A 55,859-nucleotide genomic window follows, 5' to 3' on the forward strand; every position below is an offset into this window, starting at 1 on the left:
AAAGCGGCGTTCCCGGTGGGATCAGGCAATGGACAATATCACGTCGCAAAATGCGATAGATTTGCTGGTTTACGGGCTGGGTGGGGTTGAGTTGCGATTCAGCGGCCATGAGTTGTCATTTCTCAGAGAGTTAGCCCGAACATACTACCATTCTTTTATGACCCGAAACAGACCCGGCCCGCGGGCCGGGAAGGGCTTATTTAGCCACGATGGACGCTAAGTCCGGCAAAACTCTGGCTGACCGGCATCATTTCCACGGTATTGATGTTGACGTGTTTTGGCAGCGTTGCGACCCACCAGACCGTTTCGGTGACGTCTTCCGGCGTCAGGGCGTTGGCGTTTTCGTAGGTTTTATCCGCTTTCGCGTCATCGCCCTTGAAGCGCACGTTGGAGAATTCGGTGCCGCCTACCAGCCCCGGCTCGATATCGGTGACGCGAATGGCGGTGCCGTGCAGGTCGGTGCGCAGGTTCAGGCTGAACTGGCGCACAAACGCTTTGGTCGCGCCGTAGACATTACCGCCCGCGTAAGGCCAGCTCCCGGCGGTAGAACCGATGTTGATAATGTGGCCGCGGTTGCGCTCGACCATGCCCGGCAGCACCGCGCGGGTCATGTACACCAGCCCTTTGTTGTTGGTGTCGATCATGTTTTCCCAGTCTTCAACGCTGGCTTTGTGGGCAGGCTCCATGCCCAGCGCCAGACCGGCGTTGTTGACCAGCACGTCGATGGCGCGCCACTCTGCCGGCAGGCTGGCAATCATCTCTTCAATGGCCGCACGGTTACGCACGTCCAACTGCGCGGTCAGGATGCTGTCACCTAAATCGTCCTTCAGCTCCTGAAGCCGCTCCTGACGACGACCCGTTGCAATCACCTTATGCCCGTTGGCGACGAAGCGACGCGTGATGCTTTCACCAAAACCTGCCGTTGCCCCGGTAACTAAAATAATCATCTCACTGTTCCTCAACGCTTTTTGTGTGGTACTAACATAGCACGCCCGCAGAGGGTGCGTTAAGGCAACATTTGTATGACGGCGTTGCAGGCGATGGCGGCCTGGCCTACTCTGGGAAGATATCCGTTCGGAGGAGTGAAAGATGACGGCCACCAACCCCTTTTTTGACATTAGCCTGCTGCCTTACCAGGCTCCCCATTTTGATACCATCAAAGACGAGCATTATCGTCCGGCCTTCGATGAAGCGCTTCGCCAGAAGCGGGCGGACATAGAGGCGATAGTCTCTCACACCGCTGCGCCAGACTTCACTAACACCGTGCTGGCGCTGGAGAAAAGCGGCGTCATGCTTGCGCGCGTCAGCAGCGTTTTCTTCGCCATGACCTCCGCGAACACCAATGCGTACCTGCAGGAACTGGAGGAGCAGCTCTCCACCAAACTTGCCGCGCTGGCGAACGACATCTGGCTGAACGACACCCTTTTCGCCCGCGTCGAGAGCGTCTGGCAGGACCGCGCCGCGCTGGATGCCGAATCCCGTCGGCTGGTCGAGGAGACGTACCAGCGCTTTATTCTGGCCGGCGCGCGCCTGAGTGAAGCGGAAAAAGCCGAGCTGAAAGCGCTGAATACCGAGGCCGCGTCCCTGACCAGCCAGTTTAACCAGCGCCTGCTGGCCGCTAACAACGCGGGCGGGCTGGTGGTGGATTACGCGCACCAGCTTGAAGGCCTTAGCGCCGAAGAGATTGCCGCCGCGGCGCAGGCCGCCGCGGAAAAAGGGCTTAACGACCGCTGGCTGATCCCGCTCCTGAATACGACACAGCAGCCTGCGCTAGCCGCGCTGCGCAATCGGCAGACGCGCGAAAACCTGTTCAACGCCGGCTGGACGCGCACCCAGAAAGGGGATGAAAACGACACCCGCACGCTGATCCTGCGCCTTACGGCGCTGCGGGCGCGCCAGGCCCGTCTGCTCGGCTTTGAGGATTACGCCAGCTGGAGCATCGCCGACCAGATGGCGAAAACCCCGGCCGCCGCGCTGGAATTTATGCGCGGCATTGTGCCTGCCGCCCGCGCCCGCGCGGAACGCGAGCAGGCCGATATTCAGAAGGTCATCGACGACGAGCAGGGTGGCTTCACCGTGCAGGCCTGGGACTGGGCCTTTTATGCCGAGCGCGTGCGTCAGGCGAAATATGCCCTCGATGAATCGCAGATTCGACCCTATTTTGCGCTCAATACCGTTTTACAGGACGGTGTATTCTGGGCGGCCAGCCAGCTGTTTGGCATTCGTTTTGTGGAGCGTTTCGACATTCCGGTTTATCACCCTGACGTCCGCGTATGGGAAATTTTTGACCATACCGGTGAGGGCATGGCGCTGTTTTACGGCGACTTCTTCGCCCGCGATTCCAAGCAGGGCGGGGCCTGGATGGGCAATTTCATCGAGCAGTCCTTTGAGTTTGCTGCCCGCCCGGTGATCTACAACGTCTGCAACTACCAAAAGCCGGGTAACGGCGGCGTCGCGCTTCTCTCCTGGGATGACGTGATAACCCTGTTCCACGAGTTTGGCCATACCCTGCACGGTCTGTTTGCCAGCCAGCGCTTCGCCACGCTGTCCGGTACCAATACGCCGCGTGATTTCGTTGAATTCCCATCGCAAATTAATGAGCACTGGGCCAGCCATCCTCAGGTGTTTAGCCACTATGCCCGTCATTACGAAACCGGTGACCCCATGCCGGACGCGCTGCGTGAAAGCATGCTCAACGCGACCCATTTCAACAAGGGCTATTACATGACGGAGCTGCTGAGTGCGGCGCTGCTGGACATGAACTGGCACGGCATCAGCGAGGCCGTGTCGAGCGTTGAAGAGTTTGAAGCCGCGGCGTTGAAAAAAGAGGGGCTGGATCTGCCCGCTGTACCGCCGCGCTATCGCAGCAGCTACTTTGCCCATATCTTCGGCGGTGGCTACGCGGCGGGGTACTACGCCTACCTGTGGACGCAAATGCTGGCGGACGATGGCTATCAGTGGTTTGTCGAACAGGGTGGATTGACGCGTGAAAACGGGCAGAAATTCCGCGAGGCGATTTTGTCCCGTGGTAACAGTACGGACTTGGCTGAACTGTATCGCAGCTGGCGCGGGCACGATCCGAAGATTGAACCGATGCTGGAGAATCGCGGGTTGAGCGCATAAAGTCACTTTTAGCTAAGAAGATAACCGGGCCCCGCGCCCGGTTTTTTTTAAGGTCTGAAAGCCCGAAAATGGTCAAAAAAAGAGCTAAAATTTACATTTGTTAACGGCTTGAAATATATTTATATTAAATGTGCTTAAATTTAGGCGCTTTTACCAATCTCAATTTTATAATGCTCGCAAGTTTATTTAATTATTTATGCTGACTGAAGCATGGCCGTTTATTGCATATAAGAATCATCGCAAAAAGATGATTATAATATTTTTATCCCAGTCTAAAGTATTAATTTTCTCTGCCGATTAGCATGGGTGTGGTCGTGGTGGAAACCCATTTCCATTAACCACAAAAAATAAGCCGTTATTAAAATTCATCTCCAGAAGATGAACCTATGCTAATTATTAAGGAAGAGTCATGTTTAAAAATCTCAACATCGGCACCCGGCTTACCATAGCATTTGGCGCAATTGTGGTTTTAATGTCCGTCGTCTGCGGGCTGCTCTATTTGAGCTTTGACAGAGTGACGGCCGTCAGCAAGCTCAACGTTCATAGCTATAAAGTGGTCGATAACCTTCGCTCCGTAACCGAAAACTTGATCAACATGGAAACCGGCATTCGCGGTTTTGCGCTCACCGGTAATCAGGACGTTCTTCAACCCTTCACGCAGGGGGATGAGAGGTTTAAAAGCAAAGTTGACGAAATTGCAGGGCTTACGCGTGATAACCCGTCGCAGCAGCAAAAATTAACCACCCTCTCCAGGCTTGAAGAAGAATGGAAAAGGTCATTTGCGCAGCCGTTAATCCAGCGAAGAGAGAGTGTATCCCGCGGGGGCGAAGAGATGGATGCGTTCATCAGTAGCCTGGAGCGTAATACCGGAAAAGAGCAAATGGACGCCATGCGGGGCGTTATTCAGCAAGCGCTGAACGACGAGTACCGCATTATGGCTGAACGTCAAACCCGACTGGCTGAAGAACGCTTCCGTACGCGCATGATGATAATCCTGGGAATGATTGCGGCGGTTGTCACCGCGCTGCTGACGGGCATTTTGCTGTCGCGCAGTATTCTCCGACCGCTAAAGCAGGCCGTGAATACGGCGAACACTATTGCCGCCGGCGATCTCACCTCAACCATACGTATTACCCGGATGGATGAAACCGGCACGCTGCTTGCGGCTCTGGACAACATGCAGACCCAGTTGAAAACCCTTGTCACTGAAATCAAAGAGGCCGCGACGTCGGTGGATCTGGCTGCCGGTGAGATCGAGCAGGGCAATATGGAGTTATCGTCTCGTACCGAGGAGCAGGCGGCGGCGTTGCAGCAGACTGCCGCCAGCATGGAACAGCTGACGATGACCGTTCGGAACAATACCGAGGTCGCGGAGCATACGGCAACGTCAGCAAGAAAGACGGAAGCACTGGCACGTGAAGGTGAGTCTGCCGTGGGCGAAATGAGCGAAACGATGCAGAATATCTCGGCTAACGCCCTGAAGATAAAGGAAATCACCAGCGTTATAGAAGGGATTGCTTTCCAGACTAATATTCTGGCGCTGAATGCGGCGGTCGAGGCTGCACGTGCCGGTGAGCATGGTCGTGGCTTCGCCGTGGTGGCGACGGAAGTCAGAAATCTCGCTCAGCGCAGCGCAACGGCGTCCAAAGAAATTGGGGCGCTGATTGAGCATGCCGTTGAGGATGTCGATAACGGTGTGTCGGTGGCATCCAGAACGGCAGAGACGATTTTGCGGGCTGCGAGCAACGTGGCTACGCTGGCAGAAACTATGGACAGTCTTTCAATGGCCTCGGTTGAGCAAATGCAGGGCATCATGCAAATCAGCGCTGCTGTCACCCAGATGGATGGCGTGACGCAGGGTAATGCGGCGCTCGTTGAGCAGTCCGCAGCGGCATCGCAGGCGCTGACCGAGCAGTCCAGGGCACTGAAGCAGATGACGGAAAACTTTGCTATTTGAGCAGCAAAAGCATAATCAAAAGGTAAAGCTCGGCGTTTTAAACGCGAATTTTAATCAAACCAGCAACGGGGGCGCTAATAAAAAGGGGCGTCCCCGTGAATAATGAAGAAAATAGCCGAGCGTCAGTGACAATTTAAAAATACTGACTACGATTTCGTAAAACGAAAAATTTAAAAGGAGTTTCTGATGGCGATTGCTGTGGTGACAGTTTTACTCTTCCTGTTGATGTTCCCGGCGGCTATTCACACTTTGCTACAGCTCGTCGGAGGCTGGTGTGACGCGTAGCCTCCCTGGCTAATCCGGTCTTTTGGGCCGTCATCTGATTTTCAATAAGCAGCGCTACGCTACATTTTAAACTTTATTGTACGAGCGTCTGGACGCGGGTCATCGCGAAACGCGAGCCGGATAATTTACAGGCAGGAAGTATGTCTCTTCGTTCGCTGCGGGCGTTATGCCTGACAAGTTTTTTCATTGCGGATGTCCGTGATGGCCTTGGTCCTTTTCTCGGTATCTTTCTGACAGAACGCCACTGGAGCCCCGATGATATCGGCATCCTGATGACTGCCGGTGGGCTGGCGGGATTGCTGGCTACGCTCCCGGCGGGGGTAATTACTGACACTTCGCGGAACAAACGCGCCGTGCTGGCGCTGCTCTGCACTTTGATCACCCTGAGTACGCTGCTGCTCTGGTTTAGCCAGCAGACCAGCGTTGTTGCCGTCTCACAAATGGTCACCGGCATCTGCGCGGCGTTTGTCGGGCCGCTCATCGCCGGGATTACGCTGGGCCTGACCGGCCAGCGCGGGTTCAGCGCGCAGATGGGCAAAAATGAGGCGTTCAATCACGGCGGTAATTTTGTCACCGCAGTGATAGCAGGCGGTATTGCCTGGTACTGGGGCGTCGGGGGGATTTTCCTGCTGATGACCAGCACGACGCTGCTGACGCTCTGCGCGCTGCTTGCCATCCGCAATGGGGACATTGATAACGATGCGGCGCGAGGGCTTTCATCCTCAGGTAGCGTTCCTGTCCCCGGCTTCGCGGTGCTGATTAAAAACCGGGCGCTGTTTGTGACCGGACTGACGCTACTGCTGTTCCATCTGGCGAATGCCGCACTGCTGCCGATGCTGAGCATGAGGGTGGCCGCGGCACCCGCCTCGATCAATCCTGGCCTGTACGCGGCAGGCACCGTCATCATCTCGCAGGCGGTGATGATCCCCGTTGCCATCTGGGTTGCAGGCCGAATAGAACGCTACGGCTACTGGCGTTTGATTATGCTGGCGCTGTTGGTTATGCCGGTGCGCGCGGCGCTGGCAGCATCGACCGACGCGCCGTTAATGATGATCCCAGTACAAATTCTCGACGGTCTCGCCGCCGGGATCCTGGGTGTCGTCGTACCGTCGTTTATTGTGGTGCTGCTGCGCGGAAGCGGGCACGTTAATGCCGGGCAGAGTGTGGTGATGCTGATGCAGGGAGTGGGGGCAGCCATGAGCCCGGCGTTAACCGGGACGATCGCCGGTCGTTACTCGTTTGCGACGGCATTCAGTGTCCTGAGCGCGATTGCGCTGGCCGCCGTCCTGCTCTGGTGGCGCGTTGCTCACCGAAGCTGGGAAACAAACGCGCCGGATGAAGCTTAGCCCCACCCGGCGTAGCATTTAAGCCAGTTCGTTAGGGCACGGTTCACCCTTTTCTAACTGCTGAAGATTCCCCAGCGTGGTTTCCGAAATGCTGATCAGCGCTTCGGCAGTCAGAAACGCCTGGTGGCCGGTAAACAGGACGTTATGGCAGGCAGACAGACGGCGGAACACGTCGTCCTGGATCACATCGTTGGACTTGTCTTCAAAGAACAGATCGCGCTCGTTCTCATACACGTCCATCCCCAGCGCGCCAATTTTCTGGGTTTTCAGCGCTTCGATAGCAGCCTGAGAGTCAACCAGACCGCCGCGGCTGGTGTTGATGATCATCACGCCGTCTTTCATCTGGTCAAACGCCGCCTGGTTAAGCAGGTGGTAGTTTTCCGGCGTCAGCGGGCAGTGCAGGGAGATCACGTCGGACTGCGAGAACAGCGTCGGCAGGTCGACGTACTCCACGCCCAGATCCAGCGCTGCGGCGCTCGGGTACGGATCGAATGCCAGCAGACGCATGCCGAAGCCTTTCAGAATGCGCAGGGCAGCCACGCCAATTTTACCGGTGCCGATCACGCCCGCGGTTTTGCCGTACATGGTAAAGCCGGTCAGCCCTTCCAGCGAGAAGTTGGCGTCACGCGTACGCTGATAAGCGCGGTGAATACGACGGTTGAGCGACATCATCATGCCAATAGCATGTTCTGCTACCGCTTCCGGGGAGTACGCCGGGACGCGAACCACCTTCAGACCCAGCTCTTTTGCCGCGTCGAGATCCACGTTGTTGAAGCCGGCGCAGCGCAGGGCGATATACTTCACTCCCTGCTTTTTCAACTCTTCCAGCACCGGACGACTGCCGTCATCGTTAACAAAAATGCAGACGCCTTCACAGCCGTGCGCCGTTTTGGCGGTTTTTTCGGACAGCAGAAAGTCGAAAAATTCAAGCTCAAACCCGTAAGCTTCGTTAACATGTTGCAGATACTTTTTGTCGTACTGCTTTGTGCTATATACCGCGAGTTTCATAAGACTTTCTCCAGTGATTTTGCATTCACGTTAGCATGATTGAAATTATCTTACAATTTCTAAAATATTATTGAATTCAATAAGTTCTATCAATTATTCTAGAGCATATATACACCCTAACTCCATGATATTCTTAGTACGAGAAATCTTCGGCGCGACTCGGTTCAAATCAGGTTGGGCAAAACGGAGTGGGTAACGGGTGCGAAAAACGCATATCGGTATTACTTGAAAGAATGGCAATAGGGTATGAAAACTGCAATCCTTCCAGATGTGATGGGACGATATTAGGAACCGGGTGAGTTTCTGAAAAGAGGGAGAATGATGCATGTCGCAACAAGTGGAGTTATCCTTATCTGCGCCGATGTTGCCTGTTTTATACTATTTTATAGCATCTATTGCGGTTTTCTTCTTACTGTTGATTGGAAAACTCAAGGTCAATAGGCTCCGTAAATATCCATTGTTCATTGCCTATACGCTGTTTGTGATAGCGATTGCAGCCATCCAGATTAATGTTTTTGCCAACGGCTATGAGTTTGTTCGCGGTTTTTTACATATCGATTTTGATCCATGGCGGTACGATTCAGTGTATTGGGGGTCGTTGATATTCGCCATGCTCTACCTATTGGCAATGCCCAGGAACAGGTATTAGTTACGCAGTGTTTTCCCGTTTTTATGTCTGAGATAATGCGTAACCCACTGAATCTAAAATGTGTTCTTTAGGTTACGCATAGCAAAAAGTTTTCTCATACTCTTTACAGCATCTATCCTTTATCTTGTGGTTAACTTCAACTCAACCGCCAAACATGCGACAATATTCGGCATTGCCGGCTTAATTTTTTCGAAAAATCAGGACATTAACTGCCCATGAAGGGTAAATACAAAGCCGCCATTGCGGTTTTACTGCTGTTGATTGTGGTGCCGCTGACGCTGCTGATGACGCTCGCCCAGTGGGTGCCGACGCTCGCCGGGATCTGGCTCCCCGTCGGGACGCGCATTGCTTTCGAAGAAAGCCCAAAACTGACTCGCCACGCGCTGGTGATCCCCGATCTTCGCTATCTGGTGGAAGACTGCGAAATTGCCCGCATCGATAACGTGACGCTGTCACATCCGAGCCGCTGGAAACTGGATATCGGCGCGCTGGATCTTAACACCGTCTGCCTGAGCAAAATTCCCCAGTCTGCACCCTCAACGGTCGCCCCCAAAACGCTGGCCCAGTGGCAGGCTGTGTTGCCCAATACCTGGCTCACCATTCACCGTCTGACGCTCTCGCCCTGGCAGCAGTGGCAGGGCGAGCTCAATGCGTCACTGACGCCCTCCAGCCAGGAGATCGCTTACCGAGGCGAACAGGTCAGCATCAAAGGCACGCTTCGCGGCCAGACGCTCTCGGTCAGCCAGTTTGATGTTCAGCTCCCTGACCAGCCGCAGCCGATTAAGCTGGTGGGCGAGTTCACTTTGCCGCTGGTGCCGGATGGCGTGCCGGTGAAAGGCCATGCGGTCGCGACCTTTAACGTGCCACAGTTAACGTCTCTGGTCGATGCCGATCTCGACTGGGAAGACAATCAGGGACAGCTGGTGGTGATGGCGCGGGATAACCCCGATCCGCTTCTCGACCTGCCGTGGCAGATCACGGCGAAACAGCTGAACATCAGCGACGGGCGCTGGAACTGGGATCTTTCGGGTATGCCGCTGAGCGGACGTGTGTCCCTTCGCGCCGACAACTGGCAGCAGGGGCTGGAGAAAGCCACCCTGACCGGACGACTGAACGTGTTGACGCAAGGCGATGCGGGTAAAGGTAACGCGGTACTGAACATTGGGCCCGGCAGGCTCAGCATGGAAAACAGCGACATGCCCCTACACCTGAGCGGCGAGGCGAAGCAAAACGATCTCATTCTCTACGCCAAATTGCCCGCCACGCTGACCGGCAGTCTGTATGAACCGCAGCTCACCTTTGAGCCGGGCGCGCTGCTCCGCTCGCGCGGGCGCATCATTGACTCGCTGGATATTGATGAAATCCGCTGGCCGCTGGCGGGCGTAAAGCTGACTCAAAAGGGCGTGGACGGTCGTCTGCAGGCTATTCTGCGTGCCCATGAAAACGAGATGGGCGGTTTTGAACTCCACCTGGACGGTCAGGCCAACGACTTTTTACCTGATAACGGCCTGTGGCAGTGGCGCTACTGGGGAAAAGGCGGCTTTACGCCGATGCATGCCCGCTGGGATGTCGCCGGGAAAGGCGAGTGGCGAGACAACCTTATTGAGCTAACGGCGCTCTCCACCGGTTTTGACAAGCTCCAGTACGGCACCATGGAGGTCAGCAAGCCGCGTCTGGTGCTGGATCGGCCTGTACGCTGGCTGCGCGATGCCGAAAAACCCGCATTCAGCGGCGCGCTGTCGCTGAATGCCGGGCAAACCCGGTTCTCCGGCGGTAGCGTATTGCCGCCCTCGGTCCTGACCTTCAGCGTCGACGGTACCGACCCGACTGTTTTTCAGTTTAAGGGCGACCTCCATGCGGACAACATCGGCCCGGTACAGGTGAACGGACGCTGGGATGGCGTGCGCCTTCGCGGGCAGGCCTGGTGGCCGAAACAGTCGCTCACCGTCTTCCAGCCGCTGGTCCCGCCGGACTGGAAAATGACGCTGCGTGACGGAGAACTCTATGCGCAGGTTGCCTTCTCGGCGGCCCCCGATCAGGGCTTTGAGGCGGGCGGACACGGCGTGCTGAAATCCGGCAGCGCCTGGATGCCGGACAATCAGATCAACGGCGTCGATTTTGTGCTGCCGTTCCGCTTCAGCGAGGGCACCTGGTCCCTGGGCACGCGCGGCCCGGTCACGTTGCGCATTGGCGAAGTGGAAAACCTGGTGACCGCGCGCAACATTACCGCGGACCTGCAGGGGAATTACCCCTGGACGGAGGACAACCCGCTGCTGCTCACCAACGTTAAGGTAGAAACGCTCGGCGGGAAGATCACCATGCAGCAACTGCGGATGCCGCAGCACGATCCGGCCCTGCTGCGCGTGGACAATATCTCCTCAAGCGAGCTGATCAGCGCCGTCAACCCGAAGCAGTTTACCCTGTCGGGCCCGGTGAGCGGGGCGCTGCCGTTCTGGCTGGACAATGAAAAATGGATCATTAAAGATGGCTGGCTGACCAACCCGGGGCCAATGACGCTGCGCATCGACAAAGATACGGCAGACGCCATCGTGAAGGATAATATGGTCGCGGGCGCAGCGATTAACTGGCTCCGCTACATGGAAATTTCGCAGTCGTGGACGAGAATCAATTTAGATAACCTGGGTGAATTAACCATGCAGGCGACCATCAAGGGGACCAGCCGCGTGGACGGCAAAAGCAGCTCCGTCAATCTGAACTACACCCATGACGAGAATGTCTTTACCCTGTGGCGCAGCCTGCGTTTTGGCGACAACCTGCAAACCTGGTTTGAGCAACACGCGGCGATTCCCGGTCTCCGCAGTTCGACTGGCAAGGAAAGTGAGGAACAACAATGAAAAAGATGGCTGGTGCGCTCACCGTTGCCGCGCTACTGACCGGCTGTACGCCGCGCATTGAAGTCGCTGCGCCAAAGGAGCCAATTACCATCAATATGAATGTCAAAATCGAACACGAGATCCACATCAAGGTCGATAAAGACGTTGAAGCCCTGCTGAAATCGCGCAGCGATTTGTTCTGAGGATGCCATGAAACGATTAGCGTTGATTTTACTGGCCCTGAGTATAAATGTGCAGGCGGCTGCGCTGACCTTAAACGATGCCCGCGCGCAGGGGCGCGTGGGGGAAACCCTGAGCGGCTATCTTGCTCCGATCCAACAGGATGCCGAAACGCTGGAGCTGGTGAATCGCATTAACGCAGCGCGCACAGAGAGCTATCAGAAGCTGGCCGACAGCAATAATTTGCCGGTTGATGAAGTGGCGAAAATGGCGGGGCAAAAGCTGGTGGCCCGCGCGCAGCCGGGCGAGTACGTGAAGGGCATTAATGGTAAGTGGCTGAAAAAATAGCTAGCGGTAGCGCTTGCGGTATTCACCCGGCGAGACGCCAAAACGCTGCTTAAAGGCCGTTGAAAAGTGGCTATGGTCGGTGAATCCCCAGCTGTAGCCAATGCCCGCCAGCTTTTCATCGTCGCCGGTTGACTGCAATTCCTGCGCGCAGAGATCCAGACGACGGTTTTTAATGTACTGCGCCACCACCAGCCCCTTCTCGGCAAACATGCGGTAGAGGCTGCGTACGGACATTCCGCTCTCGGCGGCAATCCATTCCGGACGCAGCGATTCAGACTGAATATGGTCATCAATCAGCGCCACAACGTGCTGGAACTGGCGCTCCTTGCGCGGCTGAATCACGTCGCGCTGCTGGAACGCGGGGCGCAGCAGGCAGACCATCGCCTCAAGCGCCGCTTCACTCTCCCGGTCACTCAGGTCGCGGTTGTTCATACTTTCCATCAGCAGGCGATAGCTCAGCTGTACCGTGGGTAAGGTGCGGGAAAGGGCGAGCGCGCAGCTTATCTCCTGAAAGCGGCACTGCTGCTCGATAATCTGACGGGGAACCAGCAGCGAAATCTGGCGGGACTTTTCCTGCCAGTTGATCGAGCAGGGACGAGAGGCGTCAATCAGCGTGATATCCCCGGTTTTGAGTACCGCGCGACGCTCGTCCTGCTCAATTTCCGCACTGCCTTCAAGCTGGAAGACGGTGTAGAACCAGGCATCATTACTCTGTGCGATCTCCCGTCGGGAGCGGAACAGGTTGACGCCGCCGGCGGTGACGGTACTGAGCTTCAGGCTGCGCGCATAGCTGGTCTCCAGTTCGCCGAAGAATTTGCCTTCGGTGGGCTGGGCGTTGAAACGCCCGCAAACCTGGTTAATCTGCGCCAGCCACTGCTGATACTGTTCCTGCTCGCTTGCACACGCCATCGTTTCTCTCGCTGCACCGTCAACGTTTTCGCATTGTTGCATTTGTGTTGCATTTTGTCAGAGCTATGAGGCTGACTATAGGAAAGAACACTCACCGGTAACAGCGATATAAGCGGCGATTATCGCGATTTGCGGCACCTGTCACAGGTGGCAAAGCGAATGTCACAGAGACAAAAGCGAGAATGCAAAACCCCACATAGACTGGATGAACACCCTGCGAAGAATAACGAAGGAGTATCCTATGTCTGAATCACAGGTGGCTGTTCTGCCTGCCGTGCAGCAGTTTTTAGACCGACACCACGGCCTGTGGATTGAAGGGCGTCAGGCCGCGTCGGACAGTGAAAAGCGGCTGAACGTCTACAACCCGGCCACGGGCGAGGTGATTGCCTCGACCGCCGATGCCAGCGTCGATGACGTTGACCGGGCCGTTATGTCCGGCTGGCGCGCCTTTGTGGCCCGCAGCTGGGCCGGAAAATTACCGGCGGAGCGCGAGCGGATCCTACTCCATTTTGCCGATCTGGTCGAACAGCACGGCGAGGAGCTGGCCCAGCTTGAAACGCTAGAGCAGGGCAAATCAATTAACATCTCCCGGGCTTTTGAAGTGGGCTGCACCCTCAACTGGATGCGCTATACCGCCGGGCTGACCACCAAAATTGCGGGCAAAACACTCGATCTTTCCATCCCGCTGCCGCAGGGTGCGCGCTACCAGGCGTGGACGCGTAAGGAGCCGGTTGGTGTGGTGGCCGGGATTGTGCCCTGGAACTTCCCGCTGATGATCGGGATGTGGAAAGTGATGCCAGCGCTGGCTGCGGGCTGCTCTATCGTCATTAAGCCGTCTGAAACCACGCCGCTGACCATGCTGCGCGTGGCGGAGCTGGCCAGTGAAGCGGGCATCCCGGACGGGGTGTTCAACGTAGTAACCGGGAGCGGCGCAGTGTGTGGCGCGGCGCTGACCTCACACCCGCATATTGCAAAGGTGAGCTTTACCGGCTCAACGGCAACGGGTAAGCAGATTGCCCGTGCGGCGGCGGACACGCTAACCGGGGTGACCCTGGAGCTGGGCGGGAAAAACCCGGCAATTGTACTCAAGGATGCGGAGCCCGCATGGGTGATAGAAGGATTAATGACCGGCAGCTTCCTGAACCAGGGGCAGGTGTGCGCGGCGAGCTCGCGCATCTACATTGAAGCCCCGCTGTTTGACACGCTGGTGAGCGGGTTCGAACAGGCGGTGAAATCCCTGAGCGTCGGGCCGGGCATGTCGCCGGAGGCGTTTATCAACCCGCTGGTGTCGCGCGCCCACTGCGATAAGGTGCAGACCTTCCTCGACGAGGCGACGTCGCGCAATGCGGAGCTGATCGTCGGTAATCGCGGCCCGGAGGGCAAAGGCTATTACGTGTCGCCTACGCTGGTGGTGAACCCGGATGCCGCGCTGCGGTTAACCCGAGAAGAGGTGTTTGGTCCGGTGGTCAACCTGGTGCGGGTATCCGACGGAGAAGAGGCGCTCCAGCTGGCAAACGACACCGAATATGGCCTGACGGCCAGCGTCTGGACGCAGAATATCAGCAAGGCGCTGGAGTACACCGATCGGCTGCAGGCGGGCACCGTGTGGGTGAACAGCCATACGCTGATTGACGCCAACCTGCCGTTCGGTGGGATGAAGCAGTCCGGCACCGGACGTGATTTTGGCCCGGACTGGCTGGACGGCTGGTGCGAAACCAAGTCGGTTTGCGTGCGGTATTAAAAAACAAGCCGGGTAAGGCGTAGCCGCCACCCGGCGTTATTCAAAGCGACCACCGATCCCGCCCGGCCTCTTTCGCCCGGTACAGCGCCGCATCGGCGCGGGCAATAATCTCGGTACCCGCAAGCCCCTCGACCATACCCGCAATCCCCATGCTCACGGTGACACGATCGCTGACGGATGACGCGCTGTGCGGTATCGACTCCGCGCGCAGGCCGTCCTGAATGCGTACCGCAACTTTTTCCGCGATATTTTCCGGGCAGTTAAACAGGATCACCACAAACTCCTCGCCGCCGTAACGTGACACCACATCGTCGGGCGTTCGCACTGACTGCTTCAACACCCGCGCCACGCGCGTCAGACAGTCGTCACCTGCCTGGTGACCGTAGGTGTCGTTGTAGCGTTTGAAATAGTCAATATCCAGCATAATCAATGAGAACGGTTTCTTCTGCTCAACCGCGTTCTCCAGCACCACTTCCATCTTCCGGCGGTTGGCGGTTGTGGTTAACGGATCCTGATGCGCCAGCGCATCCAGTCGTGAGATCAGCAGCTGGTTTTGCTGGTTACGTCGCCAGGCCTCGTCAAACCAGCTTAAGAGGATGAATCGCCCGCAGATCAGGATCAGCGAAAAGACGCTCCAGATGATAACGAAGTGAAGATTAAGGCCATCATTCAGTACCCAGCTTGCAATCGGCAAGGTTATCCAGAGCGGGAGCACGAAGGCGAGCAAACCCACAGGGTAAAAGTAGAGGGCCGTTAACCCTGCGAGTAATAAAATAACGCACAGCGGCCAGACGTGGGGGAGCAGTAAATCGGTGATAAACCAGAAGCATGATATCGACCAGATAGCGCTACAGATACACAGCACTACGCTGATACCGGCGATGCGCCGCCAGCCCATAAGGATCAGTGCAGCCGAGAGGATAATAATGCCGAGCATCGAAGCGTCGACCATTTTCATCATATGCGGCAAGTGGGGATAAAGGGGATCGCTGGCGTTAAGCAGAACATGGCGCAGCAGAATCATCACGGCGAAGCTGATGTTGACGAAAGCCAGCCAGGGCAGGTTCATCGCCAGCCCGTGCATAACCATGGCGTGGCGCGTCGACCAGGTTGCTCGCTCAAGTGTCGGTTTTTTTCTTTTTTCCATTGACGCTGTTTACCCCGTCCAGGGAATAAGTTAAGCAGAAAAGGGCGGACAGGCCGCCCTTACGTATGCATCGTTACGGCGTCACAATGTTAAACCAGAAATCAAATTTATCCATATAACCGAGCATGGTGTCGAGTTTTGCACCGTCGCCAGCGATTTTCACATCACCGTGTCTTGCGCCTGTTTGAGGGTCATCTCTTTGAGGATAATTTTGTTCAGCGTATCGCGGCTAAGAGTGATGGTAGCATCAGCATCTTTTGCCTCGGCGTTCGCCGTATGGTTCAGCACGCCATTTTCCAGTTCCAGCTTATATTTCCCGCCATCATTACCCAGATCAATATTAAACACCGATTTGGCATCGCCCGCTTTTTGTCCGTTGATGTGTACGGCAAGATAATCGAAGAACATCTCCGGGGTCATTGCCCGTACGGTATCCGGGCTGGCGGTATTCGGGGTTGGCCCTTTCACCACGCCATTACGCAACTCCTGCGCTCCGGTCAGATAGAAGTTACGCCACGGGCCGGATTCTGCCTGATAGCCAAGCTGCTCAAGCGCATCCGCTTCCAGGTTGCGTGCAGCCTGGTTGTTCGGATCGGCAAAGACCACTTTGCTCACCACCTGCGCTACCCAGCGGTAGTTTCCTTGATCGAAGTCGGTTTTCGCTTTGCTCAGTATGGCATCCGCGCCACCCATATACTCCACGAATTTCTTCGCGGCTTCTTCCGGCGGCAGTTCGTCAAGCGTCGCCGGGTTGCCGTCAAACCAGCCCAGGTAAAGCACGTAGGTGGCTTTCACGTCGTGGCTCACCGAGCCGTAATAGCCGCGGTTAGCCCAGGTATGCGCCAGCGAATCCGGGAGCTTGAAGTTAGCAGCGATTTCGTCCCGCGTTAGCCCTTCATTCGCCATACGCAGGGTCTGGTCGTTAATGTAACGATAGAGGTCACGCTGACTTTTCAGCAGGTTGACCACGTTTTCGTTGCCCCAGGTCGGCCAGTGGTGCTGTGCCATGATGATTTCGGCTTTATCACCCCAGCGTACAATCGCCTGGTTGATGTATTTCGACCACGGTAGCGGCTCGCGGATTTTGGCCCCGCGCAGCGAGTAGGTGTTATGCAGGGTGTGGGTCACATCCTCAGCGGATTCAATCAGTTTTTTCTCTTCGATATACCAGAGCATTTCTGACGGTGCTTCGGATCCCGGTGCGAGCATAAAGTCATAGGTCAGGCCGTCTATGACCTCTTTCTGGCCGTCTTTTTCAATGATGTTTGTCGGGGCAATCAGCGTCACTGTCCCGGCGGAGGTGGTGGTCCCGAGACCGGCACCCACCTGGCCTTTAGCATCGGGTTTCAGCAGGTTGCCATACATATAGCTGGCGCGGCGGCTCATCACGTTACCCGCCATGATGTTCTCGGCAACGGCCGCTTCCATAAAACCGGCCGGGGCGTAGATTTTTACCTTGCCGGACTTCACGTCAGCTTCTTCCACCACGCCGCGCACACCGCCATAGTGATCAACGTGGCTGTGGGTATAAATTATGGCGACGACAGGTTTTTTGCCGCGATTTTTAAAATAGAGCTCCATCCCGACTTTCGCCGTTTCTGCCGAAACCAGCGGGTCAACCACGGTAACACCTTCTTTCCCTTCGATGATGGTCATATTCGACAGGTCGAGATTTCGAATCTGATAAACGCCGTCGGTTACTTCAAACAGGCCGCTAATATTAATCAGCTGAGATTGACGCCATAAACTGGGGTTAACAGTCTCAGGAGCTTTATCTCCCTCTTTAATAAACGAATATTGTTGTGGATTCCAGATAACATTTCCTTGCTCCCCTTTGATAATGTCCTGAGGAAGAGGCGCAATAAAGCCTTTATGGGCATTCGTAAAATCGGTGTTATCGGAGAAGGGAAGCTGATTAAACAGGGCGTTATTGACTTGCTGTGTCGCTGCAGTGGCGTCCTTCGGGGCTTCTGCGGCAGCGGAACTGACGGAAATAACAAGTCCAGCAAGAGCAAGACTCCTGACGATCAAATTGAATTTCATCCTAAAACCTCTCAATGATGTATTACGTCGCTTGTGGAAAATTCGCGTCCTGGCTGAAAGTGATTCGAAATGAAATAAAAAAATGAAGTAGAAATAACTATAATCGGGGAGAGGTATTCAGCAAGTAAATGGATAAAACCGGGCATTGTGCCCGGTACGTTATTTATTTCTGTTCGTCTTTTTTCTTCCCGAGCGTTGGTGTCTCGTCGAAGAAGTTCCACGGTTTAAGCAGGGTATGCACCCATTCCGTCGGCATAATCGGCCACTCCTCAGCGCGCGCCACGTGGGTGGTACCGGTGGTCATCCACACCACGTCATCCTGATCGTTGAGCGACTCGTTATCCTTGCTGTACTGCCCAAGGCCCGTGTCGTGGATGGAGCGGTTCGGGAATTTCCCTTCCGGATACAGCTCGTCCGGGTGGTAACGCGTCACCCACAGCTGTTTATCCATAAAGCTCAGACGATGGTAGATCCACTCGTCCGGCGCAAATTTCGCGCCTGTCGCCACCGGATGGGTACCGCCCGCGTAAGGGATAATCTGGTACGAGACCGGGTTGCCCATGCGGTTCTCCTTGCTGGTGTTGCTCAGCAGTCGGATGGTGCCCGGGTCAAACTTCTGCGCCGCCTGCTGTTCGGTATCAATGTCATACTGGTTCACCTGCATGGTGCTGGTGCGCGGGCCGCCGGCGGTATTCGGCTTCACCTCCGGATCCATCGCCACCAGCTTGTTGTTGATGCCGTCCACGTCCATATCAAGACGGAAGTTATAGATGTGCTGATGCGTGGTGCCCACGATATTATGATCGATCAGCGTGCCGTACTTTGTGTCGTCTTTGGCGGTGGCATCATGCATGGTTTTTGCCTGCACGCCTTTCACCGCCTCGATACCCGTTGCACCGGCGTCAATGCCGATGGTGCCGTTTTCGTGGAACACCCAGTCGAAGATGTAATCGTAGTTGCCCACGGTACTCACCCAGCGCACCACCAGCTCGCGGCGTTCGGCGCTGACGTTCGGCTTGCCCATCTCCTGATGTTTATATTCTGGCCCCGCGTAGCGTTCGAAAATGGCGATCGCGCGCGGGATCTCCATCGGCGTGCCGGTGTAGTCCGGGATGGTTTCGTTGAGCATCACGGCGTTGGACGGCACGTCTTTACCGCGCACCAGCGGCGAGGTCAGGGTGCCCATGCCGTAGTCGCCGGAATCGAGATAGGCCTTGAAGTACCAGCCCACGTCCGGATCGCCGTAAGGGACAATCATGCCGCCGAGCGATCCCTGATACATCACCTGACGCTTTTTCCCGTTGTCGTTGTAAGTGACGGTCGAAATCATCGGGCCGACGCGGGAGTCCAGGCTCAGGTGGAAATCCCAGTTCTGCCAGTGCACCATGTCGCCGGTAATGGTGTAGTTCTTTCCTTCCGGCTCAATGATGTTGAGCGGTTTTTTCGGCGTCTCGACACGGTCGCGGCCGTCATAGGGGCGCGGAGTCATCGGAACCGGCACAACGGCACCTTCTTCAATCTTCTGAATTTTTTTCTGCTCAAGATCGACCACGGCCACGAGGTTCTCGATCGGGTGGGCCCAGTAGTTGCCGTCGCCGACGTCCAGATAGCTCACCACCTTAAGCAGGCGGTCTTCCTGCTTCAGGCCGTCTTTACCGTCGAAGTAGCCGACGGTAAGCGGCGTGGTGATCACTTTTTTCGGGTCGGCGATGCCGTGTTTTTTAAGCACCTCGGCAAACTCCGAGCTCTCGTTAATGATCTGCTGAACCGCGGTGAAATCATCCAGCAGCACCATGCCGTGCGCGTCCTTCACCGGCTCCCAGCGCAGGATTTTTTTATCCTTCAGGTCCACTACGCTTTCGATAACGTGCTTGCCGTCGAGCATGACGATCTTCGCCTGGCGAGGGGCGTCCACTGCCGTACCGTTGAGCACAAAGTCCCACACTTTGGCTTTCTCTGGTTCCGCAAGGGCGATCTGGGTAAAGCGGGTATTGGGTTTAAAATCCGCAGAGGCTTTCACAACCCCGACAGCCTGCTTAATTTCGTCCGCCGTCAGCGCGTTTAGCGGGTGAGGTCGTTTTTCAACCTGGAAGGTCTGGTCAAGACCAGACTGGAAAACATCGTTGATGAAGGTCTCTGAGATAAAGGCTTTTTTGTCCTTCATCACTACCGGCACTTCAAGCTTGAGGGGGTGACCGTTGACGATGGCCGTCTTTGCGCCCGGTTTGACCTTCACGAAGGCGCCGTCTTTCGCAATGGTGAACATCTGTGCGTAATCATCCCACTGAACGTCCGCGCCAAAATCCTGCAGTGTTTTGTCCATCGGGACCATATGCGCCTCGCTGCCGTGGGCGAAAGCAGGGGATTGCCAGGCGCAACACAGCGCAACGGCCATGGCCAGTGCCGTTCTACGGGCAGAAAAAGAAGAATTGCTTCCCATCGTAGACCTCATCTTGTTGTGTTTTTAGGGTTTATTGTGTTGTGACAGCCTTATCCTGACAGGCGCCTGAGAAAAGCGTTTGCCTGCATCTGCCAGGTTATTTGTTGGTCTTGCCAGGTTAAAAAAGGCGCTGAGATAAATCACAGGGTCGTGCAGAGCAATCTCCTCTCCCCGTTGGGGAGAGGGTCAGGATGAGGGAAAACGTTAGCTGAAATCACCCCGCTGGCGCGCCACCAGCGTCAGAATGGAGTAGAGCGCCACGGCCTGCTGGTGCTGGTTGAAAATCTCTACCGCCCATTCCACCACGCCGGTCGGTTTTTCCTCGGCGGTACGCTGTTTCTTCAGCGTTTTGCGCTTGCAGGTCAGACGCACCTGGATGGTGTCGCCCGGCTTGACCGGCTCGATAAAGCGCAGGTTTTCCATGCCGTAGTTGGCAATCACCGGCCCGACGCCTGCATCAACGAACAGTCCCGCCGCGGCGGAGATCAGGAAGTAGCCGTGAACCACGCGCTCGCCAAAGATCGACTCTGCCGCCCCGATCTTGTCCATATGGGCATAAAAGTGATCCCCGCTCAGGCAGGCAAAGTTCACGATATCCGCCTCCGTCAGCGTGCGGCGCGGCGTCAGCAGGCTGTCGCCCGGCTGCAGTTCCTCAAAGTATTTACGGAACGGATGGACGCGATCTTCCTGCACCGCTGCGCCACGCACCCACTGTTTGCCGATGGCGGCCAGCATCGTCGGGCTGCCCTGAATTGCGGTGCGCTGCAGGTAGTGCTTCACCGCGCGCAGGCCGCCCAGCTCTTCGCCGCCGCCCGCGCGGCCAGGGCCGCCGTGCATTAGCTGAGGAAGCGGGGAGCCGTGGCCGGTAGACTCTTTTGATGATTCTTCGTTAAGGATCTGAATACGCCCGTGGGCGCGCGCCGCGCCGGCAATAAACTGGCGGGCAATGTTCAGGTCTGCGGTGACAAGCGTCCCCGCCAGGCTGCCGCCGCCCGCGCGGGCAAGCTGCAGGGCGTGCTCTGCACTGCGATACGGCATCAGCGTGGCGACCGGGCCGAAGGCTTCGGTATCGTGCACCGCCGGAGTTTCATCCGGCTGCGGGCAGAACAGCAGGGTCGGCGGGAAGAACGCCCCCGCGGCCTGCAAATCCGCTTTGCCTCCCAGACGGATCTGGCAGCCTGCGGCGACCAGCCGATCCACTTTCTCCTGCACGTCTGCGCGCTGTTCAGCGTTGACCAGTGCTCCCATCTTCACCCCTTCCTGCGCCGGGTCGCCCATCACCACCTTTTCCAGACGGGCAATCAGCGCCTGGCTGACGGCATCAACCTGGCTTTGCGGGACGATAATCCGGCGAATGGCGGTACATTTCTGCCCGGCCTTGGCGGTCATTTCGCGGACCACCTCCCGAATGAACAGGGCAAACTCCGGCTGCTCCGGCGTGACGTCTTCACCCAACACGCAGCAGTTCAGGGAGTCGGCTTCCATAGTGAACGGTATCGAATTCGCCACAATATTCGGGTGCACGCGCAGGCTTTGCCCGGTGCTGGCGGAGCCGGTAAAGGTCACCACGTCCTGGCTGTCGAGCTGGTCGAGCAGATCGCCTGCGCCGCCGCAAATCAGGCTGATGGCGCCGTCCGGCACCAGTCCGCTGTCCACGATGGATTTGACCATCGCCTGCGTCACCTGCGCGGTAGCGGTGGCGGGCTTGATGATGGCGGGCATCCCGGCAAGCCAGGTCGGCGCGAGTTTTTCCAGCATTCCCCAGCAGGGGAAGTTGAAGGCGTTGATGTGTACCGCCACGCCGGATTTCGAGGTCAGAACGTGGCGCGCCGCAAAGCCGCCTTCTTTCGACAGCGGGATTAGCTCATCTTCCGTCCACAGCGTGTCGTCCGGCAGCTCGCGGCTGCCCAGGCTGGCATAAGTGAAGAGGGTGCCGATGCCGCCTTCAATATCGACCCAACTGTCCGCCTTCGTCGCGCCCGTCTGGGCGGACAGGGCATAAAACGCCTCTTTTTCGCCGAGCAGGTGTTTCGCCACCGCTTTCAGCATGGCGGCACGTTCAATAAAGGTCATGGCGCGCAATGCCTCGCCCCCATGCTCAATGGCATAGCGACGGGCGGCCGCCATGTCCAGCCCTTCGCTGGTCACTTCCCAGAGTGCTTCGCCGCTGATGGCGTGATGAATCGCGCGTTCGCGGCCCCGGCCAGACTGCCAGGTACCGGACAAGAAGCTGGCTAACTGCTGCATCGCTTATCTCCAAATGTTTCGTGATTTCACTATTAATAGTTTGATCGCGAATCATAAAAATCAAGCTGTGTTTTTAATGAATTGTTAACGTTGTGATCTGGCTGGACGAATCGCGTCGCGTAAAGGCACTTTATAAAAGGCCTGGCGTAAAAGCCTTGCGAGCAGCATCACAAAACCGGGAAAAAATTCTTGGGGTTATATTTAACCTTTGTGTAACTTTTAAAAAACAAAGTGATTCAACATTTCGCTTTAATTTGCAAACTAACGAATCATAAAGGTGATGACGTGACGCAAGAACAACGGTTTGAGCAGCGCATAGCGCAGGAGACGGCGATTGAGCCTCAGGACTGGATGCCGGAAGCCTACCGTAAAACGCTGATCCGCCAGATTGGTCAGCACGCGCACTCCGAAATTGTCGGCATGCTCCCGGAAGGGAACTGGATAGCCCGCGCGCCGACGCTGCGCCGAAAAGCGATCCTGCTGGCGAAAGTGCAGGACGAAGCCGGACACGGGCTTTACCTCTACAGCGCGGCGGAAACGCTGGGCTGCGCGCGGGAAGACATCTACCAGAAGATGCTCGACGGCAAGATGAAATACTCCTCCATTTTTAACTATCCGACCCTGAGCTGGGCCGATATCGGCGTGATTGGCTGGCTGGTGGACGGGGCGGCCATTGTGAACCAGGTGGCGCTGTGCCGTACCTCCTACGGCCCGTATGCCCGGGCGATGGTGAAAATCTGTAAAGAAGAGAGCTTCCACCAGCGTCAGGGTTTTGAAGCCTGCATGGCGCTGGCGCAGGGCAGTGAGGCCCAGCGTCAGATGCTGCAGGACGCCATCAACCGCTTCTGGTGGCCGGCGCTGATGATGTTCGGGCCGAACGACGACAACTCGCCGAACAGCGCCCGCAGCCTGGCCTGGAAAATCAAACGCTTTGGCAACGACGAGCTGCGTCAGCGCTTTGTCGACAACACGGTTCCGCAGGTGGAGATGCTCGGCATGACGGTGCCGGATCCGGACCTGCGTTTTGATGAAGAGAGCGGTCACTACCGCTTCGGCGAGATCGACTGGCAGGAGTTTGACGAGGTCATTAACGGGCGCGGCATCTGTAACCACGAACGTCTGGCCGCGAAACGCAAAGCCTGGGACGACGGGGCGTGGGTGCGGGAAGCCGCGCTGGCGCACGCCGAAAAACAACGTACCCGTCAGGCCGCATAAGAGGAAATAACCATGAGCAATGTCTACTGGCCGCTGTACGAAGTGTTCGTACGCAGCAAACAAGGGTTATCCCACCGTCATGTGGGCAGCCTGCATGCCGCCGACGATCGCATGGCGCTGGAAAATGCCCGTGATGCCTACACCCGCCGCAGCGAAGGGTGTTCTATCTGGGTGGTGAAGGCGAGTGAAATTGTGGCCTCCCAGCCGGAAGAGAGCGGCGAGTTCTTCGACCCGGCGGAAAGCAAGGTTTACCGCCATCCGACGTTCTACACCATCCCTGACGGCATCGAGCATATGTGAGGCAAAGAATGAACTCAGTGACTGCCTATGCCCTGCGTCTGGGCGACAACGGTCTGGTGCTCTCCCAGCGTCTCGGCGCCTGGTGCGGCCACGCGCCGGAGCTGGAAATCGACCTCGCGCTCGCCAATATCGGCCTCGACCTGCTGGGGCAGGCGCGCAATTTCCTGACCTATGCCGCGGAATTAGAAGGCCAGGGCGATGAAGACACGCTGGCGTTTGGCCGCGACGAGCGCCAGTTCCGCAACGTCCTGCTGGTGGAGCAGCCGAACGGCAGCTTCGCCGACACGATTGCCCGCCAGTACCTGATGGATGCCTGGAACGTAGCGCTGTACGAACGTCTGACTCAAAGCAGCGACGGCCAGCTTGCTGCCATCGCCGCCAAAGCCATTAAAGAGGCGCGCTACCACCTGCGCTTCAGCCGCGGCTGGCTGGTGCGGCTGGGCGACGGGACCGAAACCTCCGCGCAAAAAATGCAGCAGGCCATCGACAGCCTGTGGCGTTTTACGGCGGAGCTGTTTGACGCCGATGAGGTCGAGCTTGATCTGATTGACGCCGGCGTGGCGGTGGATGCGCGAACCCTGCGCCAGCCGTGGGAAAGTGAAGTGTTTGCTGGTCTGAAAGAAGCCTGTCTGCAGGTTCCCGCAGAGGTGGCGTACCGCACCGGGGGCAAGAAGGGGCTTCATACCGAACATCTGGGTCCGATGCTGGCGGAAATGCAGTATCTCCAGCGCGCGTATCCCGGTCAGCAGTGGTAAAGGAGAACGCTATGCAACGCCTCGTCGACATCGCGCCTGCGCAAATTCCGCAGATCTGGTCGCTGTTAAGCCAGATCCCCGATCCGGAAGTGCCGGTGTTAACCATCACCGATTTAGGCATGGTGCGCAGCGTGAAGGCGCAGGGGGAAGGCTGGGTGATTGGCTTCACGCCAACCTACTCGGGCTGCCCGGCAACGGAACACCTGCTGGGGGCGATCCGCGAGGCGATGACCGCGCACGGCTTCACTCCCGTGCACATCGTGCTCCAGCTTGAACCTGCCTGGACCACCGACTGGATGACCGCCGACGCGCGCGAGCGCCTGCGGGCGTACGGCATCAGCCCACCCGTGGGGCATAGCTGTCACGCGCACGCCCCTGCAGAGGTGAGCTGCCCGCGCTGCGCCAGCACCGACACCTCCCTTATCAGTGAATTTGGCTCGACGGCCTGCAAAGCGCTCTACCGCTGCAATACCTGCCGCGAGCCCTTCGACTATTTCAAATGTATTTGAGGCTGCCATGACAACGTTTCATTCATTAACAGTGGCAAAAGTGGAACCCGAAACCCGCGACGCGGTAACCATCACCTTCGCGGTGCCGCAGGCGTTGCAGGAGGCCTACCGCTTCCGCCCCGGCCAGCACCTGACCCTGAAAACGACGCTGGGCGAAGACGAGCTGCGCCGCTGCTACTCCATCTGCCGCAGCACCGCGCCGGGTGAGATCAGCGTGGCGGTCAAAGCGATTGAGGGCGGGCGCTTCTCCCGCTACGCCCGGGATGAGATCAAAGCGGGCATGGCGCTGGAGGTAATGGTTCCTCAAGGGCAGTTTGGCTACCAGCCGCAGCCTGAACGCGAAGGCCACTACCTGGCAATTGCCGCAGGCTCCGGGATCACCCCGATGCTGGCGATTATCTCCGCCACGCTTTCAACCGAACCCAACAGCCATTTCACCCTGATCTACGGCAACCGCAGCAGCCAGACCATGATGTTCCGCCAGGCGCTGGCGGACCTGAAGGACAAATACCCCCAGCGGCTGCAGCTGGTCTCCATCTTCAGCCAGGAGCGGCTGGACAGCGACCTGCTTTTTGGCCGCATCGACGGGGAAAAGCTGCAGGCGCTGGCGAAAACCCTGATCAACTTCCGCCAGTATGACGAGGCCTTTATCTGCGGCCCGTCGGCGATGATGGACGACGCTGAAGCGACGCTGAAAGCGTTGGGGATGCCGGAAAAATCCATTCACCTTGAGCGCTTTAACACCTCCGGAATCACCGTTAAGCGCGCGGTGCACGTGCAGGCGGAAGGACACAAAGTGACCGTGCGCCAGGACGGGCGCGACCGTGAAATCATCCTGACGGCGGACGACGAAAGCATTCTTGATGCTGCCCTGCGTCAGGGAGCGGATCTGCCGTATGCCTGCAAGGGGGGCGTGTGCGCCACCTGCAAATGCAAAGTGCTGCGCGGCAAGGTGGACATGGCAACCAACTACAGCCTGGAGCCGGACGAGCTGGCCGCCGGGTACGTACTGAGCTGTCAGTCGCTGCCGTTAACCGCCGACGTGATTGTCGACTTTGACGCGAAGGGGATGGCATGAGTGAGCTGATTGTTACCCGTCATGGCCGCGTGCTTCAGCTGACGCTGAACCGTCCGGCGGCGCGCAACGCCCTTAACAATGCGCTGCTGGCGCAGCTTGCGGAACAGCTTGAGGCTGCCGCCGTGGATGCCGACATCGCCGTCTGCGTGATTTACGGCAGCGAGCGCTGCTTTGCCGCCGGGGCCGATCTCAACGAAATGGCGGAGAAGGACCTGCCCGCCACCCTGAACGATATCCGCCCGCAGCTGTGGGCGCGCATTAACGCGTTTAACAAACCGCTGATTGCCGCCGTGAATGGCTTCGCGCTGGGCGCAGGCTGCGAGCTGGCGTTGCTGTGCGACGTGATCATTGCTGGCGATAACGCCCGTTTCGGCCTGCCGGAAATCACGCTGGGCATCATGCCCGGCGCGGGCGGCACCCAGCGTCTTATCCGCAGCGTCGGTAAATCCCTTGCCAGCAAAATGGTGCTGACCGGCGAGAGCATTACCGCAGAGCAGGCGCTGGGCGCCGGGCTGGTGAGCGATCTCTTCCCGGCGTCTCTGACACTGGAGTACGCCCTCAAGCAGGCGGCGCTGATGGCGCGCCACTCTCCGCTGGCGCTGCAGGCGGCGAAGCAGGCGCTGCGCCAGTCCCAGGAGGTGCCGCTGCAGGCCGGGCTCGCGCAGGAGCGCCAGCTGTTTACGCTGCTTGCCGCCACCGAAGACCGCCGGGAAGGTATCGACGCCTTCTTACAAAAACGCACCCCCGACTTTAAAGGACGCTAATTGTGGAATTTATTCTCAGTCACGTAGAACAGGGCGTAATGACCATTACGCTGAACCGTCCGGAGCGTCTGAACAGCTTTAACGACGTGATGCACCAGCAGCTTGCCGAGTGCCTGAAGCAGGCCGAGCGCGATGACGCCATCCGCTGCCTGCTGATCACCGGGGCAGGGCGCGGGTTTTGCGCCGGTCAGGATCTGAACGACCGTAACGTCGACCCCAACGGCCCGGCGCCGGATCTGGGGATGTCCGTGGAAACTTTCTACAACCCGCTGGTGCGACGCCTGACAAAGCTGCCGAAGCCGGTCATCTGCGCGGTTAACGGGGTGGCGGCTGGCGCGGGAGCTACGCTGGCGCTCGGTTGTGACATGGTGATTGCCGCCCGGTCGGCCAACTTCGTGATGGCCTTCAGCAAGCTCGGCCTGGTGCCGGACTGCGGCGGCACGTGGCTGCTGCCTCGCGTGGCCGGACGCGCCCGCGCCATGGGGCTGGCGCTGCTCGGGGACAAACTCAGCGCCGAGCAGGCGCAGGCGTGGGGGATGATCTGGCAAGTGGTGGACGACGACCAGCTCTCCGCCACTGCGCAGCAGATGGCGCTGCACTTTGCCTCGCAGCCGACCTTCGGCCTGGGCCTGATCAAGCAGGCGATCAATGCTGCGGAAACCAACACCCTCGACGCGCAGCTTGACCTGGAGCGCGACTATCAGCGTCTGGCCGGTCGCAGCGACGACTACCGCGAGGGCGTCAGCGCTTTCCTCGCGAAGCGCGCACCTAACTTTACGGGGAAATAAGATGCTCAACATACGGACTGTCGCCGTGATTGGCAGCGGCACGATGGGCGCGGGGATTGCAGAAGTGGCGGCCAGCCACGGGCATCAGGTGCTGCTCTACGATATTTCCAGCGATGCGATATCCCGCGCTATCGAGGGGATCCGCCAGCGTCTGGCCTCCCGGGTGACGCGCGGAAAACTCTCCGCCGATGCCGGGAGCCAGATCCTCGCCCGGCTGCTTCCCGTCACGGATATCGCCGCGCTCTCCGTCGCCGAACTGGTGATTGAAGCGGCCTCGGAACGGCTGGAGGTGAAAAAGGCGCTGTTTTCGCAGCTGGCGGAAATCTGCCCGCCGCAGACGGTGCTGACAAGCAATACCTCTTCGATCTCCGTCACGGCGATTGCTGCGGATATCCACCATCCGGAGCGCGTCGCCGGGCTGCACTTCTTCAACCCGGCGCCGGTCATGAAGCTGGTGGAGGTGGTCAGCGGGCTGGCGACCTCCCCGGAAGTGGCCGACGCGCTGTGCGAACTGGCGCTGAACTGGGGCAAGCAGCCCGTGCGCTGCCAGTCAACGCCGGGGTTCATCGTCAACCGCGTCGCGCGTCCGTTCTATTCCGAGGCCTGGCGCGCGCTGGAAGAGCAGGTGGCCGCGCCGGAGGTGATTGACGCCGCCCTGCGCGAAGGCGGCGGCTTCCCGATGGGCCCGCTGGAGCTGACCGACATGATTGGTCAGGACGTGAACTTCGCGGTGACCTGCTCGGTATTTAACGCCTTCTGGCAGGAGCGTCGTTTTCTGCCCTCGCTGGTCCAGCAGGAGCTGGTGCTGGCTGGCAGGCTGGGCAAAAAAAGCGGGAAGGGCGTTTATGACTGGCAGGGCGACAGGCCCGGGGTGCGCTGGGCTGATACCGTGAACGACAGCTACAGCCCGATGCGCGTGGAAAAAAGACGTGACGGTGTCACGGAAATTGATGATGTGTACCTGATTGAAACGCAGGGCGAAACCGCGCAGGCCCTGGCGCTGCGGCTTAACGGCCCGGTGGTGGTGGTGGACCGCATCGAGCGCGACGTCGCGATCATCGCCGCAGCCGCCAGCAACCCGCATACCGCGACGCAAAAGGCCATCCGCTACCTGCAACAGCAGGGGCTTCGGGTGTTACAGATTGCCGATTATCCCGGCCTGCTGGTCTGGCGCACGGTGGCGATGATTGCCAACGAAGCGCTGGATGCTCTGCAAAAAGGGGTCGCCAGCGAGAAGGACATCGATACCGCCATGCGCCTGGGCGTCAACTACCCGAGCGGGCCGATCGCCTGGGGAGAGCGTCTGGGCTGGCAGCGCCTGCTGACGCTGCTGGAGAACCTGCAGCGCCATTACGGCGAAGAACGCTATCGCCCCTGTTCCCTGCTGCGCCAGCGCGCGCTTCTGGAGAGTAGCTATGAGTCATAACGCCTGGCACAACGCCCGCGCCATGTACGAACGGGACGCCTGCGCGCAGGCGATGGGGATGGACATTGTCGATATGGACGACGGCTACGCGGTGGTGTCCATGACCATCACCCCGCAGATGCTCAACGGCCACCAAACCTGCCACGGCGGACAGCTGTTTTCGCTGGCAGACACCGCCTTTGCCTACGCCTGCAACAGTCAGGGGCTGGCGGCGGTGGCCTCCGGCTGTTCGATTGATTTTCTGCGTCCGGGCTTTGCCGGGGACACGCTAACCGCCACCGCGCGGGTGAAGCATCAGGGCAGGCTGACCGGCGTGTACGACATTGAAATTCAGAACCAGCAACAGAAAACCGTCGCCCTTTTTCGCGGAAAATCTCACCGCATCGGCGGCAATGTGACAGGAGAGGCCTGATGCGTGACGCATTTATTTGTGATGGCGTTCGAACCCCGGTGGGGCGCTACGGCGGGGCGCTTTCCGCCGTTCGGACTGACGATCTTGGCGCCGTGCCGCTGCGCGCGCTGCTGGCCCGCTATCCGCAGCTCGATCTGGAGCGGATTGACGACGTGATCTTCGGCTGCGCGAACCAGGCGGGTGAAGATAACCGCAACGTGGCGCGTATGTCGTCGCTGCTGGCCGGGCTGCCGCAGACGGTGTCCGGAACCACCATTAACCGCCTGTGCGGGTCGGGGCTGGACGCGATTGGTTTTGCCGCACGCGCCATTAAGGCGGGCGACGGCGACCTGCTGATTGCGGGCGGCGTGGAGTCCATGTCCCGCGCGCCGTTTGTGATGGGCAAAGCCACCGCCGCGTTCCAGCGACAGGCGGAGATCTTTGATACCACCATCGGCTGGCGATTTGTGAATCCGCTCATGCATCAGCAATTCGGAACTGACAGCATGCCGGAAACGGCAGAGAATGTAGCTGAATTGTTAAATATCAGCCGTGCCGATCAGGACGCGTTCGCGCTGCGCAGCCAGCAGCGTACCGCGCAGGCGCAGCAGAACGGCATTCTGGCGCAGGAGATTGTGTCGGTGCAGGTGCCGGGGAAAAAAGGGGCGGTCAACGAGTTCAGCGAGGATGAACATCCCCGCGCGGACACCACGCTTGAGCAGCTTGCCGGGCTAAAAACGCCGTTCCGCAGGAACGGGGTGGTCACGGCGGGAAATGCCTCCGGCGTCAACGACGGCGCAGCGGCGCTGATCGTCGCCAGCGAGCAGATGGCGCTGGCGCAGGGGCTGGTCCCGCGCACGCGGATCGTGGCGATGGCGACGGCAGGCGTGGAGCCACGTCTGATGGGGCTCGGTCCGGTCCCGGCTACCCGCAGGGTGCTGGAGCGCGCCGGACTCAGCATTAACGAGATGGACGTGATCGAGCTCAACGAAGCTTTCGCCGCGCAGGCGCTGGGCGTGCTGCGTCAGCTGGGATTGCCGGATGATGCCGCGCACGTCAACCCGAACGGTGGCGCGATAGCGATTGGTCACCCGCTGGGGATGAGCGGCGCCAGACTGGCGCTGGCCGCGAGTAATGAACTGCACCGACGCGGCGGGCGCTACGCGCTGTGTACGATGTGCATCGGTGTGGGTCAGGGTATTGCCATGATCCTTGAGCGTGTTTGAGCATAAAAACAATGTGAGTACCCTACAATGACAAATACAACAAAGCTTGATCCGATTGAAACGGCCTCCCTTGACGAACTGCAGGCGCTGCAGACCGCGCGTCTGAAATGGACGCTGCACCACGCCTATAACAACGTGCCGATGTACAAACGCAAGTTTGACGCCGCGGGCGTTCACCCTGACGATTTCAACGAGCTGGCGGATATCCGCAAATTCCCGTGCACTACCAAGCAGGACCTGCGGGATAACTATCCGTTTGATACCTTTGCCGTGCCGATGGAGCAGGTGGTGCGTATTCACGCGTCATCCGGCACCACCGGCAAACCGACCGTTGTCGGCTACACGCAGGGTGACATCGACAACTGGGCCAACCTGGTGGCCCGCTCCCTGCGCGCTGCGGGCGGCAGCGCGAAGGACAAAATTCACGTGGCATATGGCTATGGCCTGTTTACCGGCGGGCTGGGCGCGCACTACGGCGCCGAGCGTTTGGGGGCGACGGTGATCCCGATGTCCGGCGGCCAGACAGAGAAACAGGCGCAGCTGATCCGTGATTTCCAGCCGGACATGATCATGGTGACGCCGTCCTACTGCCTCAACCTGATTGAGGAGCTGGAGCGCCAGATGGGCGGCGACGCCAGCACCTGCTCACTGCGCGTTGGCGTTTTCGGCGCGGAGCCGTGGACACAGGCCATGCGTCGCGAAATCGAAAAACGCTTAGGCATTACGGCGCTGGACATCTATGGCCTCTCCGAGGTGATGGGGCCGGGCGTGGCGATGGAGTGTATCGAAACCGCCGACGGCCCAACCATCTGGGAAGATCATTTCTACCCGGAGATCGTCAACCCGAACGACGGCACGCCGCTGGATGACGGCCAGCAGGGCGAACTGCTGTTCACCACGCTGACCAAAGAGGCGCTGCCGGTGATCCGCTACCGAACCCGCGACCTGACGCGTCTGCTGCCGGCAACCGCGCGCAGTATGCGCCGTATGGACCGGATCAGCGGCCGCAGCGACGATATGCTGATCATCCGCGGCGTCAACGTTTTCCCGTCGCAGCTGGAAGAGGAGATCGTGAAGTTCGAACACCTTTCTCCGCACTATCAGCTGGAGGTGAACCGTCGTGGGCATCTTGATTCACTTTCCGTGAAGGTGGAGCTGAAAGAGAGCAGCTTAACGCTGACGCACGAGCAGCGTTGCCAGGTGTGCCACCAGCTGCGCCACCGCATAAAGTCGATGGTCGGGATTTCCACCGACGTGATGATTGTGAACTGCGGCAGCATCCCGCGCTCGGAGGGGAAAGCCTGCCGGGTGTTTGATCTGCGTAAAGTTGCGGCTAACGGTTAAAACACCTGGCCATCTCCCCTTTGGGGAGAGGGCCAGGGTGAGGGACTTATGCTATGATTCATCCAGGACAAAAATAACAACAGAATGAATCACATGAATAAACTCGATGCCTTTATCCAGCACGCGGTCAGCTCGGTTCCCGTCAGCGGAACGTCGCTTATCTCCTCGTTATACGGTGACGCGCTTTCCCACCGCGGCGGCGAGATTTGGCTCGGCAGCCTGGCCGCCTTACTGGAAGGCATGGGATTTGGCGAGCGCTTCGTGCGCACCGCGCTGTTTCGCCTCAACAAAGAGGGCTGGCTGGACGTCTCCCGCATCGGGCGGCGCAGCTTTTACCGCCTGAGCGATAAGGGGCTACGGCTGACGCGTCGCGCGGAGAATAAGATTTATCGCGCAGAGCTGCCCGCCTGGGACGGCAAATGGCTGCTGCTGCTTTCCGAAGGGCTGGATAAAACTACGCTCGCGGATGTGAAAAAACAACTCATCTGGCAAGGATTTGGCACGCTGGCACCGAGCCTGATGGCCTCGCCGTCCCAGCATCTGGCGGACGTGCAGTCCCTGCTTCATGATGCCGGCGTGGCGGAAAACGTGATCTTCTTCGAAGCCCACTCGCCGCTGGCGCTCTCCCGCGCCGCGCTGCGTTCGCGGGTGGAAGAGTGCTGGCAGTTAACCGAGCAAAACGCGATGTACGAGTCGTTTATCAACTCGTTCCGCCCGCTGCTGCCTCTGCTGAAGGAGGCCGCGCCGGAGGAGCTGACGCCGGAGCGCTGCTTCCAGATCCAGCTGCTGCTGATTCACTTTTATCGCCGCGTGGTGCTGAAGGACCCGCTGCTGCCGGAGGAGTTACTGCCCGCGCACTGGGCGGGGCAAAGCGCCCGACAGCTCTGCATTAATATCTATCAGCGTGTCGCGCCGGGGGCGCTGGCGTTTGTCAGCGAGAAGGGCGAAACCTCCGTGGGCGAACTGCCCGTGCCCGGCACGCTCTACTATCAACGCTTTGGTGGTCTTACAAGCGCATAAGGAGTGAAGATGCCAGTTTATCAAATTGACGGTCTGACGCCGGTGGTACCTGACGAGAGCTATGTTCACCCAACGGCGGTGCTGATTGGCGACGTAATTCTGGGTAAAGGCGTTTATGTTGGCCCTAACGCCAGCCTGCGCGGTGATTTTGGCCGTATCGTGGTGAAAGATGGCGCGAACATTCAGGATAATTGCGTGATGCACGGTTTCCCGGAGCAGGACACGGTGGTGGAGGAAGAGGGGCATATCGGCCACAGCGCCATCCTGCACGGCTGCATCATCCGCCGCAACGCGCTGGTGGGTATGAACGCGGTGGTGATGGACGGGGCAGTGATTGGTGAAAACAGCATCGTCGGCGCGGCGGCGTTCGTGAAGGCGAAAGCGGAGATGCCTGCCAACCACTTGATTATCGGCAGCCCGGCGAAAGCGATTCGCGAGCTGAGCGAGCAGGAGATGGCGTGGAAGCGGCAGGGCACCCGGGAGTATCAAGTGCTGGTGGAGCGCTGCAAGCTAACTATGCACCAGGTTGAGCCGCTGCGCGAGGCTGAGCCTGACCGGAAACGGCTGGCGTTTGACGAGAACTTAAGGCCGAAGTCGGCGATGTAGGGGTAAGGCCGTCTTTTTTCGCCATATCCATCAGTAGCGCGATGCCAATATAGTTGCTCCAGTTAAAGATATTTTGCAGCACCACCACCGCATTGCCTTTCTCTTTGTCATAGCCGATGAAGCTGGAGTAGCCGCCGATATAGCCGACCTGATAGGTGATTTTTTCCAGACCGATAAAGTCGGTGGTCCAGGCAATGCCCTGCACCCCGTCGGGGCGTTGAATATCGGTATTTCTGACTTCGTCAAAGACTCTGTCCAGCAAGGGATTGTGGGTCGTAGAGATGTGATAGCGGGCATAGGCCGCCAGATCTTCGGCGTTACTGTACAGGCTTGCCGCCGCCACCATGTTGTTGGAAAAATGCCAGTCTGGCGTCAGTTGCCCGCGCGGGATGAATTTTGGCTGATCGCCCGCGTGGCCGAGCGCCCGCTGGGGGTATCCTTTGAGCTTCTGGGGCGTAAAGCTGCTGTTAGCCATATGCAGCGGACGGAAAATATAGCGTGACGCTAAACTCTGAATATCTTCGCCGGTTTTGTGCTTCAGGATATAGCCAATCAGGGCGTAGCCGGTATTCGAGTATTGCGGCGTTTTATCTCTCGGCGCGCGCCAGTTCGCCAGATAACGCAGCACTTTATCGCTGTCCAGTTCACCGTAGAAATTATCACCCGTGCCTAAGTAGCGGATGAATTTTCCGAGCATCGGAACATCCATATTCTGGCGCGGAAGGCCGGAGGTGTGGGTTACCAGCTCCAGCAGGGTGATTTTTTGTGCATCCTTACTTAGCGGCGTTCCCGGCGGTAGCAATGTCGCCAGGCTGTCGTTCCAGTTCAGTTGCCCCTCACTCACCAGACAGGCCACCACTTCCGCCGTGATCCCTTTGCTGAGCGAGCCGAGCGCAAACAGGGTATCGGGCCTGACCGGGTAGCGGTTGACCGCATCGGTAACGCCCCAGGTGTAAAACTGAGGCGAGCCGTGATTATGGATTACCGCGACCGTCATTCCTGGAACGGACTTTTGCGCCATGTAGTGGCGCACCACGCTGTCAACGTCGCCATCCAGCGATTCATGGGTGAGGAGTTCCTGGGTACCTTCCGGGGAGGACATTTGCGAGAGCGTGCCACAACCGCTGAGTAATGGGATAGCAAACAGAAGCCAGCGAATTTTTTTTGTGATGTTCTGCATACCTGATAGCGAGTGTGGTGGTCATTGGCGCGGCGGGAATGTATCACACTTAGCCTGTTTGAATGTAAACTTTCTGTACGGAGGCCGCCGCGTGGGTGGTCATAGCAGCTTTTCGGCCTGCTTTGAGGATTTCAGCATGACACGCTTTCATCAGCTTACCGCCACCCGCCTGGATGGCAGTCTTATCTCAATGGCCGACTATGCGGGGAAGGTGGTTTTGGTCGTCAATACCGCCAGCCAGTGCGGCTTTACGCCTCAGTATGCGGGTCTCGAAGCGCTATACAAGAAATACGCCGAACAAGGGTTAGTGGTGCTGGGCTTCCCCTGCAACCAGTTCGGTAAGCAGGAACCCGGCGACGCCGATGAAATCTCAAAGACCTGTTACATTAACTACGGCGTCAGTTTTCCCATGTTCGGGAAAGTTGAGGTCAATGGCGCTGAAGCACATCCGATGTTTCGTTATCTGAAAAGCGAATTGCCTGGCGTGCTGGGTGGGCGGATCAAGTGGAACTTTACCAAGTTCCTGGTCGGACGCGACGGAAAGCCGCTCAAGCGTTTTGCACCGATGACGACGCCAGAGAAAATGGAGGGGGCAATTGTTGCGGCACTGGGAAGGTGAGTGTTTTTGTCGCCAGAGCCATCCATTTGCCGGGTATAGCCGAAATTCATTATGTCCGCTCTGTGCCAGGAGCGGACGTTGGTACAGGTAGCCCAGTAGTCGCCGCGATGGATGGGTTTACTGGAGCAGCATCGCCAGTAGCACCAGGCACAGCAGTATTACATAGATTCGTGCGTGCCATATGTCAGGTAAAGCAGGTATAACCCGACGGCTAAAAACTATTCCAGCCCAGCCCGTCAGTACCAACAGGCCTAAAATTTTCAGGCTGATAAAACCGAGAAATCCGCTCACCGGAATATTTTGCCAACCAATGACCGCATACGTCACGGCACCACACAGCGCGACAGGCAGAGAAAGCGGGTTAGAAGCGCTAATACATTCACCCATCGCATAGCCGTGTCGCCGTAATAATGGCACTGTCATCACGCTGCCACCCACGCCCAGCAATGCGGCTATCATGCCGATGATCACTCCGCCGCCCGTTACCACAGAAAGTGACAAGCGACGCGGGGAACTGCAGCTAAAAAAACCTTTGCGCAACAAACAATCGCCAATGGTTACCAGCATATAAAGAATGAACAGTGCGCGAACAATATTCTCGCTGAAGACTCCCGCCAGACAGGAACCCACGACAGCCCCGATGGCGATAAACCATAATAATGGGAACAATGTCTGCGCTGAAAGTTTGCCGGCGCGCCAGTTTCGATAGCTGACCCAGCCCGCGTTAAATATCATCACCGCCGTTGAGGTAGCAACCGCGATATGCATGGCGTTTCCTGCCAGCTCAGACTGCCGCAGCATCAGTTGATAAACAAATGGCACCACGACAAAACCGCCCCCAAAACCAAAGAGCACCGTGGTGATACCGGTAGTAAAGCCTGCCAGTGCAATAATTGCGATATCGTTCAAGAGATTATCCCCGACCTGAAAATGAGCGAGCAGCTTATACCGGTAGCATCCTGCTTCCCATTTGCGCAGCGCTCAATTACCTTTGTAAATCGTTCAGACGGAGACCGGTGTGCGCAACGTAAAAATTGAAGATGTCGATAAGCTCGATCGTGAAGTGGTGGCGTTAGGCAATGACTATGCGCAGGGATTTATACTGCCACAACACCAACATCGCCGCGCGCAGCTGCTTTATGGCGCAACGGGTCTCATGTACGTCTCAACCTGTAACGGAGAGTGGGTTGTTCCCCCACAACATGCAGTATGGATCCCACCCGAAACCCCTCACGCTGTCCGGTTTGTAGGTGTGACCACGCGTAGCTTATATATTGAACCAACATGCGTGACGGGATCGATTAAGTATCGACACTGTAAGGTGATCAGCGTATCGCCATTGTTACGTCAGTTGTTGCTTGATGCCGTGGATTTGCCGCTGATGTATGACAGCGCACGCGATCGTGCGCTGGTAAATCTGCTGTTACTGGAACTGGCGGAAATGCCGGTTCGCGAATTCGATATTCCGCTGCCACAACATCCGGCTCTGCTGGCTCTTTGTCAGGCGTTTTTACTCAACCCCTCAATCCATGATCCTGCTGAGCGCTGGGCCAGTACGCTGTTTATGAGCGCCAGTACCTTTCGTCGACTTTTCTTACGGCAAACCGGCATGTCATTTTCTGCATGGCGACAGCGAGCCTGTGTCGTCAGTGCGCTGACGTTGCTGATAACAGGTAAACCGGTGAATGAAGTGGCACTCACTCTCGGATACGACAATGCATCATCTTTCGCCACGATGTTCCGCCGTGTCACGGGACAGCCGCCTTCGTATTATCGGTTTGATTTCAAAAGCTTCACAGGGCACCGTTCATAACGTCAGTTATGTGACCACAGCGGACGTTCTGAGCTGTGTTAGCGTTAATCAGATTATCTTGTGCTGAGTGCAAGTTTAGCCGCAAAGCACAAAAACAATCCTCCTGTTGCTCTGTCCATTCCCCTGACAACACTGCTTTTCTTCAGTATGGCTGATGCAAAGTGCGTGGATAAAATGAGCGTGACTGACCACATTGTCCCTATTGCGACATGAATGCTGACAAGTATAAAAGTCCATACAAAAGGGGAATGCCCGGCAGGTATGAATTGAGGTAAAAAAGAGACATAGAAAATACCCATTTTAGGATTGAGTACATTTCCCAGCATTCCTTTTATAAACCAGTTCCCCGCTGAAGGATTAACGCCATCGCCGTGATTGAAAGATGAACGTGGCCGCCTCAGCAGTTGTAAACCCAGCCAGCAAAGGTAAGTCGCACCACAAATTTTCAGCATGGTATAAGCGAGCTCTGACACCGCCAGCAGCGCTCCCAGTCCCAGCGCAACAAGTGCGCCCCAGATAAAACAGCCAGTATCAATTCCAAGAGCTGCCTGAAAAGCCTTCTTTCCACCTTCAGCACATGCCGTTCGTAGAATGAGTGCCGTATCCAGGCCCGGAGTGAGGGTGAGCAGTAGTGCAGCGAGAGAGAAGGCAAGGAGAGAATCAGTAACAGACATTTTCTTTATCCGAAAGAGTGGATGTTACCCCCTTACTTTGCGCCAATCAATTAGACAAAGGCAGTTATGTGAATAAATTGTAAATTGCTTTAATGAGACAAGCCCTGCTGGCATACCGGGCTACAACTCAGGACGCTTTCTCATGCACTGTCATGATGAATACCAATGGGTTCTTCTCCCGGTTTTCATAGAAATGAGGAACGTCCGTTCTGGCAGTTGCCGAACAACCAGTTTTTATCTGATACACGTGATCCTGTACGCCGAGTGTGAGCGTGCCCGACTGAACATAAAACAGTTCAAGCGTTCCTTCCGCGTGGCCGGGTGACGCAAACTTTTCCCCGGGCTGCATTTCCCACATCCAGAGCTCGGTCATATCAGGGCCACCCGAACCTGCGAGCAATCTTGCTCTCCCGCCTGTTTCACCTTTCCACAATTCTGGGATCTCATCTTCAGCAATGAGATGCACGGTCGGTTTGGCACTGACATCCACAAAATCAGCCACCGAAACCCCCATCGCGGCAGCCAGGCGACATAACAGGGCAATGCTGGGATTCGCCCGGCATCCCTCTATCTCAACCAACGCTCCCTTACTTACACCCGCCTGACGCGAGAGTTCATCAAGGGAGATTTTCTTTTGCTTACGATACAGTTTAATTCGCTGCGAAACGGCTTCATTCACGGAGCTGGCGATCGAATTTGCATCGGTCATTAAATTGACTTTTTTGGTCATTGGTCATTATCATGGAATAAATTGGTCATTACAGGATTATCACGTGTTAACAGTATCTCCGTCAATTTCTCCTGAAATTTATCGTATTGCTCCCGGTTTTCGGGCGCTCAGTATCCGCGTAAAAGCTGCGCCAGTGCTTAATCCCGGCACTGGAGAAACGGCGCTGCGAGAAGCCTGTGAGGCGGTTCTGGCCGGTGAGCCTGCCTGGGCGGAATCACATCTGGCGGCATGGGCCGACGTTTTTCAAAGATTTGGGGCTAAACCCAAACGCACCCCTTGCTCAGCGGATGCGTTACGCAAGCGCGTCTTACGTGACGGAACGATGCCAGCGCTCGATCCTGTCGTTGATCTTTATAATGCCGTCAGTCTCCGCTATGCCGTTCCGGTTGGTGGAGAGGATCTCTCTGCCTATCAGGGGGCGCCGCGTCTGACTGTGGCCAAAGGAACAGAGCCTTTTGATACGGTCAAAGAGGGAGAGAGCGCCGTTGAGTATCCTTCACAAGGGGAGGTTATCTGGTGTGATGATATCGGCGTGACCTGCCGTCGCTGGAACTGGCGACAGGGGATCAGAACCCGCTTAGGCGTGGAAGCGCAGCAAATGTGGTTCATTCTGGAGAGTCTCCCGCAGATGCCGCTGGAGACGCTTCACGAAGCCGGAAAAATGCTGACCGACGGCCTGGAAAAAATGATGCCCGGCCTGTGGTTTGACGTTGCTCTCATCGAAGAACAACAGCAGTAATATCCTTCAGGAGAAACATGTATGTTTACCGGCTTGTCGGCATTTCCATTAACCCCAGTCACCGTCAGTGGCGTAGATGAAAAGGGTTTCAGCCATATCCTTTCCCGTCTTACAGACGCTCGGGTTGATTCTATGGGCATCCTGGGGTCAACCGGAAGCTACACCTATCTGACCCGGGAGCAGCGCAAGCGCGTAGCAACGCTGGCCAAACAGCATGCAGGGAACATCCCCGTGATGGTGTGTGTGGGAGCGGTCAGTACCGATGCCATTCTGCATCTGGCAGATGATGCACAGGCCGCTGGTGCGAATGCGCTGTTACTCCCGGCGGTCAGCTACCAGCCACTCCGTGACGAAGAAGTCTTTTCACTCTTTGAGACCGTTACCCGGCACGTGTCTGTACCGGTGTGTATCTATGATAATCCGGGCACGACGCATTTTACCTTTACGGATGAACTCCACGGTCGTCTCTCATCACTTGAGGGTGTTCGCTCGGTCAAGATCCCTGGCGTCCCGAATAGCCCCGCTGCAGCAACTGAGCGGGTGAAGGCGTTACGTCAACATCTGCATCCTGGCGTAACAATCGGTATCAGTGGCGACGCTTATGCGGGACTGGGATTAAACGCCGGTTGTGAAGTGTGGTATTCCGTGTGTGGCGGTCTGTTCCCTGAGATGGCGAAACAAATCACTGAAGCCGCGGCGGCAAACGATCGTCAACGCGTTACAGCCCTGACAACCCGCCTTGAGCCATTGTGGTCGCTGTTCCGTAAACATGGCGGAAGTATTCGCGTTATTGCCGCTGCGGCTGGCGTGCTTGGTCTTACCGACATGGATTGCCTGCCTCGACCTCTGCAACCATTGTCAGCTGGCGACATCGCGGATATTTCCCATGTAATAAGCACGCTGGAGCTGAAGTGATCTCCGCAGGACTGGGTGTCTACCGGTCCTTACAGCAAAATTTTATTATTGAAGTGACTCTTCTTCGCCTGATAGCTTATCTGCATCAGGAGAATAATGCTGGCAAACGCACGCCAGTTTATGCCCGTCAGGATCGCGCAGATAGGCAACATAAAAGTCGGGGCCGTAGGCGGTTCGTGTACCGGGCACGCCTTCATTTTTCCCACCCGCACGGAGGCCCGCTGCATGGAAGCGTCTGACAATGTCCGCGTTATCTGCTCTGAAAGCGAACATTGTCCCATTTCCCGCCGTCGCGGGTTGCTGGTCAAAAGGAGGACAAATGCAGAAGCTAAATTCGTCATCCAGATGATTTTCGTTTCCCCACATTGCCCAGCTATCAGTCCAGGCGGGCAGACGTGTATAGCCCAGCACGTTAAAAATAGCGTCATAAAAGTTCACGGCGCGCTGAAAGTCATTTGTCCCAATCGTGATATAAGCCAGCACTTTAAACATCCTCTTTTCCGTCAGTCTGAACAGAGATTATCGCAAAGTAGCTATCTTCATCACCACCCAGGCCAGGATCATCGGCATACCTCAGCTGGAAGCCCCGGTGATAAAAAATGTTGGCTGACGTCATCGTGTGCCGATAATACAAAAACTGTATGATTACACCTTCCAAAAAGGGAATGTATGTCTTTACCGCCACTGTATGCGCTGCGCGCGTTCGAAGTTGCCGCACGGCTGAACTCGTTCAGCAAAGCGGCTGAAGTCTTGAATATCACGCCGGGGGCGGTCAGCAGGCATGTCCGCACGCTTGAGATGTGGTTCGACTGCGAGCTGTTTAAACGGCAGGGACCGAGAGTGGAGGTCAGCGACGCCGGGCGTATTCTGGCCGGGCAGCTTAGCGAAAGTTTCTCGAATATTGAGTGGGCCTGTCGCGCATTCAAAAGTGAAAACCATCTTCTGCGCCTCAAAGCCCCCAGCACCCTGACGATGCGATGGCTTCTCAATGTGCTTAAATCCTTTCGGGAGAATCATGCGAAGCCGAAAATCGAAATCGCCAGCGTCTGGATGGACTTCGACACGGTTGACTTCAGCCGCGAGCCCTACGATTGTGCGATCCTCCTCGGTAACGGCTATTTCGGCGAATCAACGGAGAGCAGGCTGCTGTTCAGCGAATGGCTTATTCCGGTTTGTACGCCGTCTTTGCTGGAGCCTGCCCGGCATCAGCTTCCTGAGTGCGATCTTATTCATCCGTCACCGGACCGACGGGACTGGAAGCGCTGGCTGAAAAGGACGGGCTTATTTCCCGGCCTCGACATGAGCGGCGGGATCGTGTTCGACACCCTGGAGCAGGGAAGCCTTGCGGCCATGCACGGACACGGCGTGGCGATGGCCGATCTCCGGCTCACGCTCGACGCGCTGAAAAGCGGCCTGCTCGCGCTGCCCTTCAGGGAGGCGATAGCAACAGGGGACGGTTACTATCTTGTCTGGCCGAAAAATTCGCTCAGAGGACAGAGTATTGAACGGTTGCTGGCCTGGCTTAACCTTAATTCGCCGGTCGTTCCTTCGCTGGATATCGTCTGTCTTGAGTATAATGAAAAGCGGCTGTCTTAAATTAAACAGGATATTCCTTACGGACTATCCTGTTTAATAAGTTTACGCGTAGGGTATATTCGCCATCTTTTTATATCTTTCCGGCAGTGCGCTATTCAGGTTAAGTAATTTATCCAGAATATAAAGCGCTGGCGTCCCCTTTGCGCGCTCTTCGTCGATCAGCGAAGAACGTAGCACATTGGCAGCCGAGGTCATTCTACGAAAATACTCTTCTGATTCCGGCGTCTGTACTTCACCGGACTCGGCGTAACGCACCCGTGGCCAGTCCGCGAAGTCAGGCTGGGGGAAGAGTCCGACGTCTTTTGTAATATGTGCTGAGAGTAGCTCCTCGGCATTGCCAGGAGCGTTCTGGGCAAATGAGAGCAGGTGCAGTCGATGTATAAATGGCGAAAGCGCTTCTGAACGATGACTTTCTGAGGAAAGTAAGGTGATTAGCGCAGGTATTTTTTCATCAGCGGTACTTTTTTCTGGTGAGAGGGTTTTCAATAAATGGAATAAAACATCGAGTGTCATAGGTGCTCCATATCCGCACATTATTATTTATTGTTTTTACGTCGCTATCTGTTTTTGACAGCGGTATACCAAGGGTAAATGGATGGTATTTCAGTGCGGTTATGTTTGAAAAACGATAAATAGTTGGCATTAATGTGAGTTTTACTCAATGTGGCGCTCTGGGCTCCAACATTGCAGATCCTCTCACGGCAGCGTTTTGTTTCACAAATGCCTTAGCTTATCGGCTTTTCAGGATGGTATAACGTCGTGCAGCAATCGGCTTGCCGTTAATCGCCACATTCTCAAAGGCTTATATGAAACAAATTACTTTTAGTGACCTGCAGCAGCAAAGCGAGCAGGCCGCACATTCTCCTCGCTTACGCGCACACCGTAATTTACACCCTGACCTGAGCGACCCGGTGCAGCGCCTGGCCATTGCAATGGAACCCGGTACCTATGTCCGCCCCCATCGCCATCCGCACACGTTTGAACTGCTGACGGCGCTGAGCGGCCGCTTTCTGGTGCTGAATTTTGACGACAGCGGAAACGTGACCCGGCGCGTGGTGTTAGGCGAAGAGTGTAAAGTCCTGGAGATGGATGCCGGAACCTGGCATGCCGTGCTGTCGCTGGATAAAGGCGGCGTCATTTTTGAGGTAAAACACGGGGCGTATCAGCCCGTGCCTGAGCACGATACCGCCCCGTGGTCGCCTGCTGAGAACGCGCCAGGTACTGTAGAGTTGATGAAATGGTACGCCCAGGCGCAGGTGGGTGATAGGCGTTTTTCCCTGTAATTTTCCTGTAGTGTTCCCGGCGCGCAGAAAAGCGCGCCAGCACCGTATGGTTTACTGGATGGCGCCGAGTCTTTGCAGGAATTCCTCAACCTGCTCAGGCGTAGCCGTGTCTGCCTGGTAAAGGATTTCGAGCTTAACGTTCTTCAACCCGCAGAAGCCAAATACCCCTTCGATTATCTGCGTCTGAATCGCCGTCGAATAGCCGTGTTTGTCGAACCCGGTAAGATCGCTACCGCCGGTGGCAATCAGGCGGACGGGAACATCACGTAAGTTGCCCACAATCCGGCCGTCGTCGGCCACCTTATACGCCCAGTTCAGGGTTAACACGCGATCGAACCAGCCTTTCAACAGCGCGGGAACCGACCACCAGTACACCGGGAAGACGAATACCAGCATATCCGCGCGCTCGACGCGCTTTTGCTCGCGCAGAATATCGTCGGTGAGGGCGCTCGGATCGCCGTGATACAAATCGAGATCGGCGCGGGTCATCGCCGGATTAAACCCTTCAGAATGCAGATCGGCGATCTCAACCTGCGTACCTTCCTCGCGTAATTTCCCGGCAATACGAGCTGCCAGCGTATGGGATAACGAATTGTCGATCGGGTGTGCCGTCACGATCAGCGCGTTTTTAATGGCATGGGTTGCAGACATAGCGACCTCCAGATGGGGAGAAGTGATGCCTATATTACTATTGGTAACTTAGGTGTCAATCCGCCCCCGGCAATCATTTTGTGCTATTCGCGTAGGTCTCCAGCACCCCGGTCATGACGCCCCAGAGCATATCTTCTGCCACATTCCGGGCGAGCACGCCGTTGCCCGCCGAGGTGCTGAGCGCCTCCGCTGCGCCAATGATGGCCGTCAGTACCGCTTCTCCCTGAACACCTTTTAAGACGATAAAAGGAGAAAGCGCGGTGCGCAGGCAGTCGGCGCATTCGGCCACGCATGCTTCCCGAAACGTCTGCAGCGCGCGAGAACCGGACAGCGCCGCGGCGATTGGCCCGGTTTCAGGTCCGGCGGCAATGGCACAGTCGATATAGGCCGCGCTGAAAAAGCGGATCGTCTTCTCCAGCGTTTTGCTGTCTACCGCCAGCGTCTCGCGGAATTTCGCCAGCTGCCGATCGCTATAGTCCTGATACAGTGCCATCAGCAGCCCCTCACGATCGCCAAAGTGGTCGTAGGGGATAGGCTTGGTCACGTTGGCCCGTTCTGCCAGATAGCCAAGGGTCAACGCCTCCGTGCCTTGCTGACGCACGATCCCTCGCGCAACCTCCAGCAGCTGCACGCGGCGTTCCTCTTTTCTTAAGCGCTTAACAACCATGCTTGCCTCAGGTCAGTTATCTACTGATGGTAGTTTACACGTTTTCCGTGGCATGCTGCACACGTTGTTCAGCCGGGCGGATCCGGAACCAGATCGCATACATCGCGGGCAGGAAGACGAGCGTAATGATCGTCCCGCCCAGCGTGCCGCCGATCAGCGTCCAGGCCAGCGTGCCCCAGAATACCGAATGCGTCAGGGGAATGAACGCCAGCACGGCCGCCATGGCGGTGAGTAAGACCGGCCGCGCTCGCTGGACCGTCGCCTCGACCACCGCCTGGAACGGATCGAGGCCGTCCTTCTGGTTATGATCGATTTGACCGATCAGGATCAGCGTATTGCGCATCAGAATGCCAGAAAGGGCGATCAGGCCGACCAGCGCGTTGATGCCAAACGGCTGATTAAATATCAGCAGGGTCGGCACAACGCCAATCAGCCCCAGCGGCGCGGTTAAGAACACCATGACCATCGCGGAGAGTGAGCGCACCTGCAAAATGATGATCAGCAGCGTCAGGGCAATCATGATCGGGAATAGCGGTAACATGGCCTGCGTGGCTTTGCCCGACTCCTCAATCGACCCCGCCATGTCAATGCGGTAGCCGACCGGCAGCGTATCAACGATCGGCTGGAGCTGCTTCATGATGGCGACCGACACGTCCGGCGGCTGAAGATTGTCGGCGATATCGCCCCGTACGGTAATCGTGGGGGTACGATCGCGACGGCGAAGGACCGGGTCTTCCATGCCGACCTCTAACTTGCCAATTTGAGACAGTGGCACGCGCTGTCCCGCATTGCCGACCAGGGTAAAGCCTTCGATTTTTGCCGGGTCAAGGCGGATATCACCCGCCGCGCGGGCAACGACCTCTACCGATCGAATATCTTCCCGCACGGAGGTGACAGGCACGCCTGAGAGCAAGAACTGAAGCTGCCCGGCAACGGCGCTGGAAGTTAAGCCGGTCGCCTGCAGGCGGTTCTGATCGAGAGTGAAATGGAGCACCGGAACGCGCGAGCCCCAGTCGGTGTTAACGGTTCGCATCATCGGGCTTGCCTGAAGCACGGCTTTCACCCGTTCGGCGATGTCCTGCACCTGTTTGACATCCGGCCCTGACACGCGCCAGGCAACCGGGAAAGGTGAGTAGGGGCCAAACACCAGCTGCGTCACTCGCACGCGGGCTTCGGGCGCAAGGCCGCTGGCGACGGCCTCCCTGAGCCTGAACTTGAGCGCCTCGCGTGACGTCTCGCTGTCCGTCAGGATCACGATTTTCGCAAAAGAGGGATCGGGCAGCTCGGGGGCCATTGCCAGATAGAAACGGGGCGAGCCTTGACCAATATAGGCCGTGACGATTTTGGCTTCTGGCTGCTTGCCCAGCCACGCTTCTATTTTTGCAGTAGCGGCGCTGGTTTGCGCAATCGAGGTACCATAAGGCATCTGTACTTCAACCAGCACTTCCGGGCGATCGGAGGTCGGGAAGAACTGTTTTTTTACCAGCCCCATGCCGAGCACGGCCAGAATGAAAATGGCGACCACGGACCCGGCCACACGCCATTTTCTGGCGATAACGCGGCCAAGCAGCTGGCGAAAACGGTTATAGCGAGGCGTGTTATAGATGGCGGCATGGCCGCCTTCCACTTTGGGGATCGCCGGCAGGATCTTCACCCCCAGATACGGCGTGAACACCACCGCAACAAACCATGAGGCAATCAGGGCGAGGCCGACAATCCAGAACATATTGCTGGTGTATTCCCCGGCGGTCGACTGGGCAAACCCATTCGGCATAAAGCCAATCGCCGTCACCAGGGTACCGGCCAGCATCGGCGCGGCGGTGTGGCTCCAGGCGTAGGCTGAGGCTTTGATTCTGTCGTAACCTTCCTCCATCTTCACCACCATCATTTCGATGGCGATAATGGCATCGTCAACCAGCAGGCCGAGGGCGAGGATCAGGGAGCCCAGCGTGACGCGGTCAAAGTTTATTCCCGCGGCCTCCATCACCACGAAGACGACCGCCAGCGTCAGCGGGACCGCCGCCGCGACCACCACGCCCACGCGCCAGCCCATGCTGATAAAACAGACCACCATAACCACGAGCAGGGCGACAAAGAATTTGATCATAAACTCATCAACCGACGAGCGGATATTCACGGACTGGTCGGTAACCTTGGTCAGGGTCATGCCAAGCGGCAGGCTATCATTGATTTTCGCCGTCTCCGCATCCAGCGCTTTACCCAGCGCCAGGCCATTCCAGCCCTCACGCATGACAACACCCAGCAGAAGGGCGGGTTCATGCTGATTGCGTATCAGCATCGTCGGGGGATCTTCATAGCCTCGTTCAACCGTTGCCACATCCGACAGCGTGAGCGTTTTGCCCTGAGCGACTATAGGCGTATCGCGGATTTTCTGCAGTTCATCGAACGCGCCGTCCAGGCGGATAAAAATCTGCGCGCCCCGGGTCTCAATGGCGCCCGCCGCGGCCAGGGCATTCTGGTCGTTGAGGGCATTGAAAATATCCTGCGGTGAGAGGCCCATCGTCGCCAGACGGTCATGGGAGAAGGCGATATAAATCCGCTCGGCCTGTTCACCGATGATATTCACTTTTTTGACCCCTGGAACGTGCAGAAGCTGCTGGCGCAGGCCTTCGGCATCGCGTACCAGCTGCCGCTGCGGTTCGCCTTTTGCTTTCAGAGCAAAGAGGGCAAAGGTGACATCCGAGAATTCGTCATTGATCATCGGGCCGATGACGCCCGCCGGGAGACGCTGCGATTCATCCCCAAGCTTTTTACGCGCCTGATAGAACTCCTCCTGCACCTCAGAAGGCGGGGTTTTGTCCTGCAGTGGCAGGGTGATAAACGCCATGCCGGGGCGGGTATAGGTTTCCGTACGGTCATACCACTTGAGTTCCTGCAGGCGCTTTTCCAGCGGTTCGGCCACCTGATCCTGGATCTCCTGCGCGGTTGCGCCCGGCCAGACGGCAATCGCCGTCATCTGCTTCACGGTGAAGGGCGGATCTTCCGCGCGTCCCAGTCCAAAAAAAGCGTAAATACCGGCAATGGTCACCAGAACGATCAGAAACAGCGTGACGGAACGCTCGCGGACGGCCAGCGCGGACAGGTTGAAGCGACTTTGGCTCATGGCGCGTTCTCCGCCGGAGCGGCATGGCGTTGTTCTGCCAGCCTGACAACTTCACCTTCGTGCAGAAGATGGGCGCCTAACGCAACAATTTTCTCCCCGGGCTTCACGCCGCCCGTGACCTGGACCGCATCTTCGCCCACGCTCAGCACCTTAACCGGCGTCCATGTGACCTTTGCCGGCTGGGCGGAAATGCGCCAGACGCCGGGCCCTTTACCCGCATCGTAGAGTGAAGCCAGCGGGACCTGCATGGCCTGACCTTCCGCTTTCGGGTCCTCAAGGCTGAGCGTGACGGTCGCCCCCAGCGGCGCGTTCGCCAGCTGGCCAGCCAGCACGTAGCGTGCTTCATACGTCCGGGTTGTGGCATCCGCGGAGTCAGACAGCAGGCGCAACGTGGCGGTGACCGGGTGTTGTTCACGGCCATAAAGCGTGGCTCGTGCTTCGCTGCCGACGGCAGGGCGCAGCGTCTCCGGAAGCTGCACGAGCGCTTCGCGCTGTCCCGCTCTGGCAAGGCGGATCGCCACCTGCCCGGCGCTGACCACCTGACCGGGTTCGGCAAGCGTCTCCATCACCACGCCGTCTGAATCCGCCAGCAGGACGGCATAGCCCGTGGCGTTTTGCGCCACGTTGGCCTGCGCCCGGGCGGCGCTGAGATCCGCCCTGGCCGTATCGGCCGCCGCTTTAATCTGATCGTACTCCGCGGCGGACACCGCGCCGGATGCCACCAGACCGCGATAACGCGCCTCATCGCTGGTGGCTTTTCTCGCCCGCGCCTGGGCAGCATCCACCGCGCGCTGCTGCGCCTGAGCCTGTAATTTCAGGTCAACCGGATCCAGGCGCAGTAAGGGCTGGCCCTGTTTGACAGTCTGCCCGGTATCCACCAGACGTTCGAGGATTTTACCCTGAACCCTGAAGCCCAGGTCGCTTTGCGTTCTTGCCACCACCACGCCCGTAAAGGTGCGAGCGGCTGGATTCGCCATCTCGACGGAGGCGGATCTGACAAGCGGTGGCCTGGTGCGCGGATCGTCACTCGCGGAAATATCGCCGCATGCCGCGAGGGCAAACGGCAGAAGACATATGGCAAGGCGGGCTGAAGTGAGCCTGAGCATGGGAAACCCTTTTGAAGTAGCAGGACAGTTTCCGCATTCTGTGATTAGTGACCAATAAAGTCAATGGTCACTAATCAGGGGGCCAGGCTTCTTAAAATCAGTGAGGAGAGGAGTACCGCTGCCGTTGGGGCAGTTTCAAGGTTGTACTGCAGCTGAACGGGGTTAATGTAAGGGCACATCACCATGTAAACGGCGCAGGTGACCTCATCCAGCGGCGTCTTCCTTTCGAACTCTCCAGCCTGTCTGCCTTCGATAATGATGCTCTCAATCAGCTTCAGGAGGCTTTCGGTATACCTTTCCGTCGAAGGCCACTTCTCCCGTGACGCGACGGCGGCGATGTCGTAGAGCTTGCGATCGTGGAAAAACAGCTCGCTTCCGGCCTCGGTAAGTGCTTTGAAGAGACGGCGGATTTTTTCGCTGGCTGACGGCGCATCCGCAATGGCGGAAAGCACGGCCGTCATGATCAGCTCCAGGCGGTTAGCGCAGATCACCTCGCCGATAGCTTGCTTGGAATCGAAGAACTTATAAATGTAGGATTTTGAAAAACCGATAGATTTCGCCAGCTCGGCGACGGTGGTTTTTTCATAGCCGTAGTGACCGAAGTGCTCAAAGGCCGCTTCGACGATTTGCTCTCTGACAGAATGGTCAAGTGGACCACGTATTGATGGGGCGTTCATAGTTTTAGTCATTATGTAAGCTTAGCGTGACGAGCTACGATTGACAACGAGTGACCATTTCGTATTTTGGTTACATCCGTTTTCGTCGTGAGCCGTTCAGACGGGACGATCAACCAGGTGGGGTAAGTGTATCACTATTTTTCGCGCGCTATGGCATCTATCTCTGTCTGCGGGGACGAGGAGGCCGCAATAGCGATGCGGCCTTGTCTGTCAGGCAGCCAGTTCAGGCATTTGCTCCTTTACGAAATTCAACACCTTCTTCGCGTCCAGAGACGCGTAGGGAAGACTCTCAATGATGGCGATTGAACGTGTATTGCCCACCGTTGCGTGTATCTCGTCGAGTTTGTACTGAATGTGCGGCGCGATAAGAAAACCGTCGAAAGCGGGGGCGACGCTGGCGAAGTTATCCAGCCCAACGGCGCTAATCATCAGTGGATAGCCTTCTTGTTCTGCCAGGGACTGCATTTTTTTGGCAAGAGCGTTTGCGGTATTACCGAACAAACAACATATCAGAAGCTTTTTCATATTTTGTTCCTCCTGAAAACCGCTCATAGGGTAGTCCTGAGGTGGTCACCGAAATGCGCGCTATCTCTGATTTTGGTGACAAAACTATAACCCCAGATCGCTCAATGAGGGATGATCGTCCGGACGTCTACCCAACGGCCAGTGGAACAGGCGTTCAGATTCTTTTATCGGCATGTCGTTTACGCAGGCAAAACGACGCTTCATCAGTCCGTCCGCTTCGAACTCCCAGTTTTCATTGCCGTACGAGCGGAACCAGTTGCCGGAATCATCATGCCATTCATAGGCATAGCGCACCGCGATCCGGTTGTCCGTAAATGCCCAGAGCTCTTTAATCAGGCGGTAATCCAGCTCTTTTTTCCATTTCCGCGCCAGAAACGCCTGGGCTTCCTCGCGGTTGGTGGCGAACTCCGCGCGGTTGCGCCACTGGGTGTCCAGCGTGTAGGCCAGCGCGACTTTTGCCGGGTCGCGACTGTTCCAGCCATCTTCGGCCAGTCTGACTTTTTCGATAGCGCTTTCGCGAGTGAAGGGCGGTAATGGAGGACGAGTGTTCATAGCGATAACCTCTGTGTGATGATGTAGACAGGTCTGTCTACTTGCGCTAATCTATGCCTGAAAAATAACGCTGTCAACATCCGTTTTGAGGCTACCGAAAAGTGAAAACCGAGCACGCAGGCAACGAAGCAAAAATCAGCGTCAGGGATAAAATATTACTGACGGCGCACGATCTTTTTTATTCCAATGGCTTCAGGGCGACGGGGGTGGATACGCTGATTAAAGAGGCGAAGGTGACCAAGGTGACGTTTTATCGCCATTTTCCGAGTAAAAGTTTACTGATTCTCGCCTACCTGCACTATCGACATGAAATATGGATTAACTGGTTTGAGACCACGCTGCGTCGACATCTTGATGAAGGCGAAATACCTTCTGATGCGATATCTGCAACCCTTTATGAATGGTTTATTTCGCCCGAGTTCCACGGCTGCGCGTTTATTAATGCCAGCGCAGAAGCCAAATCCGAAGATATAGAAAGCGAAATAAAAGCGATATGCCGCGGTCATAAAATCGAAACTAAGAATATGATTGCGTTGCTGACGAAGATCGCTGATGAGCGCGTCGTCAATGAAATCATGCTGCTTATTGACGGCGCCATTATTCATGCACAGATGGGCATGGATTCAGAGACGGTAATAAATGTGCTAAAAAGGGGATTAGAGGCGTTGACCGGTCAGAAATAAGTCCTGAATCTGCCGCAAGTATTACGGTAGCTGGAATATCGACTCACCGAATCGGTAAGCTATTTATCCAAAGGAAACGAAAAATATGAGAACGCAGAAACGATGCCTGGGATGCGTGGCTATCGTGGTTGATGACTACGATCGCGCCATTGAATACTACACCGACAGGCTGGGTTTTACCCTCGTAGAGGATACGCCCCAACCGGGGAAACGCTGGGTAGTCGTCTCACCCAACCCGGAAAGCGACTGCAATATCCTGCTGGCTCGTGCCTCTAACGAAAGGCAGGAAGGTTTTATCGGTAATCAAAGCGGTGGCAGAGTTTTCCTGTTCCTTCAGACGGATGACTTTTGGCGCGATTACCATGCCATGAAAGCAAAAGGCGTTCATTTCTGCGAAGAACCTCGTGAGGAAGAGTACGGTACGGTGGTGGTGTTTGAAGATATTTACGGCAACCGCTGGGATCTTTATCAGAATGCGCAACCGTGAACATCACCGTAAATGATGTGTCATTCGCCTTTCGTCGTGCACGCTTCCCAGCAGAGCGTACTCAACATTATGGGGACGTCTGGCTCTCGTCCCGCTGTGCAAGCGACAGCGCGCTGGCGCTGGCAGGATCGAACAGCGATATGCTCTCAATCTGATTAAGCAAAATCACCTTGCGGAATGACATGGCGCTGCGGGGTTCAGAGTCGAGCGTAATGTCATGCTCCGCATACCACCTGCTGTAATTATTCTCGATACGCAGATTCATCGTCTTCGCATCCCGGTACCCGCTCAACATTGGGATCAGCACGATATTGGCCGTTTTTTCATATTCCAGCGTCGCGGTGTGGATCATACCGACGTAAATCCGTCTCGAGCGGAGTGTGACCTGCGCCAGCTCGCCTTGCTCCATACACTGATAGAGCAGTTGTTCAATCCCGCTCGCCTGCGCAAGCCGTTTGTAGAGCTTTTTCCGGCTCTCGCCGTCCAGCCTGGCGCTGCCTGCCCAGTTAGAGCGGTAGAGGCAAAACAGGATAGCAAACGCCAGCATCACGACCACCGGAGCCTGAATGCCTAAAAAACTCCAGTTCATAAAGTCGATTTGCCAGTCGGTGTATTTCGGTGAGGCAAAGTGAAAAGCGTTGTTGGCGGCGGAAAGGGCGAACAGCAGCAGCCAGAGCAATCCCGTGGCGATTACGCCCTGCAGAACGAAAATACAGCCGTAAAGCGCGACGAGAAAATAGACGTCCCAGCCAAAGGAACGCTTGATTTTAAAGCGGGTCGACAGGTCGCGGCTGGTGTACCAGTACCCGCAGACCATCAGCACCATAAATATCGCCGTTCCCATATCAGGCCCTCTTCAGCGTGTTGACGTGACGCAGAAAGTCCTGCCGCACCTCGTTGCTCTTGTAGTTCACCGAGGCGTTCCCGTCCTGGTCGATAATGATGCGATCGCCATCTTCCACGGCTTCAATAATTTCCTGCTGACTCATCACCTGCAGTAAGGATTCCGGGCTTGAGAATAGGGAGAGAAAGAAACGTTTCATGTCAGGCATCCTTATGAATAAAAAGGATAAGCCTGGAAGATGACGGCTGAATTTGCCTTAAGGATAACCTGAAAGTGAAAGCCGGGTGGCGGCTACACCTTACCCGGCCTACAAAAGCGTCAAATGATCGAGTTTTCAAATTGTTGATATTTATGGGTAATAAAAAATAAACTTGCACAAACTTGGACAAATAACGTTAATTGTGTAAGTTTTAATTATGCGATTACGCCACGTTGTTTACAGCCAGGATGTGACCCATGAGCACTTTGCCCTCTGTCGTGAGTCGGTTTATTGAGTACTACGCCGCACTGGATAGCCAGCCGCCGACCGCGCTGGTCGGGCTTTACCATTCGAATGCCACCCTTATCGATCCGTTCGGCGAGCACAACGGTATTTTCGCGCTTCAGCGCTATTTCACCCATCTGCTGGCAAACGTCGAGAAGTGCCGTTTTGTCATCGATCCGCCGCTCTGCAGCGGGAACCGGTTTGTTGTCACCTGGGTAATGCACTGGTCGCATCCGCGCATTGCCGGAGGCGAGCCGCTTGAACTGCCCGGATGTTCGGTGGTGGACACCGAAAACAATCTCATCACGCGTCAGCGGGACTTCTACGATGCGGGAGAGATGATCTACGAACACCTCCCTCTGCTGGGCTGGGCGGTACGCGGCGTGAAGCGGAGGGTCAAATCATGAAGACGGTGCTGATTACCGGCGCAAGCTCGGGCATCGGCGCGGGGCTGGCGAAGTCCTTTGCCGCTGACGGCTACCACGTGATTGCCTGCGGGCGCGATCCGGCGAGGCTTGAAGCGCTACATCAGACCTGCCCCAATCTCACCGTTCGCCCGTTCGATATGACAGACAGGGACGCCTGTCGCCAGGCGCTGAGCGGCGTTTACGCCGATCTGGTTATCCTCTGCGCCGGTACCTGCGAATATCTCGACGGCGGCGTGGTGGATGCGGCGCTGGTGGAGCGGGTCATGACCACCAATTTTCTCGGGCCGGTGAACTGCCTGGCCGCGCTGCAGCCGCAGCTGGTTGCCGGTAACCGCGTGGTGCTGGTGAGCTCGATGGCCCACTGGCTTCCCTTCCCGCGGGCAGAGGCCTACGGCGCGTCCAAAGCGGCGCTGAGCTGGTTTGCCGACAGCCTGCGTCTGGACTGGGAGCCAAAGGGGATTGCCGTGACGGTCGTCTCTCCGGGATTTGTCGATACCCCGCTGACGCGCAAAAACGATTTTGCCATGCCGGGTAGGGTGAGCGTTGACGAAGCGGTCAAAGCGATCCGTACCGGGCTGGCAAAGGGCAAAATGCATATCGCGTTTCCGGCCGGGTTTGGCCTTATTTTGCGGCTGCTCTCCGGGCTGCCCGCGTTTTTGCAGCGCACGCTGCTGCGCAGGATGGTGCGCTCATGAACATTGCAATTATCGGCAGCGGCATCGCCGGGCTGACCTGCGCCTGGCGGCTGGCAGGGCATCATCAGGTAACCCTGTTTGAAGCGGGCACCACGCCCGGCGGCCATACCGCGACGGTTGACGTCTCAACGCCCCAGGGCACATACGCGATCGATACCGGGTTTATTGTCTACAACGACCGCACCTACCCGCGCTTTATGGGCCTGCTCAGCGAGCTCGGCATCAGCGGGCAAAAAACACAGATGAGCTTTTCAGTACACAACCCCGAGACGGGGCTTGAGTACAACGGCCACACGCTGACGTCGCTGTTTGCCCAGCGCCGAAACCTGGTAAATCCGGCATTCTGGCGGCTGCTCGGTGACATCGTCCGCTTTAACCGCCTGGCGAAACAGGCCCTTGAAGGGGAAGTCGATCCGAACGCCACGCTGCAGACGTTTCTGGACCAGCACGGCTTCACGCCGTTTTTTGCGCGCCACTACATTCTGCCGATGGGGGCCGCGATCTGGTCGTCGTCGCTGCAGGAGATGAAGCGTTTCCCGCTGCCGCTCTTCCTGCGCTTCTTTCATCACCACGGCCTGCTGGATATCACCCAGCGTCCGCAGTGGTACGTGGTGCCGGGCGGCTCGCGGGAGTATATCCGCGCCATGCTGGAAAAACTGGGCGACCGCCTGACGCTGCGCCTGAACGCGCCTGTTCTGCGGGCGAGCCGCCACGCGCACGGGGTCACGCTCCAGCTTGAAAACGGCAGCCACACCTTCGACCAGGTGATATTTGCCTGCCACTCCGCCCAGGCGCTGGCCATGCTTGAGGATCCTACGCCCGCGGAGCGCGAAGTGCTGGGCGATATCGGCTGGCAGCGCAACGAGGTTGTTTTGCACAGCGATCCGCGCTGGCTGCCGGTGCGGCAGCGCGCCTGGGCCAGCTGGAACTACCGCCTGAGCGCGCAGGAGCAGGCCAGCGCCTGCGTCACCTACAACATGAACATTCTGCAGGGTCTGCCTGCGGGCAGCCCACTGTTCTGCGTCACCCTGAACCCGGACGCGCCGGTGGATGAACGCTTCGTTCTGCAACGCTTTGTCTATGAGCATCCGCTATTTAACCCGCAAAGCTGGCGTGCGCAGGCGCGCCGTGGGGAGATCAACGGTCATCACCGGAGCTGGTTCTGCGGCGCTTACTGGTACAACGGTTTTCATGAAGACGGCGTGCGCAGCGCGCTGGACGTGGTCAATGAAATAGCCGCCGGGGAGGGGAACTGACATGAACAGCTGCCTCTATCACGGCGTATTGCGCCACCGCCGCCTTCAGCCGAAAACGCATGAATTCAGCTACGGCGTTTTTATGGCCTGGCTGGATCTTGATGAACTGCCGCTGCTGGCATCCGTCGGTGTGCGGCGCAACCGCTTTGCCGCCGCCGCGTTCCATGACGCGGACTATCCGCTCGGCACGCCGCTTAAAGAGAACGTGCTGAACAGGCTGGAGAGCCTGACCGGTGAACGTCCCGCAGGGCGGGTCATGCTTCTGACGCAGCTGCGCTACTTCGGGTTTCATTTCAATCCGGTCAATTTTTACTACTGCTATGACCAGGAAAACACGCTTCGCTGGGTGTTGGCGGAGGTGCGCAACACGCCGTGGAACGAGCGCCATTATTACGCGGTCGACGGGCAAAATGCCCGGCCCACGGAAAAAGCGTTTCACGTTTCCCCCTTCA

General features: G+C 57.2%; 55 protein-coding genes and 1 pseudogene (2 of these 56 running past the window's edge). 33 read left to right on the forward strand and 23 right to left on the reverse strand.

Going from position 1 to position 55,859, the window contains the following annotated elements; translation table 11 throughout:
• Positions 1-109: the beginning of a GntR family transcriptional regulator gene (locus ACMGGH_RS15620; RefSeq protein WP_028013010.1), read on the reverse strand. Its footprint begins 578 nt before the window's first position; the window shows 109 of its 687 coding nt (coding positions 1-109); it begins with the start codon at positions 107-109; its stop codon lies off the left edge, out of view.
• A 91-nt stretch (positions 110-200) separates the two neighbouring features.
• Positions 201-947: a bifunctional NADP-dependent 3-hydroxy acid dehydrogenase/3-hydroxypropionate dehydrogenase YdfG gene (ydfG, locus tag ACMGGH_RS15625; RefSeq protein WP_028013011.1), complete on the reverse strand. Its 747-nt coding sequence runs from the start codon at positions 945-947 to the stop codon at positions 201-203.
• A 142-nt stretch (positions 948-1,089) separates the two neighbouring features.
• Here ydfG and dcp point away from each other — a divergent pair, with 142 nt between their 5' ends.
• The 3 genes from dcp to ACMGGH_RS15640 all read left to right on the forward strand — a co-directional run bounded on the left by dcp (position 1,090) and on the right by ACMGGH_RS15640 (position 6,711).
• On the forward strand, positions 1,090-3,123 hold the full coding sequence (gene dcp / locus ACMGGH_RS15630; RefSeq protein ID WP_232948190.1) for a peptidyl-dipeptidase Dcp: 2,034 nt from the start codon (positions 1,090-1,092) through the stop codon (positions 3,121-3,123).
• A 409-nt stretch (positions 3,124-3,532) separates the two neighbouring features.
• A complete protein-coding gene (locus ACMGGH_RS15635; RefSeq protein WP_232948191.1) occupies positions 3,533-5,080 on the forward strand; it encodes a methyl-accepting chemotaxis protein in 1,548 nt (515 codons plus the stop codon).
• 425 nt (positions 5,081-5,505) lie between these two features.
• A complete protein-coding gene (locus tag ACMGGH_RS15640; protein ID WP_192986113.1) occupies positions 5,506-6,711 on the forward strand; it encodes an MFS transporter in 1,206 nt (401 codons plus the stop codon).
• 18 nt (positions 6,712-6,729) lie between these two features.
• Here the strand turns inward: ACMGGH_RS15640 and ACMGGH_RS15645 are convergent, their stop codons facing one another.
• The gene (locus tag ACMGGH_RS15645) at positions 6,730-7,719 is read right to left on the reverse strand and encodes a 2-hydroxyacid dehydrogenase (RefSeq protein ID WP_028013015.1); all 990 of its coding nucleotides are present in this window, start codon (positions 7,717-7,719) and stop codon (positions 6,730-6,732) included.
• Positions 7,720-8,044: 325 nt separating this feature from the next.
• Here ACMGGH_RS15645 and ACMGGH_RS15650 point away from each other — a divergent pair, with 325 nt between their 5' ends.
• From ACMGGH_RS15650 to ACMGGH_RS15665, 4 genes are all read left to right on the forward strand, one after another.
• Entirely contained in the window at positions 8,045-8,368 is a 324-nt protein-coding gene (locus tag ACMGGH_RS15650; RefSeq protein WP_047365301.1) for a hypothetical protein, read from the forward strand.
• Between the two features lie 215 nt (positions 8,369-8,583).
• The gene (locus ACMGGH_RS15655; protein WP_232948192.1) at positions 8,584-11,223 is read left to right on the forward strand and encodes a YdbH family protein; all 2,640 of its coding nucleotides are present in this window, start codon (positions 8,584-8,586) and stop codon (positions 11,221-11,223) included.
• Entirely contained in the window at positions 11,220-11,405 is a 186-nt protein-coding gene (locus ACMGGH_RS15660; protein WP_028013019.1) for a YnbE family lipoprotein, read from the forward strand. Before ACMGGH_RS15655 ends, ACMGGH_RS15660 begins: the two co-directional genes overlap by 4 nt.
• A 7-nt stretch (positions 11,406-11,412) precedes the next feature.
• Positions 11,413-11,730 carry a YdbL family protein gene (locus ACMGGH_RS15665; protein ID WP_028013020.1) on the forward strand — a complete coding sequence of 106 codons (318 nt, stop codon included), beginning with the start codon at positions 11,413-11,415 and terminating at the stop codon, positions 11,728-11,730.
• On the opposite strand, the gene feaR is transcribed toward ACMGGH_RS15665, so the two are convergent.
• Positions 11,731-12,639 carry a transcriptional regulator FeaR gene (gene feaR, locus ACMGGH_RS15670; protein ID WP_045261431.1) on the reverse strand — a complete coding sequence of 303 codons (909 nt, stop codon included), beginning with the start codon at positions 12,637-12,639 and terminating at the stop codon, positions 11,731-11,733. It lies immediately after the preceding gene.
• Between the two features lie 241 nt (positions 12,640-12,880).
• Between feaR and ACMGGH_RS15675 the strand changes: the two genes are divergently transcribed.
• A complete protein-coding gene (locus tag ACMGGH_RS15675) occupies positions 12,881-14,380 on the forward strand; it encodes an aldehyde dehydrogenase family protein (RefSeq protein ID WP_045261430.1) in 1,500 nt (499 codons plus the stop codon).
• Between the two features lie 40 nt (positions 14,381-14,420).
• Here ACMGGH_RS15675 and ACMGGH_RS15680 read toward each other — a convergent pair whose 3' ends face one another.
• The 4 genes and pseudogenes from ACMGGH_RS15680 to paaZ all read right to left on the reverse strand — a co-directional run bounded on the left by ACMGGH_RS15680 (position 14,421) and on the right by paaZ (position 22,257).
• Entirely contained in the window at positions 14,421-15,527 is a 1,107-nt protein-coding gene (locus tag ACMGGH_RS15680; protein WP_045261429.1) for a GGDEF domain-containing protein, read from the reverse strand.
• A gap of 73 nt (positions 15,528-15,600) precedes the next feature.
• Positions 15,601-17,570, reverse strand: a pseudogene (locus ACMGGH_RS15685) (alkyl/aryl-sulfatase).
• 163 nt (positions 17,571-17,733) lie between these two features.
• Positions 17,734-20,010, reverse strand: a complete 2,277-nt coding sequence (gene tynA / locus ACMGGH_RS15690) for a primary-amine oxidase (RefSeq protein ID WP_219259130.1) — start codon at positions 20,008-20,010, stop codon at positions 17,734-17,736.
• A gap of 204 nt (positions 20,011-20,214) precedes the next feature.
• Positions 20,215-22,257 carry a phenylacetic acid degradation bifunctional protein PaaZ gene (paaZ, locus tag ACMGGH_RS15695; RefSeq protein WP_232948193.1) on the reverse strand — a complete coding sequence of 681 codons (2,043 nt, stop codon included), beginning with the start codon at positions 22,255-22,257 and terminating at the stop codon, positions 20,215-20,217.
• 285 nt (positions 22,258-22,542) lie between these two features.
• Between paaZ and paaA the strand changes: the two genes are divergently transcribed.
• The 13 genes from paaA (at position 22,543) to paaY (ending at position 33,679) form a co-directional block, all read left to right on the forward strand.
• On the forward strand, positions 22,543-23,472 hold the full coding sequence (paaA, locus tag ACMGGH_RS15700) for a 1,2-phenylacetyl-CoA epoxidase subunit PaaA (RefSeq protein ID WP_028013027.1): 930 nt from the start codon (positions 22,543-22,545) through the stop codon (positions 23,470-23,472).
• Between the two features lie 12 nt (positions 23,473-23,484).
• Positions 23,485-23,772, forward strand: coding sequence for a 1,2-phenylacetyl-CoA epoxidase subunit PaaB (gene paaB / locus ACMGGH_RS15705; RefSeq protein ID WP_003857353.1), 288 nt, complete (start codon positions 23,485-23,487; stop codon positions 23,770-23,772).
• An 8-nt stretch (positions 23,773-23,780) separates the two neighbouring features.
• A complete protein-coding gene (gene paaC / locus ACMGGH_RS15710) occupies positions 23,781-24,527 on the forward strand; it encodes a 1,2-phenylacetyl-CoA epoxidase subunit PaaC (protein WP_028013028.1) in 747 nt (248 codons plus the stop codon).
• Positions 24,528-24,538: 11 nt separating this feature from the next.
• Positions 24,539-25,036 carry a 1,2-phenylacetyl-CoA epoxidase subunit PaaD gene (gene paaD / locus ACMGGH_RS15715; protein ID WP_028013029.1) on the forward strand — a complete coding sequence of 166 codons (498 nt, stop codon included), beginning with the start codon at positions 24,539-24,541 and terminating at the stop codon, positions 25,034-25,036.
• Between the two features lie 7 nt (positions 25,037-25,043).
• Complete coding sequence (paaE, locus tag ACMGGH_RS15720; protein WP_232948194.1) at positions 25,044-26,114, forward strand: 1,2-phenylacetyl-CoA epoxidase subunit PaaE; 1,071 nt, start codon at positions 25,044-25,046, stop codon at positions 26,112-26,114.
• Complete coding sequence (paaF, locus tag ACMGGH_RS15725) at positions 26,111-26,878, forward strand: 2,3-dehydroadipyl-CoA hydratase PaaF (RefSeq protein ID WP_047368477.1); 768 nt, start codon at positions 26,111-26,113, stop codon at positions 26,876-26,878. The genes paaE and paaF overlap by 4 nt, the downstream gene beginning before the upstream one ends.
• A complete protein-coding gene (gene paaG / locus ACMGGH_RS15730; RefSeq protein WP_232948383.1) occupies positions 26,878-27,666 on the forward strand; it encodes a 2-(1,2-epoxy-1,2-dihydrophenyl)acetyl-CoA isomerase PaaG in 789 nt (262 codons plus the stop codon). Before paaF ends, paaG begins: the two co-directional genes overlap by 1 nt.
• 1 nt (position 27,667) lies before the next feature.
• A complete protein-coding gene (gene paaH, locus ACMGGH_RS15735) occupies positions 27,668-29,092 on the forward strand; it encodes a 3-hydroxyacyl-CoA dehydrogenase PaaH (RefSeq protein ID WP_232948195.1) in 1,425 nt (474 codons plus the stop codon).
• A complete protein-coding gene (paaI, locus tag ACMGGH_RS15740; protein WP_028013034.1) occupies positions 29,082-29,504 on the forward strand; it encodes a hydroxyphenylacetyl-CoA thioesterase PaaI in 423 nt (140 codons plus the stop codon). Before paaH ends, paaI begins: the two co-directional genes overlap by 11 nt.
• On the forward strand, positions 29,504-30,709 hold the full coding sequence (gene pcaF / locus ACMGGH_RS15745) for a 3-oxoadipyl-CoA thiolase (protein ID WP_232948196.1): 1,206 nt from the start codon (positions 29,504-29,506) through the stop codon (positions 30,707-30,709). Before paaI ends, pcaF begins: the two co-directional genes overlap by 1 nt.
• Positions 30,710-30,736: 27 nt before the next feature.
• Entirely contained in the window at positions 30,737-32,053 is a 1,317-nt protein-coding gene (paaK, locus tag ACMGGH_RS15750; protein ID WP_047365282.1) for a phenylacetate--CoA ligase PaaK, read from the forward strand.
• A gap of 84 nt (positions 32,054-32,137) precedes the next feature.
• The gene (gene paaX, locus ACMGGH_RS15755) at positions 32,138-33,073 is read left to right on the forward strand and encodes a phenylacetic acid degradation operon negative regulatory protein PaaX (protein WP_021241337.1); all 936 of its coding nucleotides are present in this window, start codon (positions 32,138-32,140) and stop codon (positions 33,071-33,073) included.
• A gap of 9 nt (positions 33,074-33,082) precedes the next feature.
• Positions 33,083-33,679, forward strand: a complete 597-nt coding sequence (paaY, locus tag ACMGGH_RS15760) for a phenylacetic acid degradation protein PaaY (RefSeq protein WP_028013037.1) — start codon at positions 33,083-33,085, stop codon at positions 33,677-33,679.
• Here paaY and ACMGGH_RS15765 read toward each other — a convergent pair.
• Positions 33,588-34,859: a serine hydrolase domain-containing protein gene (locus ACMGGH_RS15765; RefSeq protein ID WP_232948197.1), complete on the reverse strand. Its 1,272-nt coding sequence runs from the start codon at positions 34,857-34,859 to the stop codon at positions 33,588-33,590. The two genes, paaY and ACMGGH_RS15765, sit on opposite strands and share 92 nt — an antisense overlap.
• Before the next feature lie 136 nt (positions 34,860-34,995).
• On the opposite strand from ACMGGH_RS15765, the gene ACMGGH_RS15770 reads away from it, so the two are divergent.
• Positions 34,996-35,478: a glutathione peroxidase gene (locus tag ACMGGH_RS15770; protein WP_028013039.1), complete on the forward strand. Its 483-nt coding sequence runs from the start codon at positions 34,996-34,998 to the stop codon at positions 35,476-35,478.
• Between the two features lie 117 nt (positions 35,479-35,595).
• On the opposite strand, the gene ACMGGH_RS15775 is transcribed toward ACMGGH_RS15770, so the two are convergent.
• A complete protein-coding gene (locus ACMGGH_RS15775) occupies positions 35,596-36,387 on the reverse strand; it encodes a sulfite exporter TauE/SafE family protein (RefSeq protein ID WP_032674705.1) in 792 nt (263 codons plus the stop codon).
• Positions 36,388-36,496: 109 nt separating this feature from the next.
• Between ACMGGH_RS15775 and ACMGGH_RS15780 the strand changes: the two genes are divergently transcribed.
• On the forward strand, positions 36,497-37,291 hold the full coding sequence (locus tag ACMGGH_RS15780) for an AraC family transcriptional regulator (protein WP_032674706.1): 795 nt from the start codon (positions 36,497-36,499) through the stop codon (positions 37,289-37,291).
• Between the two features lie 53 nt (positions 37,292-37,344).
• On the opposite strand, the gene ACMGGH_RS15785 is transcribed toward ACMGGH_RS15780, so the two are convergent.
• Positions 37,345-37,965: a LysE family translocator gene (locus ACMGGH_RS15785; protein WP_045261416.1), complete on the reverse strand. Its 621-nt coding sequence runs from the start codon at positions 37,963-37,965 to the stop codon at positions 37,345-37,347.
• Positions 37,966-38,092: 127 nt separating this feature from the next.
• Complete coding sequence (locus tag ACMGGH_RS15790; RefSeq protein ID WP_049137915.1) at positions 38,093-38,695, reverse strand: helix-turn-helix domain-containing protein; 603 nt, start codon at positions 38,693-38,695, stop codon at positions 38,093-38,095.
• A gap of 43 nt (positions 38,696-38,738) precedes the next feature.
• On the opposite strand from ACMGGH_RS15790, the gene ACMGGH_RS15795 reads away from it, so the two are divergent.
• Positions 38,739-39,434 (forward strand): B3/4 domain-containing protein, encoded by a 696-nt coding sequence (locus ACMGGH_RS15795; RefSeq protein WP_232948198.1) that lies wholly within the window; start codon positions 38,739-38,741, stop codon positions 39,432-39,434.
• 21 nt (positions 39,435-39,455) lie between these two features.
• Positions 39,456-40,349 carry a dihydrodipicolinate synthase family protein gene (locus tag ACMGGH_RS15800; protein ID WP_232948199.1) on the forward strand — a complete coding sequence of 298 codons (894 nt, stop codon included), beginning with the start codon at positions 39,456-39,458 and terminating at the stop codon, positions 40,347-40,349.
• A gap of 45 nt (positions 40,350-40,394) precedes the next feature.
• Here the strand turns inward: ACMGGH_RS15800 and ACMGGH_RS15805 are convergent, their stop codons facing one another.
• Positions 40,395-40,832: a VOC family protein gene (locus ACMGGH_RS15805; protein WP_052683055.1), complete on the reverse strand. Its 438-nt coding sequence runs from the start codon at positions 40,830-40,832 to the stop codon at positions 40,395-40,397.
• A gap of 186 nt (positions 40,833-41,018) precedes the next feature.
• On the opposite strand from ACMGGH_RS15805, the gene ACMGGH_RS15810 reads away from it, so the two are divergent.
• Entirely contained in the window at positions 41,019-41,945 is a 927-nt protein-coding gene (locus ACMGGH_RS15810; RefSeq protein WP_045261411.1) for a LysR substrate-binding domain-containing protein, read from the forward strand.
• A gap of 42 nt (positions 41,946-41,987) precedes the next feature.
• Here the strand turns inward: ACMGGH_RS15810 and ACMGGH_RS15815 are convergent, their stop codons facing one another.
• On the reverse strand, positions 41,988-42,458 hold the full coding sequence (locus ACMGGH_RS15815; protein WP_045261410.1) for a hypothetical protein: 471 nt from the start codon (positions 42,456-42,458) through the stop codon (positions 41,988-41,990).
• Positions 42,459-42,751: 293 nt separating this feature from the next.
• Here ACMGGH_RS15815 and ACMGGH_RS15820 point away from each other — a divergent pair, with 293 nt between their 5' ends.
• Positions 42,752-43,228 (forward strand): WbuC family cupin fold metalloprotein, encoded by a 477-nt coding sequence (locus tag ACMGGH_RS15820; RefSeq protein ID WP_420299134.1) that lies wholly within the window; start codon positions 42,752-42,754, stop codon positions 43,226-43,228.
• 51 nt (positions 43,229-43,279) lie between these two features.
• Here the strand turns inward: ACMGGH_RS15820 and ACMGGH_RS15825 are convergent, their stop codons facing one another.
• The 7 genes from ACMGGH_RS15825 to ACMGGH_RS15855 form a co-directional block, all read right to left on the reverse strand.
• A complete protein-coding gene (locus tag ACMGGH_RS15825) occupies positions 43,280-43,879 on the reverse strand; it encodes an NAD(P)H-dependent oxidoreductase (protein ID WP_232948200.1) in 600 nt (199 codons plus the stop codon).
• A gap of 73 nt (positions 43,880-43,952) precedes the next feature.
• Positions 43,953-44,546, reverse strand: coding sequence for a TetR/AcrR family transcriptional regulator (locus tag ACMGGH_RS15830; RefSeq protein ID WP_420299135.1), 594 nt, complete (start codon positions 44,544-44,546; stop codon positions 43,953-43,955).
• A gap of 34 nt (positions 44,547-44,580) precedes the next feature.
• Positions 44,581-47,670 carry an efflux RND transporter permease subunit gene (locus tag ACMGGH_RS15835; RefSeq protein ID WP_420299136.1) on the reverse strand — a complete coding sequence of 1,030 codons (3,090 nt, stop codon included), beginning with the start codon at positions 47,668-47,670 and terminating at the stop codon, positions 44,581-44,583.
• Positions 47,667-48,776 (reverse strand): efflux RND transporter periplasmic adaptor subunit, encoded by a 1,110-nt coding sequence (locus ACMGGH_RS15840; RefSeq protein WP_136343236.1) that lies wholly within the window; start codon positions 48,774-48,776, stop codon positions 47,667-47,669. Before ACMGGH_RS15840 ends, ACMGGH_RS15835 begins: the two co-directional genes overlap by 4 nt.
• A 74-nt stretch (positions 48,777-48,850) precedes the next feature.
• Positions 48,851-49,465 carry a TetR/AcrR family transcriptional regulator gene (locus tag ACMGGH_RS15845; RefSeq protein ID WP_047368492.1) on the reverse strand — a complete coding sequence of 205 codons (615 nt, stop codon included), beginning with the start codon at positions 49,463-49,465 and terminating at the stop codon, positions 48,851-48,853.
• Between the two features lie 198 nt (positions 49,466-49,663).
• Positions 49,664-49,978, reverse strand: coding sequence for a PTS sugar transporter subunit IIB (locus ACMGGH_RS15850; RefSeq protein ID WP_047365488.1), 315 nt, complete (start codon positions 49,976-49,978; stop codon positions 49,664-49,666).
• Between the two features lie 84 nt (positions 49,979-50,062).
• On the reverse strand, positions 50,063-50,530 hold the full coding sequence (locus ACMGGH_RS15855; RefSeq protein WP_048998459.1) for a DUF1348 family protein: 468 nt from the start codon (positions 50,528-50,530) through the stop codon (positions 50,063-50,065).
• A 101-nt stretch (positions 50,531-50,631) separates the two neighbouring features.
• On the opposite strand from ACMGGH_RS15855, the gene ACMGGH_RS15860 reads away from it, so the two are divergent.
• The gene (locus tag ACMGGH_RS15860; protein ID WP_028013053.1) at positions 50,632-51,213 is read left to right on the forward strand and encodes a TetR/AcrR family transcriptional regulator; all 582 of its coding nucleotides are present in this window, start codon (positions 50,632-50,634) and stop codon (positions 51,211-51,213) included.
• A gap of 85 nt (positions 51,214-51,298) precedes the next feature.
• Complete coding sequence (locus tag ACMGGH_RS15865) at positions 51,299-51,700, forward strand: VOC family protein (RefSeq protein WP_028013054.1); 402 nt, start codon at positions 51,299-51,301, stop codon at positions 51,698-51,700.
• A 67-nt stretch (positions 51,701-51,767) separates the two neighbouring features.
• Here the strand turns inward: ACMGGH_RS15865 and ACMGGH_RS15870 are convergent, their stop codons facing one another.
• Together ACMGGH_RS15870 and ACMGGH_RS15875 are read right to left on the reverse strand one after the other, a co-directional pair.
• Positions 51,768-52,544 carry a hypothetical protein gene (locus tag ACMGGH_RS15870; RefSeq protein ID WP_045261405.1) on the reverse strand — a complete coding sequence of 259 codons (777 nt, stop codon included), beginning with the start codon at positions 52,542-52,544 and terminating at the stop codon, positions 51,768-51,770.
• Between the two features lies 1 nt (position 52,545).
• On the reverse strand, positions 52,546-52,743 hold the full coding sequence (locus tag ACMGGH_RS15875) for a hypothetical protein (RefSeq protein ID WP_024908361.1): 198 nt from the start codon (positions 52,741-52,743) through the stop codon (positions 52,546-52,548).
• Positions 52,744-53,000: 257 nt separating this feature from the next.
• Between ACMGGH_RS15875 and ACMGGH_RS15880 the strand changes: the two genes are divergently transcribed.
• The 4 genes in view from ACMGGH_RS15880 to ACMGGH_RS15895 are tightly spaced (at most 1 nt apart) and all read left to right on the forward strand, a layout consistent with a single transcriptional unit that may run on beyond the window.
• Positions 53,001-53,435, forward strand: coding sequence for a nuclear transport factor 2 family protein (locus tag ACMGGH_RS15880; protein ID WP_041910128.1), 435 nt, complete (start codon positions 53,001-53,003; stop codon positions 53,433-53,435).
• A complete protein-coding gene (locus ACMGGH_RS15885; RefSeq protein ID WP_049137906.1) occupies positions 53,432-54,151 on the forward strand; it encodes an SDR family NAD(P)-dependent oxidoreductase in 720 nt (239 codons plus the stop codon). The genes ACMGGH_RS15880 and ACMGGH_RS15885 overlap by 4 nt, the downstream gene beginning before the upstream one ends.
• A complete protein-coding gene (locus tag ACMGGH_RS15890) occupies positions 54,148-55,407 on the forward strand; it encodes an NAD(P)/FAD-dependent oxidoreductase (protein ID WP_232948204.1) in 1,260 nt (419 codons plus the stop codon). The genes ACMGGH_RS15885 and ACMGGH_RS15890 overlap by 4 nt, the downstream gene beginning before the upstream one ends.
• Before the next feature lies 1 nt (position 55,408).
• Positions 55,409-55,859, forward strand: the 5' portion of a protein-coding gene (locus tag ACMGGH_RS15895) for a DUF1365 domain-containing protein (protein ID WP_232948205.1). It continues 272 nt past the right edge of the window; 451 of the gene's 723 nt are visible here — the first part of the coding sequence; it begins with the start codon at positions 55,409-55,411; its stop codon lies beyond the right edge, outside the window.

Source organism: Enterobacter sp. BNK-16 (genome assembly GCF_048684955.1).
Classification (GTDB): Bacteria; Pseudomonadota; Gammaproteobacteria; order Enterobacterales; family Enterobacteriaceae; genus Enterobacter; species Enterobacter bugandensis.

Excerpts from the sequence above, each read along its gene's own strand:
- paaF (WP_047368477.1), top strand. The coding sequence starts at position 26,111 with ATGAGTGAGCTGATTGTTACCCGTCATGGCCGCGTGCTTCAGCTGACG.
- ydfG (WP_028013011.1), bottom strand. The coding sequence starts at position 947 with ATGATTATTTTAGTTACCGGGGCAACGGCAGGTTTTGGTGAAAGCATC.
- ACMGGH_RS15880 (WP_041910128.1), top strand. The coding sequence starts at position 53,001 with ATGAGCACTTTGCCCTCTGTCGTGAGTCGGTTTATTGAGTACTACGCC.
- ACMGGH_RS15640 (WP_192986113.1), top strand. The coding sequence starts at position 5,506 with ATGTCTCTTCGTTCGCTGCGGGCGTTATGCCTGACAAGTTTTTTCATT.
- ACMGGH_RS15850 (WP_047365488.1), bottom strand. The coding sequence starts at position 49,978 with ATGAAAAAGCTTCTGATATGTTGTTTGTTCGGTAATACCGCAAACGCT.
- paaE (WP_232948194.1), top strand. The coding sequence starts at position 25,044 with ATGACAACGTTTCATTCATTAACAGTGGCAAAAGTGGAACCCGAAACC.
- paaC (WP_028013028.1), top strand. The coding sequence starts at position 23,781 with ATGAACTCAGTGACTGCCTATGCCCTGCGTCTGGGCGACAACGGTCTG.
- ACMGGH_RS15820 (WP_420299134.1), top strand. The coding sequence starts at position 42,752 with ATGAAACAAATTACTTTTAGTGACCTGCAGCAGCAAAGCGAGCAGGCC.
- ACMGGH_RS15845 (WP_047368492.1), bottom strand. The coding sequence starts at position 49,465 with ATGACTAAAACTATGAACGCCCCATCAATACGTGGTCCACTTGACCAT.
- paaD (WP_028013029.1), top strand. The coding sequence starts at position 24,539 with ATGCAACGCCTCGTCGACATCGCGCCTGCGCAAATTCCGCAGATCTGG.
- feaR (WP_045261431.1), bottom strand. The coding sequence starts at position 12,639 with ATGGCGTGTGCAAGCGAGCAGGAACAGTATCAGCAGTGGCTGGCGCAG.
- paaZ (WP_232948193.1), bottom strand. The coding sequence starts at position 22,257 with ATGCAGCAGTTAGCCAGCTTCTTGTCCGGTACCTGGCAGTCTGGCCGG.
- ACMGGH_RS15650 (WP_047365301.1), top strand. The coding sequence starts at position 8,045 with ATGTCGCAACAAGTGGAGTTATCCTTATCTGCGCCGATGTTGCCTGTT.
- ACMGGH_RS15840 (WP_136343236.1), bottom strand. The coding sequence starts at position 48,776 with ATGCTCAGGCTCACTTCAGCCCGCCTTGCCATATGTCTTCTGCCGTTT.
- ACMGGH_RS15875 (WP_024908361.1), bottom strand. The coding sequence starts at position 52,743 with ATGAAACGTTTCTTTCTCTCCCTATTCTCAAGCCCGGAATCCTTACTG.
- ACMGGH_RS15655 (WP_232948192.1), top strand. The coding sequence starts at position 8,584 with ATGAAGGGTAAATACAAAGCCGCCATTGCGGTTTTACTGCTGTTGATT.
- ACMGGH_RS15790 (WP_049137915.1), bottom strand. The coding sequence starts at position 38,695 with ATGACCAAAAAAGTCAATTTAATGACCGATGCAAATTCGATCGCCAGC.
- paaY (WP_028013037.1), top strand. The coding sequence starts at position 33,083 with ATGCCAGTTTATCAAATTGACGGTCTGACGCCGGTGGTACCTGACGAG.
- ACMGGH_RS15635 (WP_232948191.1), top strand. The coding sequence starts at position 3,533 with ATGTTTAAAAATCTCAACATCGGCACCCGGCTTACCATAGCATTTGGC.
- ACMGGH_RS15645 (WP_028013015.1), bottom strand. The coding sequence starts at position 7,719 with ATGAAACTCGCGGTATATAGCACAAAGCAGTACGACAAAAAGTATCTG.
- ACMGGH_RS15825 (WP_232948200.1), bottom strand. The coding sequence starts at position 43,879 with ATGTCTGCAACCCATGCCATTAAAAACGCGCTGATCGTGACGGCACAC.
- paaI (WP_028013034.1), top strand. The coding sequence starts at position 29,082 with ATGAGTCATAACGCCTGGCACAACGCCCGCGCCATGTACGAACGGGAC.
- tynA (WP_219259130.1), bottom strand. The coding sequence starts at position 20,010 with ATGGGAAGCAATTCTTCTTTTTCTGCCCGTAGAACGGCACTGGCCATG.
- ACMGGH_RS15830 (WP_420299135.1), bottom strand. The coding sequence starts at position 44,546 with ATGGTTGTTAAGCGCTTAAGAAAAGAGGAACGCCGCGTGCAGCTGCTG.
- pcaF (WP_232948196.1), top strand. The coding sequence starts at position 29,504 with ATGCGTGACGCATTTATTTGTGATGGCGTTCGAACCCCGGTGGGGCGC.
- ACMGGH_RS15680 (WP_045261429.1), bottom strand. The coding sequence starts at position 15,527 with ATGGAAAAAAGAAAAAAACCGACACTTGAGCGAGCAACCTGGTCGACG.
- ACMGGH_RS15870 (WP_045261405.1), bottom strand. The coding sequence starts at position 52,544 with ATGGGAACGGCGATATTTATGGTGCTGATGGTCTGCGGGTACTGGTAC.
- ACMGGH_RS15890 (WP_232948204.1), top strand. The coding sequence starts at position 54,148 with ATGAACATTGCAATTATCGGCAGCGGCATCGCCGGGCTGACCTGCGCC.
- ACMGGH_RS15765 (WP_232948197.1), bottom strand. The coding sequence starts at position 34,859 with ATGCAGAACATCACAAAAAAAATTCGCTGGCTTCTGTTTGCTATCCCA.
- ACMGGH_RS15675 (WP_045261430.1), top strand. The coding sequence starts at position 12,881 with ATGTCTGAATCACAGGTGGCTGTTCTGCCTGCCGTGCAGCAGTTTTTA.
- paaK (WP_047365282.1), top strand. The coding sequence starts at position 30,737 with ATGACAAATACAACAAAGCTTGATCCGATTGAAACGGCCTCCCTTGAC.
- ACMGGH_RS15855 (WP_048998459.1), bottom strand. The coding sequence starts at position 50,530 with ATGAACACTCGTCCTCCATTACCGCCCTTCACTCGCGAAAGCGCTATC.
- ACMGGH_RS15800 (WP_232948199.1), top strand. The coding sequence starts at position 39,456 with ATGTTTACCGGCTTGTCGGCATTTCCATTAACCCCAGTCACCGTCAGT.
- ACMGGH_RS15660 (WP_028013019.1), top strand. The coding sequence starts at position 11,220 with ATGAAAAAGATGGCTGGTGCGCTCACCGTTGCCGCGCTACTGACCGGC.
- paaH (WP_232948195.1), top strand. The coding sequence starts at position 27,668 with ATGCTCAACATACGGACTGTCGCCGTGATTGGCAGCGGCACGATGGGC.
- ACMGGH_RS15810 (WP_045261411.1), top strand. The coding sequence starts at position 41,019 with ATGTCTTTACCGCCACTGTATGCGCTGCGCGCGTTCGAAGTTGCCGCA.
- ACMGGH_RS15665 (WP_028013020.1), top strand. The coding sequence starts at position 11,413 with ATGAAACGATTAGCGTTGATTTTACTGGCCCTGAGTATAAATGTGCAG.
- ACMGGH_RS15865 (WP_028013054.1), top strand. The coding sequence starts at position 51,299 with ATGAGAACGCAGAAACGATGCCTGGGATGCGTGGCTATCGTGGTTGAT.
- paaX (WP_021241337.1), top strand. The coding sequence starts at position 32,138 with ATGAATCACATGAATAAACTCGATGCCTTTATCCAGCACGCGGTCAGC.
- ACMGGH_RS15770 (WP_028013039.1), top strand. The coding sequence starts at position 34,996 with ATGACACGCTTTCATCAGCTTACCGCCACCCGCCTGGATGGCAGTCTT.
- dcp (WP_232948190.1), top strand. The coding sequence starts at position 1,090 with ATGACGGCCACCAACCCCTTTTTTGACATTAGCCTGCTGCCTTACCAG.
- ACMGGH_RS15885 (WP_049137906.1), top strand. The coding sequence starts at position 53,432 with ATGAAGACGGTGCTGATTACCGGCGCAAGCTCGGGCATCGGCGCGGGG.
- ACMGGH_RS15835 (WP_420299136.1), bottom strand. The coding sequence starts at position 47,670 with ATGAGCCAAAGTCGCTTCAACCTGTCCGCGCTGGCCGTCCGCGAGCGT.
- ACMGGH_RS15785 (WP_045261416.1), bottom strand. The coding sequence starts at position 37,965 with ATGTCTGTTACTGATTCTCTCCTTGCCTTCTCTCTCGCTGCACTACTG.
- ACMGGH_RS15815 (WP_045261410.1), bottom strand. The coding sequence starts at position 42,458 with ATGACACTCGATGTTTTATTCCATTTATTGAAAACCCTCTCACCAGAA.
- paaB (WP_003857353.1), top strand. The coding sequence starts at position 23,485 with ATGAGCAATGTCTACTGGCCGCTGTACGAAGTGTTCGTACGCAGCAAA.